Origin of the sequence: Sporosarcina sp. (assembly GCF_029257255.1) — a bacterium.
Lineage (GTDB): Bacteria > Bacillota > Bacilli > Bacillales_A > Planococcaceae > Sporosarcina.
On sequence record NZ_JARICI010000078.1, the window covers coordinates 1 to 57671 of the forward strand.

A 57671-nucleotide genomic window follows, 5' to 3' on the forward strand; every position below is an offset into this window, starting at 1 on the left:
TACATAGGACTCCGAAGGCAGGTTCAACAAACACGATGTGACAGAAACTTTCAGCCGCCGGTTTCTGCTCTCTTGCACACGCCTTTTGTTTACTGGTCCTTCATCTGCGTTCAACATTCATTTTCCCAATCATACAATATCAGGCGGGATTGTCAAGCATCGAAAGACAACTTCAGGCACGTTTGAGCATACGATCGAGCGCTGAAATAGCTTCTGAAGAAGTCGCTTCATCCACCGTAATGATATTTTGTGCCTCACCTTCTTCAATACTCTCAAGGCACCACAACAAATGCGGTAAATCAATACGGTTCATCGTCAAGCAAGGACACATCAGCGGATTCAATGAAATGATATCTTGTTCAGGATGGTCCTCGATCAGACGGTTGACCAAGTTCATCTCTGTACCGATCGCCCACTTGGTTCCCGGAGCTCCAGCTGTAATTTGTTCAATAATATATTTAGTCGAGCCGTTGTCGTCAGATTTTCTTACGACTTCATGCGTACATTCCGGGTGAACGATGATGTGGCGGTCAGGTTCATTTTCGCGGATCTGCCTGATATTCTCTTCGGTAAAGTTTTCATGTACAGAACAATGACCTTTCCATAAAATCACCTGACAGTCATCATCAGTCCCGTCATATTCAAGTATATCGGTAATAGGATTCCAGACCCCCATATGCGATAGCGGAATCCCCAGATCAAATGACGTATTGCGCCCTAAATGCTGATCCGGCAAAAATAAGATGCGTTTCTTTTGCGTGAATGCCCATTCGACGATTTCGCGTGCATTTGACGATGTTACAGTTGCACCGTTGTGACGGCCTACGAACGCTTTAATTGCAGCGGTTGAATTGACGTAGGTCAGCGGCAGTATGGTATCTCCAAACCGTTCCTGCAGGTCTGACCACGCCCGTTCCGTTTGGAAAATATCCGCCATATCCGCCATCGAACAACCTGCACGCATGTCCGGTAAATAGACTTTTTGTTCGTCAGTCGTTAAGATATCCGCTGTTTCTGCCATAAAATGCACACCACAAAAGACGATGTGCTCCGCTTGTTCGTTGGCAGCACAAATTTGGGCGAGCTGTAGCGAATCACCCGTTGCATCTGCAAACTGAATGACTTCATTTTTTTGATAATGATGACCCGGAATAAAAAGCTTCGCACCTAGCGACTGCTTAATCGCTTGTATTTTATTCTCCATTTCCTCTATTGACATGGATTTATACTTTTCAGGTAGCATGGCATCTGCCTGCCCCCTTACTACATCCAAAATCGACATTACATTTCATCCCCCTGTTTTTTGATATGTATATTGGCACTGATATCTTTTGCGATCACCGAATGCGTCAACGCACCGACCGAAATATAATCGATGCCTGTCTTACCATAGGACGTAATGGTTTCTTCCGTGATCATCCCGGACGCTTCCGTAATGATGTGTTCCGGCACGATCGACAGCCAGGCTTGGATCTGATCTGGCGTCCGGTTGTCGAACATAATAATATCTGCACCCGCCTGAACAGCTTCTTCCAGTTGTTCAAGTGATTCAATTTCGACTTCGATTTTCACTGTATGCCCCAGACGGCTACGGAGCTGTTCGACTGCTTTCGTGATGGAGCCTGCATATGCCAGATGATTATCCTTCAGCATCACGGCATCATATAAACCGTTGCGATGATTAAATCCCCCTCCTGCCCGTACGGCATATTTGTCGAGCATCCGGAGACCAGGTGCTGTCTTCCTTGTATCACAGACTTTTGCATCTGTACCTTCAAGTAAGTTCACCAGCACAGCTGTCTGAGACGCAATTGCGCTCATTCTCTGAATGCAGTTCAAGATGACACGCTCAGCAGCCAGCAAATCACGGACTGGTCCTTTCACTTTCGCCAAAAGCTGCATGTTTTCCATAGGTTCTCCATCTGCAAATAAACTCACGACTTCAATAGAAGGATTCAGTAAATGAAATCCCTCCCGTATAATATCCGCACCGCAAAATACCCCCGGCTCTTTGGCTACAATATTCATTTCACCCAATGCATCCGCGGGAAACAAAGTGGATGCAGACAAATCTCCGTCTCCAATATCTTCCTCAAAAAAGCTTCTCAGTATCGACTGAAGTTTCATTCTGTTCATTTTCATTCTCCCAGTCCTTAAAATTGTATAGGTGTCTTTACATCTATCTTTACATATTTATTGATCTATGACAAGATGAAGAGACTATTTACAGTGGGAGGTATTTCATTTGCATTATTTCGATTACGCAGCCACATCTCCTTTGCATCCTGACGCAGCCGAGGTCTACGTAAAAGCTTCACAACAACATTTCGGTAATACGACAAGTCTGCATGATGCCGGTGGAATCGCACAAAATGCACTGAGACACGGCCGCCATAGATTGGCTGAGCTTCTTGGGGTACATATGGAAGGGGTCTACTTTACTTCCGGGGGGACGGAGAGTAACGCCCTTGCATTAATTTCACTTGCACAGTCCTCACGACGAAAAGGCAATCACCTGATTCTTTCAGCAGCGGAACATCCCTCTGTTCATTCAGCTGCGGCCTTCTTAGAAAAACAAGGCTTCCAAATTACGCTTGTTCCTTTTACATCGGAAGGCTTTCTGGACATACAGAGACTCCAGGATGCTATTACAGAGCAGACAAGCGTTGTATCTGTGCAGCACTGCAATCCTGAAATCGGCACGATCCAGCCTATCCGGAAGATACACGATCTCTTGAAGCCTCGGGGCATTCTTTTACATAGCGACTGTGTACAGTCATTCGGTAAACTGCGGATACGTGAAATCACCCCGTTTGTCGACAGTCTTTCCCTTTCCAGTCATAAAATCTACGGACCAAAAGGAGTAGGAGCCCTGTATATTGATCCAAGACTGCGAACTGTGCCACTCTTTCCGGGTGCTGTTCATGAAAAAGGAATGCGCGGAGGTACTGTGAACGTTCCAGGGATTGTCGCATTTGTAACTGCCGCTGAAATAGCTGAACACACAGACGATACCGCACATTACCAAAAGTTGCGGAATGCCTTTTTCCAGGAACTTCTTCCTGTCCAGCAGCTGTTCACCTTTTATGGCGCCGATTTCACAGTGAAACAGCTGCCGCAAATAATCGGTCTGCGTGTAAAACGTTCAGAAGGACAGTTCATTATGTTAGAATTAAACAGACGCGGTTTCGCCGTTTCTACAGGCAGTGCCTGTAAAGTTGGACAGCAGCATTCCTCGATGACAATGAGCGCAATGCACATTCCGGATGACGTCGCGAAAGGATTTGTACGGATTTCATTCGGGCGGTCTTCTACTCTTGAAACTGTAGAGTTGCTTGCTCGCTGTCTGGCCGAAATTGCCATGGAGCAAAATAAGGATCAACGGATTGCAACTACCATTTAGACAGCAGGTGATGGATATGCAGAATAAAGATAAGGTGCTTGGGGATGAAAGGAGAGCGCTGATTCTCAGGACACTGCAGAAAGCAGGACGTCCGGTTACAGGGCGGGATTTGGGCGAAATGATGAACGTCAGCCGACAGGTCATCGTTAGCGATGTGAACTTATTGAAGGCAAGAAACGAGCCGATCATCGCGACGAATCAAGGCTATTTGTATACCGCACTCCCTTCTGAAGCAATACTGGAAAAAATCATCGTTTGTCGGCATGAGCCTGAAGAGACAGAAGAAGAACTCCATATTCTTGTCGATCACGGGGTGACGGTGAAAGATGTTCGGGTGGAGCATTCGGTATACGGGGATGTTCGTGCTTCGATTATGGTGAGCAATCGTCAGGAAGTGAAGGCTTTTATTGAGCAGATCAAAAAAGCAAAAGCACCGTATTTGCTGAATTTGGATGACAGCGGCGTGCATCTTCATACCATTTCAGCGCCTCGCAAAGAGCAGCTGGCAGAAGCAGAAAAAGCATTAAAAAAAGCGGGATTCCTAGTAGAATAGGAATCTCGCTTTGTTATGGAAATAGCCAAATGCCGAAAACAGGCCCGATCAACGCACCAATGATAGCGGATAACGTCATCGCAACGGAGCTCATAGAAGCCTCCTGCTCGCCGTATTCGAGCGCTTTTGAAGTACCTATGGCATGAGCAGCAACGCCAAGCCCGATTCCTTGTCCAAGTGCTGTGTCAATTTTCAGCCAACGATTTAAAGGCGGTCCGATTAAAATTCCCGCCAAGCCTGCTATTATGACAAAGACTGTTGCCAATGAAGGAATACCACCAAGTTCTTCAGCGATCTGCATGGCAATTGGCGAGGTGATAGATTTCGGAAGAATACTCGCTAAAAGTTCTTTTGAAAAACCAGCTGCCCGGGCAGCCAGCACACCCGTAACCATTCCAACCGCTCCGCCCGCAAGAACGCCGCTAATGATCGGCACCATATTTTTACGAACTAAATCCCGCTGCTTATATAGTGGAATACATAATGACACGATTGCTGGACCAAGAAGTGCATCAATCCATCGGCCGCCGATCATATACGTTTCATATGAAGTACCGAATAGAGTTAGTACCACAACAACTGCAATCGTTGTTGTCAGGATCGGCACTAAAAAAGGCGACCGAAGCCGAACGTATAAGGCATTCATTAACAAGTAGAGGATGACCGTCAGCAAAATCATCGTCAGCGCCAGGATAATCCCATTCACGAAACCTTCACCTCTTTACTATTGCGTTTCCCAACCGCCTGACTCACCCAGCTTGCTGTAGCCATGGTAATAAATGTACTGACGATTGTGATGACAACTAGCAGGATACCTTTTCCTTTAAAGACATGACCGTAATTCATGACGCCTACTGTTGCCGGTATTAAATATAATGGCAGTGTGGACAGGAAAACATAGGCTCCTTTTTCCACCCACTCCAGCCGCACAATTCGAAAAGACAGCAGCGCCCAGAGAATCAGCAGCCCGATAATACTCCCGGGAAGAGGAATCGAGAGCGCAGAACGCAGGAACTCTCCAAGCAGGAAAATCATGTAAAGAAATGCAACTTGAATGAGTATTTTGACTATTTTCATTAGACGACTCCCCTTTCTGATTCGTTTTATTATATCGAAATAAAAAATGAATGCTTCTTCATTATAAAGAGACTCCGGAGAAATTCCAAGACTTTCTTAAGTATGATTTTATTTGCCCGAAAAGTCTTCTGAATATTCTCCATATCATTGACGTGATAAAACAGTTCATGTATAGTGTAAAGAGCTATATAGGCAGCTTGGCGTTTTTTAAACTTGCCTCTGCGATCATATGGCCGCTACGAATTTCTGAATTGCCGAGGAGGAATTTACATGTACCAAGGTAAGGTGAAGTGGTTCAGCAGTGACAAAGGTTATGGATTTATCGAAGCGGATGATGGTGAAGATGTTTTTGTCCATTTCACAGGAATTGCAACCGATGGATTTAAGACACTTTCTGAAGGTCAAACTGTTTCTTTTGAAGTCATTGAAGGAAACCGTGGTCCACAGGCGGCTAATGTATCAACACTGGATGAAGAATTGTAAAACATCTCGGCAGACAAGAACTCCGTGAACTACGGATTGCATACTTTTAAAAGATAAATAAAGCATCCGCGCCTCTGGTAAGAAGCGGGATGCTTTTTCTGTATGGTTACTTGGTAGAAGTCCCAAGTTTATTAATTTCATTGCCTAAAAACTGCAGCTGTTCACCGACGGTACATTCTGAAATACAAAACTGATGGGCTCCCGTCTTACCGCGTTCCTTGATCAGTTGTTTTTTGACGTAACATCCTTCACAATATATATCGAGCAATTGATTGATATCTTTCATAACCATTACCTTATTCATCAGAAAAGAACTCCCACCTTCCTTCCTTCTATTTTAGGCGGGCTTGCTGCAGGTTGCAACCTTTTACTGTTTGAAATGAGAGGAGCGATTTGATTTTGTTGGAAGTATACATAGATGGTGCCAGTGCAGGCAATCCGGGACTGAGTGGGATTGGTATTTACGTTAAAGGCGAGGGCCAAGATGTGCGGATCAGCGAGGCAATTGAGCCAACGAATAATCACAGCGCAGAGTTTCAAGCGCTGGTCAGAGGGCTGGAAGAGGCAGTAAAGCTGACCGATGGTATGGTGTCTGTACGATCTGATTCCAATGTAGTGGTGCAGTCGATGGAGAAAGAGTTTACGAAGAATGAGCAGTATGCTCCACTTTTACAGCAGGCTTTAAAGCTCGCGCAGCATTTCGACTTTTTCTTTATCAAATGGATTCCCGATTCAAACAACCGCACTGCTGACAGTCTGGCACGGCAGGCAATTCAGGCGCAGAAGAGAGCCCAGGGTTGAATCTGGCACCCTGAATTAGTGTGTAGTGTGGGATGCCGGTTCGCTTTGCCTTAATTTCTGTGCACTCTACAGAAATTAAGGCAATACAGCGTTCTTCTACAAAGCTTTCTCGCAAGCTCCCCTAGTTGTCGCTGATCCTCCCCGAGTCGACCGGCTTGCGCCTCAATCCTAAATAGTAAGCAATGTTCGTTAATTAGCTCATTGAATATATCACAAAGCTCATTATCGACCCAGTTAATTTGGGATAACAGTTAAAGAGTTTTCTTTTAACATACTGCAATGCGATTTTAACAGTATTACCTTCATAAATAGTACTTAAAACAAAATCGGTGTAACGAAGAGAAACGGTGTCCATACAACTTACTAAATACCACTTTCAAACCTCAAAAAGCGAAAGGATACAAATCCCTTCGCTTTTTATTATGCCTTCATAAACCGTACACAATTCTTATTATCATCGTACAATACCCATTCCCTAGACACGACCACCGCACCTGCATTAACAACTTGTATATCTCCCGACAGCAAAATTTTAGTACCAAATGAAATCTCTTTCTCCACGCCGTCCTGTATATAGCCCGAGCGATGTGTATGGCCGTGAAACACTAAGTTTTCATTAGGAAGATTATTCTTCAGCCAAATCGTCTTCTCACCCGGTTTCCACTGATGGCCGTGAACGACAACTGCCCTGCCTGCTTTAAGTGTCTCCGGCAAGCCTCGCAGCTTGTCACGCAAAGACTCTGGATGATCAGTCAGAAGCAGAATACGCTCTTCCTGATTACCATAGATAGAAGGAAATGCAAGCAGCTCATCAAAACCTTCAGGATGAATCATAACGTCTTCTATTGTCGGATAGATCTGTCCTATCAGTTTCTTCTTGCCGACTGTACACTCGTACAGGTCACCAGCACCAATCAGTTTCGCTTCAGGTGCTTCCTGCGAAATATGATGGAGCACTGCCTGTAAATCCTCAAGAGAAGAATGAATATCTCCAAGTATCGCATACTGCAATTCGTTCAACTCCTGTTAGTTCGACGTTTCAATCGGCGCGTCTTCCTGTGAAATCCAGTCACTGAAACTGCCGACATATAATTTTACATTTGAATAACCTAGTTCCGTCAACGCAGCAAATAAAGGAGATGCTGTTACACCGCTTCCGCAATAAACGATTACAGGCTCATCAGCGTTGGCTATCTTTTTCAGAGGCTCAACTGCGTTCTGCACATCATAACGACCGTTACTTTTCAATTGCTCCCAATCAAAATTACGCGCCGTCGGAATATGTCCTGCTCTCTTATCAATCGGTTCGTTCTCACCGCTGTACCGCTTTGCAGCACGAGCATCTACAAGCATCGCCTGCCCGTTTCCAGCCACTACCTCTTCCACGTCACTCCGGCTCGCATACAGCTGATCCTGCCAGTTTGGTTCAACGGACGACTGTGCAGGTGAAACGAACGTACCTTGATCGACAGGCACCCCTTTTTGCTTCAGTTCTTCAAAGCCTTCAAGTAAGATTCTTGCATTCGTGAAACCGCCATACTGCAAAATCCACCAAGCACGTGCAGCAAATGGACTGCCCCCGTCATCATATATCAGTATTGTATCTTCCAGCTGCAGACCGCTTGCGCGGAACAGCTTGGTCAGGCTTTCTTTAGACGGCAGTGGATGACGTCCGCCACCTTGGGATTGTTCCGAAAGATCCTCGGCTACATCCCAGTGAACTGCATTTTGAACATGTTCCTCATTATACTTTTCTTTTCCAAGACCTGTGTCTTGAAGAGAAAACCGGGCATCGATCCATTTTGCTTTTTCTGTCTGCGCTTCTTCAAACGAAACAAATACCTGCATTATTGAATCAACTCCTCCTGACGAATTTTTTCGTAAATGCTCTGCCAATGTTCCAGCTGTTCTGAACCATCAAGCAATGTACGCTCTGAATCAATCTGGACAAGACTTTCCTGCAATAAATGAACGCGAAGTGCTTCTGCTTCCTCATCAATCCACAGATCTGCCCATTTTTCAATTCGTTCTTTCTGAGTGCCTAAATAAGTTGAAGCATCTTTTTTCAATACTTCCTCCAGGCGTCCTCTAAGTATTTCCCTATCACCGCGCTCGAAAAACGTCTTTTGGTTTTTAAATGATTTATTCACCGCACTGTAGACACTTGGGTCCTCATATGGTGTTTCAAACGACAGCATGTCTTGATCATTCGGTTCATAAGGAGACGGCACAATGGATTGATCCATATCAGAAAGTGCACGCACTTCCATTCGCTGACGCTCGAGTAATTGCTTCTTCATATACTGCAAAATACGCAGATTCGTAACTTTCAATTCCTGAGACAAATCAAATCCAACCATATCAACGGTTTCCGCCAAAGCCATTTTCAATGCTTTATCAGTAGAATTTTTCGCAAACGTCGACGGACTGTACCCTTCCTTAAAGAAGTCGCTGAAACGCAGGAACACACGCTGTAAAATATAGTAGACGAGTTCACTTAATTCATCATGAGTAGCCTTGACCAATACTTCACTCGCATTTTTTTCAAAGCGCTGTTTGATCGTAAGCTCTGCTGCAGCCAGTTCTTCCAGTCTTTCGGCCTTTCGTGAACGGTTCTGGATCGTACGGTCAATTAATGAAGCCAGACGTCCGACAGTCTTCGTCGTTTCTTCTTCTAAAGCCTGAACAACCTGCGCACGCAAATCATGCTCTAGAAACGCATAGAACTTTTCCTCGAAATTCTGCATTAACGGGTTAGGATCATTTGTCAGTTTGCCTTCCAATGCTTCAAGACTTGAAATTCCGTGTACACGCGGGTTGCGGATACCGAATTTCTGAAGTTCATTAGCAACGAAACTCTTTACTTCTTCGCCCTCTTCTTCATTAGAAGCCAAGTCGATCGCATTGACAATAAAGAACATTTTATCGAGTTCGAATGCATCTTTCACACGGCCTAGCTGAATAAGGAATTCACGGTCTGCCCGAGCGAATGCATGGTTATAGTACGTGACGAATAAAATAGCATCTGCATTGCGGATGTACTCAAACGCAACGTCTGTGTGGCGTGCGTTGATTGAGTCCGCTCCTGGCGTATCCACCAGCGTAATGCCGTGGCGTGTCAACGGACTGTCGTAGAAGAAATCGATCGACTCTACGAAACAGCTTCGTTCTTCCTGCGCCACAAACTTTGTGAACTCTTCACGGTCCACTGTCAAAGTCGTGCCAAGTGCAGACGTATAGACAGGATAGCCCTTCTTAAACGCCTGAATGAACGACTTATGAATATGAAGATTTTCATTTTCAAGCGGCTGTTTTAAAGCTTCATCTGTTTTAGCAAAAGCTTCTTCGAGATTCGTAATGCGGATACCGAGCGCCTCAAATGAAAGCCCGACATCCTGCGTCATCGTTGCTTCATCTTTCAAATGAATGTCAGCTGTATTATTCAGATGCGTGTCACTTACCGGACGAATCCGGTTAATTGCCGCAGTTGTTGGATTCGGCGAAACAGGCAGCACTTTTTCACCGATCAAAGCATTCGAGAATGAAGATTTCCCCGCACTGAATGCGCCGAATAACGCGACTGTGAATTCCTGTCCTTTTAAGCGTGCAGCTTTGGTCTTCAAATAAGCTGCTGTTTCTGCAAAACCGGGGATCGTATGAACAGAATCGGCAATATGCCGGGCATGCGCAATCGCTTTTTCTGCGTCGACGAATTGACGTTCTGATTCTTCCTCTTCTTCTGTCTGCTCAGCTACTGCCGCTTTTTCAGTTTGCTGCTCTGCAATATAGTCCACCGTTTCGATTGCTTTCGGCTTTTGCCATTCCGCGAGTAATTGATCGCGTCCTATTCTTGTTGGAGCGGATGGATTATCAATTTCTTTATCGACCCATTCGATGCGCTCCTGCCATTTAGTCATTTCTTTAATGGCGTCAACTTTTTCTTGCAGAGTTTCAATCACTGCAGCCAAAGGTCCGGATTGTTCTCCACCGGCCGACTTCGCAATGACGGACATTTCTTCTTTCCATTTATCTGTCTTGCGTTTATAAACTAGATGAATAGCCCGTTTCATTTGTTCGGTATAGTTCAGGATTGTTTCGCCTGTGATAATTTCCGCCACATGCAATTGCTCGTCCACTTCATTAAACGGCAATGACAGGTCCATGGCATCAATTGCAAGTGAACGTTCATCCGTGAAAATACCCGCTTGTTTCAATGCTTCTTTCATCAAGGATTTCATGTAAATTTCAATTTGTGTATGCGCAAGTCCGGAAATATTCTCGTCCAGTTTCTGACGGCGTCTTTCGCGTTCTTCCTGCGTTTTTTTCGCCCCGAATAAAAGTCCCACTTTAAACTTCGGTGACTTGGCTTCCAAATAATCTTTCAACAGCTCACGTGTTTCAAAAGGAGCAAGTCCTGCATTCGACAGTAATTCGTTGCGTTCTTTTTCAAAGTTGACATAAAACTCATCGCCGGTTAAAAGCTCCATACGCTTTTTGGCTTCTTTTAAATCTTGATTGAGCTCATCATACTGCGCCCATTCATTTTCGCTTACTGCATCAGAGTAGTTTTCTTTAACATCAGCAACCTGCTGCTCAAGAAACGACAAATGTTCATCTTTCAATTTACGAAGTGACTGATCGATATTTTCCTCGAAGTTTTCTTCACGGTGCTCAATCGAACCGTCAACAATTGCTTTTACCTTAGCAAAGTCATTATGCGGGTGATTTAGTTCTTTCAGGGACGTATAGAAAACACCTTTTGGCTCCACTCCCCACAGCTTGAAAGAATCTTCAACAGATTGCTTGAATGCATCAAACGATAATTCACTGTCGCGGTGTTTATCGATCTGATTAATAATCAAATACACATTGCCGTTATAGCGCATCAATTCTTTTGTGAAACGGAAATTCATTTCTGACTGCACGTGGTTATAGTCCATTGTATAAAACACTAAGTCTGCCAGGTGCAAAGAGGATTCAGTCGACAGACGGTGCGCATCATCAGTTGAGTCCACCCCAGGCGTATCCATTACGGTAATTCCTTCAGGCAGATTGGATTCCGTGTGTCCGATTTCCACTAATGAAACTGCAGCTCCGTCTTTACTGAACGCTTTAACAGCTTGCGAAAAACCGTGGCCGCTGAATTTGACCGCGCTTCCATCAACACGATGTATGATTGCAAAATCTTCATCAGCTTTATGTACCTTCACAATATTCGCACTCGTCGGGATAGGACTTGACGGCAGCAAATCATCGCCTGTCAGTGCATTGATTGTAGAAGATTTACCCGCGGAAAAGTGACCCGCAAAGGCAATTGTATATTCTCTAGAAATGATTTTATTGGCGAGTAGATTTGTTTTAGCTTTTCTTTCATCATCTTCATTTGTTGAAAAGATCTGTCCGTATGTAGCAGATCTCTGTAAAAATTCATGGTTTGTAGACATAATCGTCGTCCTTTCAAATATAACTCACCCTATCATACCATTAATGCTCAATTAAGTAGAAGCTTACTTTTTTCTTCCTGTAAATTTTTATATAGGCTTTTAGCCGCTGTTAGTGATATGATTGAACTACGATTATTTCTCTGAAAGGGTGTTTCTTTAGATGGGTACTGCAAATAACGTTCAAAAAGTATTAAACGCAACCATTTCCTCTCTGACAACGGTTGTTCCTATCAAATTCCAAGTCCTCTCTCCAGCCTTGATTAAGCAGCCATATGAACAGCGTGAAATTAGTGTGTTAATTGGTCTGATTGGCAATATGAAAGGCCGCTTGATTGTAGAACCGACTAACGATATTATCGGTAAGATCGGACAAGCGATGTTCGGTATGCACATTGAAGGTGAAATGGCTGAGTCATTTACCGGCGAGCTCGGCAATATGATCGCTGGAAACCTTTGTACAATTCTCGAAAAAGAGGGCTTGACTCTTGATATTTCTCCACCGACTGTACTCACCGGCAACACAAAATTTTATGGATTTAAGCAGGCATTCAAAATTCCTGTACAGTTTGAAGACGGCGAACTACTGTATCTTCTGTTGACTATCGATGAAGAAACTCCATAATAATAGGCTAAAAAGCGCACAGACATGCCTGTGCGCTTTTATAATACGTATTTATGAAAACGGAACAGGCAGAACCCGTTCAATAACTGGCAATAGTTCATTGCTGTCCGGCTGAACGAAAATATGGATGGACCCATGATCTTCACCGGTTCGAATCAAACGACCGATCCCCTGTCGCAGACGCAGCAGCATGAACGGCAGATCCACTTCATCAAACGGATCTTCCGCTGCTTCTCTTCGCGCTTCAAATAACGGATCGCTTGGAGGGAACGGCAGATCAAATATGATTACGCGTGTAAGCGAATCATGCGGCAGATCAAGTCCTTCCCATAAATGATACGAGAAGAATACAGAAACTTTACGCTGTTGGAAATCCTTGACGAGTGAAGATAAAGAACGCTCACCTTCGTAAGTCGCCATGACACTTTGCTCAATCGGCAACTGCTCATATGCTTCCATCATCGATTGCTTAGAACTGAATAGCACCAATGTCTGCTCTTCCACTTCAAGCAACTCCGACAAGCGTGCGATTTGCTCGTCTCTCGTCCCTTGCTCTAAATGAATCTTCATTACCTCATCATAATCAAACGGTGATTCAATAGAAAATGACTGGTAGTCTTCAATTCCCAAACTGTATGCCAGATAATCGAATGAACTCTCTACTGATAATGTGGCAGAAGAGAATATAATCGGCATCTTGCCAGTGAATAATTTCTCTTTCAAAATGGATGTTACGAGACGCGGCATAATTAATAACGTGCTTTCCTCTCGGCGATTCTCGAGCCAATCCACTGCGTCATTTTCATTGGCAAACAACTCCATTGAATAGATATACTGCTCCAAATATTCTTCTACTATTTTCAAATCATATTCAGGAATCACATATAGCTCGCCTTCAAAAACGAACTCCTCTAGCAGTTGATTGGATAAGGAAACCGCTTCTTTCGCCAACGACAGCATCGTCTCATTCTTCTCGATCGTCAGACGCTCGGTATCATGAAAAGTGGCATGCTCGCGGAGCTGTTTGAAAAATAGTTCATGGACATCGAGCAAAACTTCCATAAGCTGAAGCGATTTCTCACGGATACCATCGACCATAATGCGTTCAAGTAATTGAACAATCGTTTGCTGCTGCACTTCATACGTTAGTGCGCGCTGTGCAGAATACTCCAGCAAGTGTCCTTCATCAAAGACGACCATAGACACTTCAGGAAGTAACGGCAGCTGGCCTTGACGAACTCTTGATTCTTTTGTCCATAAATGTTCCATATAGAAGTCGTGTGAGCAAATAATCAAATCAACAGCTTCGCGATAATGATTGCGGTGGATCGTCTGACCGCAACGATTGCGGATATCGCAGGCAGCACATTGCTGAATCGGATGGAAGTTGATCATATCCCACTCTTCATCTGCTAAATATGGATAGTCTGAGCGCACGCCATATGGAAATACCGACTGCAATGAACGGTCTGCATAGACGAAATCAGGCAGTTGATCTTCTACTAAGTCAACAAATTCTTCATCCGTCTTCTGGCTCGTCTCTTCCAATCTTTTCAGGCAAATATACTGATTTCGGGCTTTTGCCAATCGGACATCGACTGTCAGATCGAGCGCCTCACTCAATTTCTGAATGTCGCCTTCTTCTTTGATTAGCTGATCGATTAGCGTTTCATCTGCACAGGAAATAACGGCAGGCTTCCCCGTATAGCGCGCATAGGCAATGGCAGGCAATAAATACGCGATCGTTTTTCCTGTACCAACTCCGGCTTCTGCCAATAAAACCTTTTTGTCCTTTAGTGCCTGTTCAATTTGAAACGCCATATAAATCTGTTCATCCCGGCATTCGAACCCTTTTTCTGTCAGGTCATCATATAATGTATCGCCTAACCAGCCATTCAATGACTCGAAAAATGTCTGGTCTTTTTCTAATTGAAATGGAATTTTCGTATTCATGCTGACTCCTCTCCGAATGCAAGCGAAAGGAAGAGGACAATTTCCTCTTCCTAATTCGTTTCTTATACTCGCTGTCCCCAATATTGATAGTAATCTGTACGAATGAACCCGTTAAAGAGCTTGCGTTTTTTAGTAGCACGCTTTCCGTACATCTCTTCATAGTTTTCCAATGAAGATAAAATATAAACAGACCATGACGGATAATTTTTCATAATGCCGCCAAGAATTTCTGCGATATCTTCAGCTTCTTCTGTCTCACCCAAGCGTTCTCCGTATGGAGGATTGGCAATTAAAACACCATTTTGACCTTCCACATGTAAATCACGGATATCCTGCTGCTGCCAAGAAATTAAATCCGCAAATCCCGCTTCAATTGCGTTTTGCTGTGCAATAGAAATCATTTTAGCATCGACGTCATAGCCGCGGATATCTAATTCCAGATCATATTTTGCAACATCTTCCACTTCTTCACGGACACGGTCCCAGACCTGTGCTTTCATCCATGGCCATTCTTCACTCAAAAACGAACGATTATAGCCAGGTGCAAGATTTTGTCCAATCATCGCTGCTTCAATCGGAATCGTACCAGAACCGCAGAACGGATCGATAAACGGACGGTTCGGACTCCATTTGGAGAGTTTGACGAGTGCTGCTGCCATTGTTTCTTTTAGTGGCGCATCCCCTTGGCCAAGACGATAGCCTCGTTTATGCAGGCCTGTTCCGCTTGAATCAATGGTAATCGTTACTTTATCTTTTAAGATCGATACTTCTAGTTTAAACAATGGACCGGATTCATCCAAAAACCCAATACGCTTATAAGCAATTTTCAATCGTTCCACAATCGCTTTTTTCACGATCGCCTGGCAGTCAGGCACACTGAACAATGTTGACTTTACAGATTTGCCGGCAACCGGAAATGCTGCATCAACCGGCAGAAATTGTTCCCATGGTATTGCTTTCGTCCGTTCGAACAATTCATCAAACGTAAATGCTTTAAATTCGCCTGCGACGATACGGACGCGGTCTCCAACTCGGAGCCACATATTTGCTCTCGCAATCGCTTCTTCGTCTCCGGTAAAATATACTTTTCCGTTTTCTGTATTTCCTTCATAGCCAAGATCTTTGATTTCCGAAGCTACAATTGATTCTAAACCCATTGCTGCGGTTGCTACTAATTTATATTCACTCACACTCAACACTCCATTTCTTCCTATTGGACGCTTATTCCCTATCCAATCCAAACGTTTTCGGCTATGCCGAACGATTATGTACATGATGCTATATGCTGTTATCTTGAGATCTTCTAAACAAAAGAAAAACTCTCCCAAAACTGTAGGAGAGCTAATTGTGATGTAAACCATAGGATATTCTGTAAGCCATGTTTTGTTCTTCGGTACTCAAACGGTTTGCACCTCGTACTAGAAGCGGTAATCATCTATCTACAGACAATTGCCTGTCCCTTCCTCCATTGAATTCTTTCGGAAGAGCGCCCCTACCATAATTTGGGTTTCTCACTCGTGGGGTTTACCCGTTCCACTTGACATGTTTCCATGCCAACTACGTCACTGTGGCACTTTCAGAGAATCTCATCCATATCCGAAGACTTAGGATTTATTCCCGCCATCAATGCAAAAGCATTGCCCCGGCTTATTTTTTCACCGAGCACGAACACTACGGTCATCTCAGATCCGTGTGAGCATGGACTTTCCTCTACAATCGAAATTGCAGCGATTACCTGAATACGATCTATGGTGCTATTTAGTATACATCAAAAATATCATTCACACAATCGATTAGGCTAAGTTGCCGAATGAAACTTTCTGGTTCAATCAGTCTTCAGACAGTTTGCTGCCAAATACATGCCGTTCTAAATTGGAAATTCTCTGCAGAATATCAAAATTTGTCGGCTGAGGAGTTGGTGCAGCTGTGCGTTGAGGTGCTGCACTCGCTGCTGCTTTCAGCTTATCGTTTTCTGCCTGAAGTCGTGCGATTTCTTTTTTGAATGTCTCGTAGTCCTGAATGACATCATCCAAAAACAAATCTACATCTTCTTGTTTATATCCACGCATCCCTGATTTAAATTCTTTTTCTAAAATCTTTTTCGAATCTAACTTTAATTCCATGACAAAACGTCCCTCCGTCTATGATTCCATAAGGCCATTATAGCATATCCTGTCATTCTTTGTCTTATATGAGAATACCATCACGTTTCCTTTGTCGGTTCATGCGCTTGCCCGGGAAATAATTTATTCTTTACCCGTATTTCCCGTTTCGCAAACGCGATCTCCATCCGCTCTACAAAGCGCCGCGACAGTATCTCAGGCTGTTTCAGCAAGGTTTTCCCGGTGAGAATCCGTTCATACGCTAACGGGAAATCTTTTTGCTGGTGCTCATATAATTTCGCCAGTTCTTCAAAGGCCAATACCTGTTCTCTGCCCTCGCCGTACTCTGCAACAATTTCGAATGACTTGATCGCCCTCTCAAACTCTTTATACCGTTTCAATAAAAATCCTAAATGATAGTGCGTAAGCGGGTAACTGCTGCCATACTCTTCCGCTATTTTCTCGAGCTCAATAAAGCTTCTTTCGCTCAGCCCAAGATCCTGAAACCATTTTGCGATATTCGTAGCCACCTGAGCGTTTTGTTGCTGATCCTGCAAAACGAGATCCGTGGACAAACTGAATAACGTAACGAGAGATAGAATATCCCATTCATTATGCCACATTACCTTCATCAATAGTTCTGCGCGCCCATTCTTCACGGCATCCTGATAGATAATCGGCGCCATATGACCTGGAACATCATCTTTCCGATGAAAACCGAGTTGTCTTCGTTCTACTTCCGTCAGCTTGAAAGAATCCATCTCCCCTTTCCAGATCCGGCGTGACCCATGAAGCAAATCAATTTGATATGGAACTGGCAGTGGCGGGAGCAATTTTCGGTGCAACGACCAGCGAGTTTGTAATTGCGGAAAATCAAAACTCTTTCCATTGTACGTGACGAGTGTCAATCCAACTTTCCATAGACCAGATTCAAATAGGAATGCCGCTTCATGATCGGGATTCGGCAGCACATACTGCGTCATGACAAATTCGTCTTCTTTTAATTCAAGCAGACCAATCAAAAATATGACTGCTCCTGCCCCTTTGAGCCCCGTCGTTTCCGTATCAAAGAACAGCAGCTTGCCTTCTTTAGGCGAAAGCGGATGTTCATATTCCGTTTCTGTCCAATCTGCTAGTTTATCCTGTACATCGCCTAACCGGATATCTCCATGCATATGAGACAGCGGGTAATGAATGACACGTTTATAGACGACCCCAAACTCATTTTCTACTTTCTCAAGCTGAGTGGTCAGCCATCGTTTTTCATAATGCGGAGCAGGTGGCTTTGTAAAGACTTCCACCGGCTCTTGAACAGCTGCCTTTTTCTTTACCAGCGACTTCATCGCCATCAGTTTTTTCTCATAGGACATATTCATTCAGCTCTTTTATAGTTGGGCTTTCCATCGTATGCTCAGCAAGCCCAATATAGTCTTGTTTACTTTTTTTGCTATTCATCGATGTTTCACCTCTTGAAGTCAGTACATAATTTGTATGAATTATACTATAGTTCAGCAATTCGCAAGTACGTTTGGGCTTGTTAGGCAAATGAAGACTATTTCTCGGGAAATGAAGCGCTTTCATCGCCTGGTGTATAAGGTCGACAAAAAAGAGCAAGGTGTTTTGCTAGTAGTGCCTAATAAAAATGAAATCTTGCTTCATTGGTATTTTCCAGCGATAATTAATCTGCATTATCCAATGACATTTCATCCATTTTTCCTCTATTACATTGCGAAACTACTCTTACCCTGATTGTGATTACAATTTTACTGCAGCAAATGAAGACTAAATGGAAACTTGTTGTAACCGGGGATGAGGAGGATGAACTGGAAGTATGGCAATATAAACGATTCAGTGATACAACATTATGTAATACCGTGGCCCTGGAATTGCGACATCGGGCATTTGGAACAGTGAATACCGCATTAATTTTAGCTCTGTTACTGCTCACTGTCTATTCTGTCGGCACAGGGAACTTACAGTTATTCTCCATTTTGTTGTTGGAATTATATTGATCGTAACGAATGCTCAATATTAGTTTACGATTCGGAATAAAACATGAGGAAATAATAAAAATCGCTGTCGAAGCAGGATTGCTCGGTCGGCAGCGATTTTTATGTAGACTTGTTCCATCTGTACTGATTGGATTGTGTTAACGAATTATATATAATCAAGTGTCTGATAACTTCTTAAAAGGTTTCCATAATACATCGTTTAGAACGACTCTCTTAACAGTCAAATCGATATATCTGTTTAACCGACTTATTTATATCTCAGAATAACAAACACTTGTTGATATATTTGATTGGACATAATGTAAAACAAAATTCTCTAACCCTTTAAGTTTTTCTATTGCGATCAATTCGTTCTCAGCTTTCACAGCAAAGTAAAACTTACACTTCGGTTCTGTACCGGATGGTCGAATTACAATCCAGCTACCGTCATCCAAGTAATATTTCAATACGTTGGAAGTTGGTAAGACCATTTCCATTTCTATTTCCCGTCCCGTTACAACATCTATTTCCTTTTTCGTTACATAGTCTTCGATTTTTACAACAGTAGATAAATGAATCTGTTCGGGCGGATTGTTACGGAAGAACTCTAGTATATTGTTGATCTGATCTGCTCCATCTTTCCCTTCCAATATGACAGAAGTTGTCGTTTCACGATAGTAGCCGAATTCTTTATAAATCTCTTGCAGCACTTGATAGATTGTCGTTCCCTGAGATTTATACATGGCTGCCATTTCCGCCAAATAAAGAGCGGTTTGCACAGCGTCTTTGTCACGGACGAAGTCTTCGATTAAATATCCATGGCTTTCTTCAAATCCGAATAGAAATGTATATTCATCCGTTTGCTCAAATTCCAGAATTTTCTCCGCGATATACTTGAACCCAATCAATACATCAACTATCTTAATATCAAACTTCGCCCCAATTGCTCTGGTCATTTCTGTAGTGGCAATCGTTTTAATGACAACTCCATTACGAGGAAGCTCTCCATGCCGCAGTTTTTGCTCGAGCATGTAATGCAAAATCAAAACTCCAATCTGGTTTCCTGTCAATAAGCTATACTCCCCCACCTCATTCCTTAGAGCCACACCAAGCCGGTCTGCGTCCGGATCCGTTGCTAATATTAGTTCTGCGTGATATTTCTTTGCACATTGGATTGCTAATTCAAAAGCTGCTGCTGCTTCGGGATTTGGTGATTGGACAGTTGAGAAATTAGGATCTGGAAGTTCTTGTTCAGGTACATGATAGACATTCGTAAAGCTATACGAATCAAAAGCCTTTCGAATAGGAATGGTTGCAGTTCCATGCAGTGCTGTAAAGACAATCGGCAAATCTCTTGTAGCCAGATTTCCTTGATATTGTATATTTTGCAATGCTTCAATATACGCATCGGTAACTTCTTCTCCAATATAAGCAAGCATTCCATCATGCAATAACTTCTTTTCATCTGCCACATCCAATACGAGATCAGACCCTGCATTTTTGATATGGTCTAGTACTTGATCCGCTGCTTTTGACGTTAATTGTGCTCCATCTTCTCCAAATACTTTTAATCCATTATATTGAGAAGGATTGTGACTAGCGGTAATCATGACTCCCATACTTGTTTCCAAATTCCTTACCGCAAATGACAGCACAGGAGTTGGACTAAGTTCCTTAAACAGGTATGCTTTCACACCGAAAGATCCAACTGTTTTGGCTACTTCCAGTGCAAATTCTTTGGATTGATGCCTTGAATCATAGCCCACAACAATACTACGCTGCGACACTTTTATTTCTGTATTCAGGATGTATTTCGCGAGACCCAAAGCTACTTTCCGTACCGTATATATATTTAACCGATTCGTTCCAGGACCCATTATTCCTCTCATTCCGCCCGTACCAAACTCTAGCTCTTTGTAAAACTTTTCTTCTAACAAATTTTCATTTTGAATTTGCATTAGTTGACTTAAAAGAGGATCGTCTTCTGGTAACTGTGTAAGCCATATATCTAAATTCGACTTCCATTGCATCTGATCAACCCCTTCCCTTTCCACAGCTAACATGAAGGACGTTCCATCTCACACGTAATAGAAATCTTCTTCCTGTTCATATATCACAGGTATTTCTACGCCTTGATCACTTACAAAAATCTTTCTATCCCAATAAATCTTACCCTTTATAATCATAAAGGTATTACCGTTTGTAGGAAGCACGGACTTTGTAAAATGAACAACATCGCGAATATGAGATGACAAATCATTATAATTGGTAAAGATATAATAGTTGTTCACATAATAAGCTTCTATTTTCTTCGCCTCATTTCCAATTTAATGTGTTCTATTTCAACTTTATAGACTCTGCATCTACTTCTACTAAACATACCGCTTTCACAACTCGGGTAAAGTCTTTTTGGGTGAATAGCTTCTATTTAAAATCGTACCTAGAATTGGAGCTTCCACTTTTCGAAGGTGTTCCAAGTTCATTTCTGCTAATTCACCTTTCGTATGTTCTACATTAATGACGTATAAACAGCTGTCAACAAAGGTAGACAAACTTATAGCATCCGCAACAGCCAACGGAGGAGCATCAATAATAATAACGTCAAACTGGACTTTTAACTTTTCGATTAGCAGTTTCATTTTGTCAGATGACAATACTTCTGCGGGGTTAAACGGTATCGGGCCTGAACTTATAAATGACAGATTATCCGTTTCAGTTTTCTGTACGATTTGATCAAGTTCAAATGTTCCGGCCAGAAATGAAGTTAACCCTATTCTATTTGGTAAATTAAAGATCTTTCTTCCCATTGATTCTCGTAAATTGGCATCAACAAATATCGTCTTCTTTCCATCCATCGCCATTACAATAGCAAGATTTCCACTTATTAGAGATTTTCCATCGCCAAAAACCGGACTGGTCATCATAATAGCTTTCGCATTTTTTTGTGACATCTGAAATTGTATATTAGCCCGTATTCTTCTAAATTCTTCCATTAATACCGGCGATATAGGAATGATCTTTTCTTTCCAGGCATCTCTTCCCTGTTTGGCTACATACTTTTTAGCAAATCGTTTCTTTTTCTTAGCCATAGGGATACTTCCCATGTTAGGGATTTTTAGTATGGACTCCGCTTTTTCAGCGGTATTTAATTTTGTGAAATAAAATTCCCTAATAAGTACAATGGCTATCGTTAGTAATAAACCCGTAATAAAAACGATAGATGCAAATACAACCGGCGCCAGTTTATCTTTCTTTACATCCGTAACAGGTGATATTTCATCAAGTATCATAATATTCTCTAAATTTAATAGCGTTTTAATTTCTTCTTGAAATGATATGGCATACGTATTGACAAGAAGGGCAGCTTGTTTAGCAGTTTTTTCTTTTGCGACTATGGTAATTATTTGAGAATTCCCGTCCGTTTCAATTAAAATACGATCTCTCAAATCCGATTTGCTATATGGCTGACCTAACTTTGATATGACTTTTCCATACATACGATCACTTTTCAATATTTGTTTGTATGTTTCTATTAGCTTTAGACTTAATTCAATATCACTTGACTGTAATGCGGCATTCTCATCGTTTTTGATCGTATAGTTTACCAATAGATCCATTCTGGCCTCATAAGTCGGAGGTGCTTTAATACTTACAAATATTGCGGCTGAAGTACAAAGCACAGTGACAGCCACCATTACCTTCCATCTCTTTTTAAATATCTTAAATAACTCATTGAAATTCAATTCATTACTCATATTGCTTCATCCACTTCACTTTGTATTTGTCCATTTTCAATACGCCCCCTTACCACGGATAACGAGCACAATCGTATTCAAAATAACTTTTACGTCCAAAATAAATGAACGGTTATGAATATAATACAAGTCATACTCTATTTTCTCCCCATGAGTTATGATTGAGCGTCCATTGACTTGTGCGTATCCAGTTATTCCAGGCTTTACAGTAAGTCTTTTCGCTTGTTGATCATTATATAATCCGGTTATTTCTACAATTTCAGGACGCGGGCCTACTAAACTCATTTCTCCGCGCAGGACATTCAGCAATTGAGGCAATTCGTCAATACTTAGCTTTCTGTAGACTTTACCAATCCGGGTAACCTTTTGACTCGCAGGCTTTTCAAAACAGAAATTATGTGGCACACCGTTGGACCAGTCATATGAATGCAATGATTTTAGGTTTTTAATATTTTCCATTGTTCTAAACTTCCAAATTTCGAACCTTGTACCATTCAGTCCTGATCTCGTTTGCCTGAATAATATGGGTCTTCCTGATGTAATAATAATCGCTAATGCGAATACACATAGTAAGGGTGCGAGACATACTAATAAAGATAAACTTACCATTATGTCAATTGCTCTTTTAGAATAGGTATAAAAGTATTTCGAAGATTCTCCTCCTTTTTCTAATGCATTTGAATAATATACTTTCTTCATTCAATTCTCTCCCGTCTTTAGCGGTAAACTGCCTTCATTGTATATGCTGGCTCTTAAATAAAACTTAAACTTGTGGTAACAATTCATCTGAAATAATATATCTACGAATGAACGAACTACTTTTTGGAATAGGAAAGCGAACCTTTTAAAATAGCAGTAAAACTATCAATTTTGCGGTCAACGAGATGCAATTTCCTTACAAAGAACCCTGTTCCCAGTAAAACACTAGCGAACACATTAAAGTTTCTTCTAAAAAATGCACCTTTTACATATAAATCATTATGGTTAAATACCTTTTCAGTTACTTTATGAAATACAACAACTTCAGGATAGTACGTAATAGAATTTCCTTTTTTCATCAAATCCAATAGTAAAGTATTTTCTTCTCCAGAAGGATACTTTGCACCTAAACCAAATTCCTCATCAAAACTCAACTCTTTTATATCTACTTTTTCCGTATTGATAAAAATTTCAATAGACGAAACCTTAAACGATTTGAATATACTTTTATGCCTGGCTTGATCTATTGGGTAGTTCTTAAATAATTCATTTCTTTTAGGATCGAAAATTTGAAAAGTGGAGATCTGGGACCTTCTCACTTTTGTTCGTATCGTTTCGAAAATATTCTGTGGATACCAACAATCATCATCAGTAAATACAACAATGTTTTCCCCCTGAACGTGTTTCAGCCCTAAGTTTCGAGCTTTAGATAGTCCGATTTCGTTTGTTTTGATCAACCTAATATCCAGCTGATCTGTATATTCATTGAGTATTTTCCTGATTATTTCAAAGTTTCCTTGCGCAATAACTATCAGTTCCAGCTTCACATTATTTTGCAGCAATAGGCTATTCAACAACCGTTTCAATTCCGATTCCCTAGTCCCCAATGTTGCCAGTATCAAACTAAACATTCTTATTCCACCTTTTTTCATTTTCGATGATATAGCGGAAACATACAGCAAAAAATAGAAATAAAAATTCACTTACAGCAGTTGATAGAGTAAACATACTAATCAATGTAGACAAGAGTGTCAGAAATAAAAAATGTGTTTCTGGCTTGGCTTTTTGTAATTCATATAATTTAACTAGTAGTATCAGGAATAATGTTAAAAATAATACTAAGCCGACAATTCCCGACTCCACCAAAACCTCCAAGAAAGTATTATGAGGATAATGAAAATCACTAAAATAATGTAAATTATATTGTTGAAAGTTATATATCCCTACTCCAAATAGTGGGTGATCCGCAAAAATCCTTAACGCATTTTCCCAAATTTCAAATCTACCCGATCCTCGATCATCACCTACAGCAAGAAATCGGGCATTTATAATCTTCCATACATCTATTTTGAATAAGAAGTTAACAATAAAAGGTAGTATCAGTGATATCAGGACAACTCCATACAGACGTTTAGCTTTACCTTTATTTTCAAATGCAATCCAGCTTATAAGCAATGGAAGACCAATCGCTATGAATCCGCCCCTTGAAAAGGTTAAAACGATAGTTATTATAGTCAAAATAGTACCCACTTTATGTCTTCTATCAAGGAAGTAAAAGAAGAATAAAGAGTTAAACAAGACAAATATATTTGGATCTATTGTGGTACCCATCAATCTTGGCATTCCTCTATCAATTAGCAAGCCCATAGATGAATAGTTATTTCCGACAAAGTTAAAATTCACCTGAATTGCACCCATAATGAAAAACAATAAAGAACCTATATTAAACAATAACCCCGATTGTCTTATGATCTTCTCTACATCATTGAGTGCCAGTCGATAAAAAAGAAATCTTAAGACGGAATAAAAAAAAAGAACAATGACTATTAAAGCGATTAGCCTTAGACTCTGATATTTGTGTGTTGCAAATATACCTGTTAAACAGTAATAACTAAAAAATATGACTAGGCACAATTCGTATTTTAAGAAACGGGGTATAACATAGCTCTTGAAATTCAAACTTACGATTAAGATTGCTGCTATCATAAACGGCTTTATGGCAAATCCAATGTCAATAAAGAAACTTTGAAAAAACACAGAAACAAAAACTAATAATGCGTATATATAGTAAGGATTCGTATTCTCCTTTACATGTATGTCATTCATACTCCCCCACCTGCTTATATCAAGATGTACCCATTTATGATCACTGATTTAATCACTTTTCAATTTCTTTAAATCAAACGTATATACTTTTTTTAGATAAGTGGATAGGCTCTTCACAATTCCCTTAAATGGAACACCGAAAATCACATAACCGATAATAGTACCGGTCCCCCATGAAAAATGCAGTACTAAAAATACGATAAGTAATTGATAAAGAGATAATTCTTGTGGTATTTCTTTTCCGATTCCCCTTTTGATCAGCAGAAAGTACGTAAGCAAAAAGGCTAGGGGTAAAGCAATCAGATGAAACTGCACAAACACCATTAAGAAAGAGATAATAATTGTTACTAAAAAAACGGGAGGCACTAAGTGGGAGATTCTCATGGAATACGGGTGCTTCACATTCGTTTTATTTCTCCATAAACCGTATCTAAAGTATTGCTTAGCAAAATCTTTTAAGGTGCTTCTTGGATAATATTCAATTTGCATTTCTTCATCTGGAATCACTTTGATTTTTTTATTAGTATATTTTTTCAATCTAAAGTTTAATTCCGCATCCTCATTAATTAACCAACTTTCATTCCAGCCTTCAATCGAATCCAAATCTTTTTTGTGAAATATTCCAGGGAATACGCTATCCACTTCCGTAACTTCCTGAGCGTACCTGAACTTTGCACCACCAACGCCAAATGGAGTATTTAATGCAAACGCAATTTGCCTGGACGTGGCATTGTAGCCGGTTGCAATTGTTCTTCCTCCAAGATTGCAGCAATCCGAATGTAATTTGAACATAGTTGTTAGATGTTCTAAATAGGTTTCCTTAATATTTGAGTGAACATCCAACCTAATAATGATATGTCCCTTAGCCATCCGATAGCCGATATTTAAAGCAGAAGGTATAATTTTTTTTGGATTATCGACAATAACTAATTTGAATGTAAGCTGGTCTTTTATCCTATCTACTTCAATTTTTGTACAGTCTGTGGACATACCATCCAGTAAAATCACTTCAAACTTTGATTTTGCCAATGTTTGCTTTTCAATATTCAATAAGAAGTTCTTAACAAAATACTCCTCATTTCTAATTGGAACAATAATTGAATACTCGACCATATTTTTGTCCTTTCTGCAGGTCATTTATTGCACAGGATCTACTGCATACGTATCTGAATAAATCCTGTCTAACCAATCCTGATTTTCCAAATACCACGTAACCGTTTTCTCTATCCCCTCTTCGAATGTATAGGATGGTGACCAACCGAGTTCTTGCGTGATTTTCGTATGATCAATCGCATATCTTCGATCATGTCCCAAACGATCCTTTACAAATTCTATTAACTCTTCACTTTTCCCAAGTAAATGAAGTAGACGTTTGGCAATTTCAATATTCGTCTTTTCATTGTTCCCGCCAATATTGTAAACCTCTCCGGCCACTCCTTTATGCAGTACAGCATCTATTGCAGTGCAATGGTCTTCCACGTATAACCAGTCACGAACTTGATTCCCATCGCCATAAATAGGGAGCTTTTGATCTTGATTTGCCCGATGTATTAGCAAAGGTATTAACTTTTCTGGAAATTGGTACGGCCCGTAATTATTTGAACACCTTGTAACAATAGCCGGCAGATTATAAGTCTCATAATATGCCCGAACCATTAAATCTCCTGAAGCTTTGGATGCTGAATAAGGACTATTCGGAGCCAGATTGGTCTTCTCAGTAAAATATCCCCCATCCTTCAAATCTCCATATACTTCGTCTGTTGATATTTGGATGAATTTCACACCATCTTTATATTTCACACAGCTTTCATCTGGCTGATTGATCATCCAATACTCTTTTGCTGATTGAAGAAGCACATTCGTTCCAGTGACATTTGTTTTCACAAATATGGATGGGTCTTCTATACTCCGATCAACATGTGATTCAGCAGCAAAGTTGATCACGACATCCACCTCAAAACGATGAAAAATCTCATCCATCAGCGTCCGATCAGTAATGTCTCCCTTTATAAAATGATATTGAGGATTGTTTGAACTCCCATTTAGGTTTTCCAAATTCCCTGCATATGTTAATAAATCTACATTTACAATCGTATTTTCATAAGTTGAGAGCAGATAGTTAATAAAGTTTGAACCAATGAATCCAGCTCCGCCAGTTACTAAAATATTCATAAATTAACTCCTTTTCATGAGCTTTTTATATTTTGTATCTATAGAGACAATGCGATGTGTTTTTCAGAACTGGCGAGATCAGCCAAGTATTTCCCATAGTTTGTTTTCATTAACGGCTGGGCCAGCACCAGTAATTGTTCTTTAGATATATAACCTCTTCTGTAAGCAATTTCCTCTATACAGGAAATATATAAGCCTTGGCGTTTTTGAATGGCTTCTACAAAATTGGATGCTTCTAATAAGGATTCATGTGTACCTGTATCGAGCCAAGCCAAACCCCTGCCCATCATTTCCACTTTTAATTGTCCTCTTCTTAAGTATTCATTCATGATGCACGTAATTTCTACCTCGCCACGTGGTGAAGGTTTGATTCTTTTTGCAATATCGACAACATCATTGTCAAAGAAATACAGGCCTGGAATGGCATAGGATGATTTCGGCTTTTCAGGTTTTTCTTCAATAGAAACCGCATTCATCTGGTCGTCGATTTCAACAACCCCATACGCCTTTGGATCATTTACGTAACACGCTAGAATAATACCACCAGTCGAAAGTTTCGCTGCCTGTTGCACCCGATTACCAAAATCTGATCCATAAAATAAATTATCACCTAAAACTAGTGCCACTGAGGAATTTCCTATGAACTGTTCTCCGACGATAAATGCCTCGGCAAGCCCTTTTGGCTCTTCTTGAATTGCATATTGAAAGTCCATTCCCAGTTTAGTTCCATCTCCTAACAATTCCTTAAATCCATCGATGTCTCTCGGAGTCGAGATAATCAATACTTCTTTTATCCCCGCTAACATTAGTACAGATAGCGGATAATAAATCATGGGTTTATCGTATACGGGTAACATTTGCTTTGAGACAGATTTTGTCAGCGGATATAAACGTGTTCCCGATCCACCTGCTAAAATAATTCCCTTCATAATGCAACACCGCTAATTGAAGCTTGATATTTTTTTATAATATTGCAAATCCTTACGACAGATGCCAATTCTAAGTCACCGTAAAACGGCATAGCCAACACCTCTTTAACCGTTTTTTGAGCTTGCGGAAGATTTCTCGGGTGAGCCGAGACTAAATGGTTGTACCAAGTAAAATCACTGCATAAGGGATAGAAATATTTCCTTGTTAAAATGTTATGATGCTGTAAACATTCATGGAGCCAATCCCTTGTTTGGCCAAATGAACTTTCATCAATTTCAATAACGAGGTACTGGTAGCTGCTGGCCTTATTCTCTAAATGAGTTAACAGGCGAACCCCAGGCACGTTTGCCAACTGTTTTTCATATTCTTTTTTCACTTCATGCCTTTTTTTACGTTCTTCATCCATCAGTTTTAATGTTTCCAACCCAATTGCTGCTTGTATTTCATTCATTTTCGCATTTAAGCCAGATAAAACGACTTCCTCTTGGTTGGCAATGCCGAAGTTTTTAAGCAGATCCAATTTAGCCACGAGACTCTTATCCTTAAAAACTAAGGCACCTCCTTCCACTGTGTTAAACAGCTTCGTCGCATGAAAGCTGAACATAGTCATATCACCGTAACTTCCCACTGGTTTACCATTGATTTCTGCTCCAAATGCATGGGCACCATCATAGATCACTTTCAAGCCATGTTTATCTGCAATCTCTTGTATTCTCAGTACGTTACACGGATTTCCAAATACATGCACCCCCAGTATTGCGCTTGTTTTCTCAGTAATGAGGGCTTCTATTTTTGATACGTCGATTGTTAGCGTGTCAGGTTCAATATCACAAAATACAGGAGTCAGCCCATTCCAATCAAGAGCCTGTAAAGTTGCAGGGAATGTAAAAGGTGTAGTGATGACTTCACCAGTTAAATGTAGGGATTTTACCCCTAATAGCAGAGCCATCGTACCGTTCGTAAAAAGCGAAAGATGATCTGTTACCAGGTAGTCCATTAATTTTTCTTGTAACTCTTTATGTTGCAGTCCATTATTTGTAACCCATTTGCAATCCCATATCTCACGCATTCTTTCATTCACAAGATGTAAATCAGGGAGTAAGGGCCTTGTGACAAAGATCGGCTCATCAAAAGAATCAACCATATACATTCCACCTCTTCATAACTAATTATCTGCTGTCTTCAATAAACACTTCTATACTGCGGGAAATAGCTGTCGTTTGACGTAATAAATTGTTTCTTTTCGTCTAATAAAAGTTTATAAACTCTTGGATTCAATATATTTTTACCGATATAATAGTCGAATATATTATGATTTGAAAAGGAAGTTTTATATCTATAAAGTCCATCATCATCTTCATAACCGCCGCCTAGATGAAGTAACGTACATCCTTTTTCCTTTGATAATTCGATCATAAAATCGAAAAGTAGATTATTGGGTTTCATGGATAAGTATTTTTCATCAGAGCCGCCTAGATGGTAATGTGCAAAATGGCTGCCAGTAAAAAGAATGGTAGCGGCTATGACTTGATCACCGTAATAGACAAACAATAGATGCGACTTAGAAATAGGGGTATCCAGTAATTGCTGTCTAATAACATCTATAGGAAAATAATAGAAAGACGTGGATTTAAGTCGGTTCATCGTGACATTGTATAGGTCGAAAAAGGTCTGAATGTTTTCAGGACTTTTCTCCACTTCTTTATACGTAAGCCCATTCTGACGTGCTTTTTTTATATTCCTTTTATTCATGCCGCTATATTTGGAACGGATCGTCCCCAAATCTTCTGATAAATCCACCGCTGTAGTTTTCCGGATGAATTGTAAACCGCAATACCCCTCCATCGCCAATGCATTTTTCAATAGAGGATGAAATGTGATCACTTCAGATACAATGCCTTCTTTCTTGCAGTACATAAAGAACTCTCTTCTAAAGTCATCTAAAATTGCTTGATCTCCTAAAATTACTGGTCCCCCATATCCATATGGTGTAATAATATCGAATACGTTCAATCCTAAAGCTGATTCTATTTCCCTTTTAATGATTGGATACACAACAATGCCTAAATCACTTTCAAAATAAATTAACTTTGCGTTTCCATTTTGCAGTTCTGCACTGGAACTGCAGTACTCAAAGGAATAATACACATCCGTAATGCTAATTTTTCCAAGAACGTCATTCCATTCATCCCGGGTTTCTAAAACTTCTAATTTCACTCTACTTTTCCCCTTACTGTACAGTCTTTAGTAGATATACACGTTTTCATTTATAAAATCAGTCAACTTCTCACGTTTTCTAACCAAACGATATGAATCTTCTTCTTTCGCAATAATGGGCGGCCGTTCTTTAATAAAGGCGGGAGCAAAAACGATTGTATAGGCGCCTACATTACTAAATATTAAAAAATCATTAGGTTTCGGAATCTCGCCTATTTGATCAGTGAGTAAATAATCTTTCTCCATACATGTATATCCAACTACGTTAAACTTTCCTTGCTTATAACACTGAGCATCTCTTTTCACATGTTTTAGAGGTAAATTCCTGTTGTGCATGGCTGGTTTGATATTATGAACGCTGCCTTCAACAAGAACTAATGACTCATCCGCAAACTTTTTCACATCAATTACTTTACAAAAAAACTTAAATGTATCTGCAACCAGTGCAACTCCTGGCTCTATAATCAACATGGGATCTTTCTTGAAATTCTTTTTTTCTTTATTTACAATCGAACAAATGACTTCAGCGTACTCTTCAAATGTCGGTGCATCCTTTATGTTCATTGTTTTAGGCACGCGTCCAAAAAAACCACCGCCGACATCTACATACTCAAGTGTTTCTGATAAATATTGTTTTGCAAGATTGCATAAAGTTTGTGTAATTTTCTTATAAATGGTCAAGCTCCTTATTCTTGTCGAGAAGTGTCCGTGCAAGCCGACGACCTTTACATTCGGTATCGACGTTAATTCATCGATCGCAGTTTCAACATCACCATTCTCAAGGAAAAAACCAAATCTACTTCTTTCAAAACCATCAAGCAACGGTGTTTCTCCATTAATTGTTAGATCAAAATTCACACGGATTCCAATTTTATGGTTTTTATCCTTATTTGCTGCAGCATACTCTTTTACTAATTCAATTTCATAAAATGAATCTAAATTTAAAATACTATTACCTTCCAGAGCCAATGCGATGTCATCGTAAGATTTTAATGGGCCGTTAAAAATGATTTTATTTGGTTCAACTCCTATTTTTAAAGCCAAGTCATATTCCACCCTAGATACGACTTCTGAATAGGCTCCCATCTCGGATAATTTCTTAATTAATGCAGGTAAATAATTGGTTTTATAGGAATATCCAATAATAAAATTATGGTATCTGCTCTTAAATGCCGAAAACATTTCTGAATAATTGTCTTCTAATTTATTCACGTTAAATAGATAGAAAAAATCTCCATACTTTCTTTCTAACATACTTATTTTTTCAGACTTTCTTGCTAGTTGAAGCGTATTCATTTTATTAGCCCCTTCTGGTTTTTGATAGGCGAATTCATCTATCGAAACTTGTATTCGCAAATGGTATGTTGACCTAAATCCTTAGCTGACAACTTGAACGTCAATGTATCGGTCCATATGATCCATCTTGTTTTTCATTTCATTTAAGTCGCTGAATTTGAATAAGTAAATTCCAATAATTTTATCCAACCCATCAAATACATCCACTTCATCCCCATATGCCTTATACATATACTTTTTAATAATATTTTCTTTAATCTTTTCATTGGAATCTATATTCAGTAATCTACCTCTTTCATACGAACGCAGGTAATACGTAGAAAAATATTGATTCGTTAGGTTTTCCGTAAAGTGATAATCCTTATTGTTCACGGCCATTTCAACTGACAGCCCGACAAGATCGACGCCCGTTGCTTTTCTAAGCAGGGACGATACCATGTTTCCACCATTTCTCGCATTTATTTCAATGATATATGGCCGTTCATTTTCACCAAATATGACGTCTATATTCATAGCACCAAACTTAATCCCCAATAGATCAATAATCTTTTGAATTTCCTGCCTCACCAGTACAATTCTTTCATTTTCTATAATTGTCGGATAACTATTACCCAATGGAATACATGGATTGTTCACCACATCTCGATGACCATTAATGATTCCGAAAAACTTTATCTCTCCATTTATGACGACAATATCTCCGCCGATCATACATTCATGGGTCATTTCGATATATTCTTCAATAATGACCACCTTTATTCTTGAATTTGAAAGGGCATTTTCAAAAGCTTGTTCAATTTCATCCATGCAATCTATACGCACAATTCCCCTGCTTCCCGATGAATCCACCGGTTTAATAATAAGTGGAAATTGAAAGCCATTTAGTTGACCTTCCGCATCTTTTACGGATGTAAAACTTTTTGATTTCGGATAATTGAATCCGTTATCCTTCAGGAACCTTCTAAATAAACTTTTATTAGATAATAATAGAACAGTCTCAGTTGAATAGAATGGCAAATTCATTTTCTCTCCCACATACGCAGCGGTTTCCAATGCAGCGTTCGGTGCAAAGGCAACAATTCCATCTATTTTTAATTCCTCTGCAATTTCTAAAACACTTTGTTTATCAGTGGTGCTTACACAATAGAACTCATCTGCATGAGATTTCCCTAAATTTCCTTCCAAATAATCACAAAGTATTGTGTAATATCCCTGTTTTTTTGCATATTGGATTGCAGATACCTGGTGTGCATCGCCCCCAAGAAACATAACCTTTTTCAAAAGAATCGCTCTCCATTCATATATTCTCTCTTCATTCGGGACTTTTTTATTGTTAACAAACAATATTGGTTTCTTTGATAGTACAAGTCGATACTACTTTAAAATACCTCGAATTAATTGATAGATCATGTTAAGCTCCCGTACTTTCATGATTTTACAAACCACGATATAAAAGACGATACCCATACTTATTTGACAGATTAATTTAATTAAATAATTATCGGGTAATGCGTTTCCAGTAAAATAGACTGCAATCCCCATACTGAGTGAAATTAAGAATAGCGGAAAAATATCTTTTAATTGATTTTTGGCAGAATAATCAATTTCTTTTGCAGAAAAGTACGTATTTATATACAAGGAAGTGTATGAATTTATCACAGCCGCCCAAACCAATCCCATGATTCCGAGTTGAAATAGTAAAGACAATCCAATCAGAATGGTCAAGACAACGCACTTGACGACTTCAATCAGTAAAAACAAGTCGGATCTACCCTTAACTTGAAGGATATTCAAATTCAATGCGTGAAGCGGATATAACATACCTGCCAAACAGAATAATTGAAAGTAAGTAACTGACGGAAGCCATTTTTCTCCTAGTACCAAACCAAATAATGGGTACGCAATTACCGCCAAACCTACCATAAGGGGAAAATTCACAAATGCCGCTAACCGGATAATTTTTCTGAATCCTGACTTCAACATCTTTTCATCGTCCTGGATTTTGCTCAGAACCGGGTACGAGACACGTTGAACCGTTGTCGACAATAACTCTGAGGCCGTGTCGCTAAGCTTGACGGCATTTGAATAATAGCCAAGTTGAGTAGTCGTATACATCCTACCGATAATTACAAAAAACAGGTTATTATAGAATGTATTTAGTAATCCCGACAAAAGTAGTTTATAGCCGAAGTTTAAATACTTTTTGAAAGACTGCACATTGAATACAGGAGAAGGAAGCCATCTATTAAACACCCATAATAGAAAGGTCTGAAAAAACTGCATTCCTAGCGTATTAAAGACGAGACTCCAAACACCAAACCCATTCAGGGCAAGGACGATTGTTATGGCCCCAGAAGTAGTAAATGCGATGACATTGATCTTTGCAATCGTTTTGAAATTTACATTCTTTACAAGCATGACGCGTTGTACAATTCCCAATGCATTTGCGATCAGTACGAGTGAAAGCGTCCGCAGGATTCCAATCAATTGTGGTTCCCCATAAAAAGCACTAATAGCAGGCGATGAAATAAATAAGAGTCCGTATATGGTGATCGCAATACATAAATTGAAATAAAAAACTGTAGAATAGTCGGCCTGACTGGTATTTTGATCACGAATTAACGCTTGAGAAAAACCACTATCAACAATTGAATTAGATATTGCAATCACGATGATGATCATTCCAATTACACCGAAATGTTCCGGTAATAATAATCGAAGAAGTATGAGTTGAATTACAAACTGTAACCCGTGATTCACAACTACATCCACAGAGCTCCAGAATAAACCTGAAATCGTTTTATTCTTTAATCCGTTTGAATCATCCATTAGCCTACCCCTAATTGAATAACTTGATATTTAAAAAATAATTTTTCATTTGGGCTAACATACCGTATGATTTCGGAAAACTATTAAATGCTATTAATTTCGCTTTCCTTTTTATACTTAAACTTTTAACATGCTCTTCATAGCGATTATTTTTTGGTTCATTTGTTATTCCACTACCGATGTAGATGGCGTATCGTTTCTCGTGGATCACTCGTTCGACTGAATCGTTGTATTTAAAATTTGTATACCTATTGAACGCAGTTAGTATCTGAATATCACCTTCATTTACTACCATCATTCTTTCTTTTAAATCGGAACTGGAATTCAACCGTGTCGTCCAAGAACCCTTTACTCCAACTCTATAAGCTGACATACATTCATTCATATAGTAAGCATATCCCGAGCTCGTGAGTAATAACTGCAGCGGATAATCACCAACATGTGATGTCCTAAGATAGTCAGGAAAGTCTTGCATTACTGACTTTGGGTAAACCAATGATGCAGTTGGGCAAAACCCACCACCGCCAATAATAATATCTTCCATAGGACTTACCTGATCTCGCTTGTAGGGTTTTATTTTCATACCAGTAGACTTTTTTGGTACTTTTACAATATCTGCTTCATGGAAACACATCGTACAACGTGGATTCTTCTCTAAATAACCCACTTGCTTTTGTAATTTATACGGGTCAGTCCAATAATCATCGCCTTCACAAATGGCAATGTATTTTCCTTTACTTAATTCAAGTATTCTATCAGCATTTTTAGCAGCCCCTACGTTTTCCTCTGATGTAACCAACTTGATTAGCTCTGGATATTTAGCAATATATTGCTCAACAATCCTTTTAGTATTATCTGTGCTACAATCTTCCCCGATCAGAATCTCATATTCAAAGTCAGTCTTCTGCGATAAAAATCCTTCGATTGCATCCGCTATATACTCTTCATGGTTATAGGTGATGCAATTGATGCTTACTAAAACACTCACTTCCCCACTCCTGACTGTAAATTGTTAATGCCCCATTTTAGTGGCCCCTTATCAGTAAGTAATCGCTTTTGGATTGACGATGCTCTCACTTAATTTTTGCGGTTGCCCTAATAAGGAATACATGCTTTTTTTGTATGCCTCGACACCAGGTTGGTTGAACGGATTCACACCCAAAATATGACTGCTGATCGCACAGGAGAATTGAAAGAAATAAACGAGGTAGCCGAAAGAAAATGGGCAAATCTCAGGCACTTTTATGACTAAATTTGGCACGTCGCCTTTCATATGTGCTTCCATCGTCCCCTGCAATGCTTTTTCATTAATAAAACTGATGGTTTTGCCACTTAAGTAATTTAAACCATCATGATTTTTCACTTCTGTTTCCATTGCTAGTTCTTTCTCCGATTTCTCTATTTGGATGATTGTTTCGAAGAGATCACGTCTTCCTTCTTGTATATACTGTCCAATGGAATGTAGATCCGTGGAGTACATTGCGGCGGTAGGAAATATACCTAAGCCGTCTTTCCCTTCACTTTCCGCAAATAACTGTTTCCACCACTCCGAAAAATAGTGAAACTTCGGTTCAAAACTTGCAAGTATTTCGATGGTTTTCCCTTTGTTGTATAAAATGTTACGGACGGCTGCATATTGGTATGCTGGATTTCTATATATGTCTCTTACATCAAGCTCCATTTTTGCGGTGTTGGCACCTTCCAATACTTGATCAATGCATATTCCGCTAACTGCCATTGGAAATAGTCCCACAGATGTTAAGACGGAGAATCGGCCACCTATATTTTCCGGAATGCCGAATGTCTTATAGCCTTCTTCCATTGCCGCCGCGTTCAATGTTCCTTTCTGATTATCCGTAGTTAAATAAATTCTGGATTTTGCTTCTTCTTCACCATACTTTTCAATGAGAAGTTTTTTGAATATCCTAAACCCGATAGCAGTTTCCAATGAAGAACCGGATTTGGAAACTACATTAATCGAAAAGTCTTTATCTTTGATTAGATCTATCAAATCCGAAATATACGTTGAACTTAAGTTCGTCCCTACGTAAAATACTTGTGGAGCGAGACGTGTCTCTTGTGTTAAGCAATTCTGAAAGCTATGATTCAGCAGTTCAATTCCTGCACGGGTTCCTAGGTAAGAACCCCCGATCCCTATGACGAGTAAGACGTCACTGTTTTCTCTAACACTAGCTGCTTCAAGTTTGATTTTTTCATACTCTTTATTGTTGTACTGCTCGGGAAGTTGGACCCAGCCTGCCGAACCTTTTTCATCGTCAGAATCTTTCAGAAGCTTTGTATGAATACTATTGATAATATCCTGCAAAAATCCCATTTCGAAGTTCCCGAAAAAAGGAGCAGCATTTGAATAATCTAAGGTAATATAGTCCACTTTTCTTACTCCTTTCTTATCAGGAGAACCCGTTTAAATGATTAATTCCTTTTTAAATTCCAAAAGGTCCGCTTTTTGAATTTCAAAGTTCAATGCTTTTGAATAATATTGAATGGTTTCTTGCAGTCCCTTAGCTAGTGAATACCGTGGATGCCAATTAAACTCGTTAATAGCCTTTCTATTATCCAACATACTATTTAGAACCTCGCCTATTCTGACACCTTGATATGTTGGTTTTATATCCGTCCTCCCCAACACTACAGAGACTTGATAAAATAATTCTTCAATTGTTGTTTCTGTACAAGAACTAATATTGAATACTCCTTTTGCATCCCCAACTAAAGCTAAACAACAAGCTGCTGCGATGTCCTTCACATAAATAAAGTCTCTTGTTTGGTTACCACCGTATATATTTATTTTTTTATCAGCTAATAATCGATCGATAAATATGGAAATGACACCTGCTTCACCGTTTGCATTCTGCCTTGGACCATACACATTTGAAAACCTTAATATACAGCTATCCAAACCATTAAATGTACTGTAGTGCTGTATATATTTTTCTGCTGAATATTTCGAAAGCGCATAAAATGATGATGCGTGAATTGGATGGTTCTCATCCACCGGCAGATAAGACGGTTCACCGTATACCGCTGCAGTGGAGGCAAATAAAAACTTTTTCACTCTATATCTCTTTGATAGTTGAAGAATGTTGACCGTTCCAGCAGTATTAGTAAAAAAGTCTAAATACGGATCATTCATCGATACCATAACAGAGGCTTGCGCAGCTAAATGAATAACATAATCCGGTTGTTCTTGTTCAAATATTGATTCTACTTTCGAATCATTAATATCCATTCGGAATAGCTTTATATTTTCCGGAAGATTTTCAAGATATCCTGTCACGCAATTATCAAGTACGATAACTTCAAATTGATCATTCAATAATTCTTCCACGACATGCGAGCCAATGAACCCTGCGCCCCCAGTTACTAATACTTTCAAAAGATGACCTCCCTTGCTTTTATTTTTATAATATTTCTTTAAAGTTATCTTCTACAATACATTTTCACTTAAGCAATCGGATTCTTTACCACTCAGGTAACATTTATCTGTGCTATCAAAACTTAATTGGTTTAATGGCATGGAAAAACGTACCATTCCGGACATGTTTCGCGTTATCCAGCAAATAGTTCAGATATTCGTGTGAGAACTTTTTCCTCAAATACCTATGGGTTATTTCAGAAAAGAAGTGATCTTCCTCAAATACTTCATCGGATGAAACAAAGTGCACCAAATTATGCTTACAGAGTTTATTGACAAATTTCCGGATCACCTTACCCTTTTTCCCGATAAGACTCGCTTCATCAATTTGCACCAGTGCGCCTTTCGCAACAAGTGTATACAATTTATTAGGATTCGATCTTAAATCGCTGTTTACTTCCGCATTCACAATGATTGGGATATATCCAAGTAACTGAATTTCATAAAAAGTAGTAGAAGCAGAACTCGGAACTTCGTGATGAGGGAATTTAATGAACATATATTTCTCATTGGTAGCAACAGGCAGTAGATTTATCTTGATCCTCTTCACCAAGTTACAATAATCTTGTATTTCATTGCCTATTTCCAGATGCACCTTTTCTCCAATAGGCAATCGATTTTTTACTTTGAATAAAGTCTGATCACTTAATTCTATGACCATCCCCATCCCCCTCATATATTAGTAGTCAATACTTATGACAAATGTATTTCCCATCAATTTGGCTGACTTGATAGGCAAGTGCACATTTCACTCATTATCCCTGTATCCCATGATCAACACAGCTTCCTTTAAAATGTTAATTTCTCTCTGCAATCGCTGATTATCTTCACGTAGATTAAACAATTCCATTTCTTCATAGAAATCATTATCTTGAAGACTTGCCGCCGCACCGCGTGCATTTGTCCATTTTTCGTTGTTTGAAATAACTGAGGCATACTTTAGCAAGATTTCTTTTCTAGATATTCCATTCCTATAAGGAAGCGTAATTTGCATTTTGTGTTCCTCTGCAAACTTATTTTTTTCGTGAGTCATTGTCACATCTCCCCACATTTCATTCTTCTACTTGTTCTACATACTTTACAATTTCGTTTATGTTTTAGTGTTTACGATCATCTGTGTTGTTTTCCGAAACATTCGGATTAAAAAAAATATGCCCAAGGGGTATATTTAAATAGTCCGATACTTTTTGCATCGTTTTGGCACTTGGCAAATACGATCCTGTTTCAATTCTAGAGAGAGCTGCGCGACTAATATCAAGATGTTTCGACATCTCTTCTTGTGTTACACCTTGAATTTTACGATATTTTTTAATATTATTTTCAAGCACTAGATTAGTAACTCCTTCCTATAATTTGTTCGGTGTTACAACACATATTATACTCTTTTGTTTTTTTTGTCAACACATTTATGTTATTATTAATGTGTTGATCATTTGGTTAAGTTACTATGACTTTCCAATAGTTATCGCAACACATAACGTAAACACACTGATATACGGTATTACATTTTGAATATGCATCAAGAAAACGACAATCTTTATCAGATTGTTTATGAACTTCTCCCTAATAAATATAGTATCTTAGCGCAATATAGTTTATTATTTAGGTATATACTACTTACAGTATAGCAATTATATATCGCAACCCTACGTGCAGGGTTGCACAAAAATTAAAATTTATATATTATTAGAACTCAAATATTGAAGATGGACGTGAATACAAGTGAATAAATTCGGAGAGCAGATTCGCCAGTTTCGAAAAAGCAAAAAACTAACTTTAAGAGCTTTAGCTGAAATGTCAAACTTGAGTTACTCATTTATCGCTTCTTTAGAAAAAGGACGCTATAATCCCTCAAGAGAATCCATCTATTCTATTGCAAAACCATTAGGTGCAGATGTAAATGAACTATTAATGCTCGCGGGATTTCTTCCAGATCAACACGATACAAATGAAAATCAGCAATCAAAACATAGCGAATTTACTTCTTCTAGTGAAACGTTTGAGCTAGAAGATATTATGAAGTTACAAGTAACCTTTGAAGGAAAAAGAGTTAAAGAAGCGGATAAAATAGCACTTCTTGCATTTTTGCAAACAATAGCTGGAATGAAAAGTTCTGAATGATATTATGTATTATTTCCATAAAAAACAGCTAATTAATTAAAAATAGTATCAATAAAGAGTCTTGATTTTATTTAAAAACATATAATATGAAAAGTTTTATTGTTTTTATTCATAAACTTACAATTCAGCTTTTTTCTTCATTCAATTTTGTATTTTAAAAATCCATTTCCCAACTACGACTGCCTGAACCATAATGAAAAATGGAGTATTTATTTGTCTTGATTTTTAATTTGTTTGTCAGTTGTACACTACAAGCGAATTTTTAAGCTAAAGGTTTGGGGGTGTAGAAGAATGGCTGGAAGTACTGATAAGAAGAAAAGGAAATGGTTTTGGATTCTTTGCGGGATTGGCATCATTGTTGCTACTGTACTTATTTATGGAGTAATGCTCTACATAGAATTAACGAGGACAGTCCAAGAAATACATGAACCGATTAAGCGAGAACCGCAAGTCAAACGCACTGAAGCGATTGCTTTGAACGAACTGAATCCTTTTTCAGTATTGGTTCTTGGTGTAGACGAACGTGCGGGGGATGCGGGGAGATCTGATACCATGATTGTCCTGACAATAAATCCAAGACTTAATGGAATGAAGATGGTCAGTATTCCCAGGGACACTTATACTGAGATTATCGGAAAAGATATAAAAGATAAAATCAACCATGCTTTTTCTTTTGGCGGTATTGAAATGGCCATGGACAGTGTTGAGAACTTTTTAGATATCCCCATTGATTATGTAGTACAAGTAAATATGGAAAGCTTTAAAGATATTGTCGATGCGGTCGGCGGTATAAAAATAAAGAATACCTTAGACTTTGAAATCGAAGGTCATCATTTTCCGGTAGGAGACTTATCAATGAATGGCGCAGATGCCCTTGCATTTGTCAGGATGAGATACGACGATCCGAACGGTGACTTTGGTCGACAGGATCGACAGAAATACGTCATTCAGGAGGTGCTGAAAAAAGGGGCTTCCTTAAAAAGCCTGGTAAACTATCGAAACATTTTCAGTTCAATTGAAAACAACGTACGTACAAATATGACTTTCGAAGATATGAAAGAATTACAAGCAAATTATAAAGAGACAGTGAATCACATAGACCAACTGGTTTTTAAAGACGGTGAGGGAATGAAAATCAATGGTGTTTGGTATTATGTTATGAATGACACAGAGTTAGAAACAATGAGGAATGAATTAAAAGTTCATTTGGAGCTATAAACAGATCTGATGAATGATTCCATCTATCCAAACCAAAATCATTTTTTGTTTACGAGAAAGAATATCAAAAGACCAGTTAGCTCTGGCCTTGCCCTATTGAACCATCTTTATAAAATCCAATATAGACGCAAAAAAGTCTTCCAATCGATTTTACTCGATTAGAAGACTTTTTGATTCATTACTTACTTTTTCACATCAACAATACGGCCTTCAATTGCAGGTGAAACTGTTCCAAGATTTTTCATGTGATCACGCAGGTTCACCCAGTCATCAAGCCCAAGATCTTTAACACGGCCTTTATCATATGCATCGCCAAGAACTTTGAAACCGTCCCCTCCACGTGCTGTAAAAGCATTTGTCGTCACTACATACTCTTTATCCATGTCGATGTCAACGAACTCACCGTTGATTTTCACTTTCATGGACTGAACACGATTGCCAACTTCTTTACTGCTGTCAAATGTCATCTTCATACCGGACATGTGAAGGAATCCGCCCTCTTCAATCGGAGAATTTCTAACACTGTGCTCCAGAGTATTTTTAATTTCAGCACCTGTCAGCGTAACAAGAGATAATGTATTTCCGAAAGGCAGTACTTCCATTACTTCGCCAATCGTGACAGGCCCTTTATTTATGCTGTTACGAATTCCTCCTCCGTTTTGAAGAGCAATTACAGTTTTCGGATCATATTCTTTTGCTTTTGCCAGCATTCCGTCAGTAATCAGGTTACCTAGTGCTGTTTCATTCGCACGGACGCTCGGCCCTGGATTATCTTCACCGCGGTGTCTCGGGTTGGGCAGATCAACTGTCAGATTTGCTCCGAATTCCTGTCCGAAAGTTTCCTCGATTTTTCCAGAGAACTTTTTAAGTACTTCAGCAGCTTCCGGATCTTCCGCCTTGTCGCTTAATTTGATCAATTCACCGGCATGTCCTGTGATTACGCCATTTTCGTCAAACTCCACGTCTATTGTTCCCAGATGAGTTAAATACTGATCAGCCTGAACAATAATCGTAGGATCTTTCTTTACTCCGTTAGAATCCTTATCCACAACTACCGGTTTAGATAATTTCGTATGCGAATGACCGCCGACAATAATATCTATGCCCTTGACGGATGCTGCCAGCAGTAAATCATTCCCTACAGACGGATCACTGTCGAAACCGATGTGATTCACTGAAATGATTTTGTTGACTCCCTGGCTTTCAAAGTACGCTACCGCTTTCTCGGCCGACTCTTTATAATCCAAAAACTTAACTGCTTTTGGGCTGGAGACGAATTCTGTACTTTCAGTAGTTAAACCGAAGATTCCTACTTTCTCGCCGTTCACTTCTTTTATAAGCCCTTTATGAATTTCTCCTAAGGCAGGAGTACTTGTAAACTCTGTCTCACTTACGATGTCTTTTAGCATAGGATCTTTAGAGAAATCAATATTTGTTCCAATCACAGGGAAATTAGCGCCTTTCACAAAGTTCGCCAGTGCCTGATGACCATTTTCGCTGTCGCCTAGATCAAATTCATGATTACCAAACACCATCGCGTCAAGACCCATCAAATTCATGAGTGCCATATCAGCTTGTCCTTCAAACTCCGTGAAATACAGTGTTCCAGAGAATGCGTCACCACCATGAAGAAGCAGGGCTTCTGGTTTTTCTTTTCGGATTTCTTTAATAGCGGTAATAGCTTTCGGCATTTCCGCAACGCGCGCGTGTGAATCATTCATATGCATCAGAGATAATGTAAAACCTGTCTCTTGGGGTTGTTCCGGCTTCTCAGGAGTCACTAACTGATTAGCACGATGAATAAATGATGCAAATGCCCCACGCGTTACCGGTTCATTAGGTCTGTAATCTTTTAACTGGTCGGTTAGTCCAAGGTTTGCTAAAATTTGTACACCTTTTTTGTGTGACTCGCCCACATTGGATAAGTTGATAGTAACTTTCTCACCAGAATCATATTGATCGAGATTCAATGCATTGACCAATACAGATGCCATTTGCTGTCTAGTTAAGGCTTGAGTAGGATTAAAGTTCCCTTTTTCATCACCTTTAAATACATTTGCATGTGTAAGCGTCGCCATCTCTTTTGCATAATAGCTGTTAGCTGTTAGATCTTTATACTGTTTTAAGACATCAGCCACATTAGACGGCTCCTGAAAATCACCCATTTTTGCCAAAATTAACGCTGCATGGCGGCGCTCAATTGAATTACCGGGCTTGAACTGACTTTCCGAATATCCACGAATAACATTTTGATCTGTTAAGGCTTTAATTGCTTCATAGTGCGTATTGTCTTTCGCTACGTCTTTATACCACTGTTCTACAGCTCCTACAGAAGCACCTGCAAGTACTACTGCACCTGCAACTACAAATGTCGAGCCAAACCTGCGTACATTTTTACTTTTCATATACGACTACCCCCTTAAAATAGTAATTAATTAAACTTAAATACTAAAATTTCAGAATCTACCTAAGTATAGTTAGAGAGCCGAAATATGTCAAGACAGTGATGTGATAATTGTCACAAATCAAATGGGGATTGGCAGTGCTTTTTACTGCTTTAAAAGAATTGTCTTTAAAACATGTGCTTGACAGCTTATTTATTATGCAGTCTGGGATTTGCGCTGCAGATGGGACGCTTTCCGCGGGCACGGCCTTAGCCGCTTCCCTCGCTTCGCTCAGTCCAGGGTCTTCGGCTCGCGCTGTTCCCGCAGGAGTCGCCCATCTTCCGCTCCAATCCTACCCGATAACATATAGTAAATTAGAATCCAGTCCTCAAATTTTGTAACATTTGTACGCAATAAATTATATGAAATCAGGAACAGATTTCAGTGAATTACCCCTTTAGAGACAATAGGATGTTTTCAGTTTGTATAAGTATAATTAACTGCTGCGTATATTAATATAATACTATTTTTTACTTTTTAAGTAATATCGTAGTTTTAAAGCTGGATTAATGGTAGAATAAGGACAAGTTTTGTAAAATAATATCAAATTAGGGTTTTCCACGGTTTATTAACCGTGTTTATTTTTACAGAAGACATGGGAATATCTCACTAAGTTGTAGATGTGAGACAAATTAATCAAAGGGGGATTTTAAATGGGAGAATTCTTGGCTGTGGTTGGAGCATTTACATTTCTAATCGGTCTAGTCATGTTAATCATTGCTATCATTAGAAAAAAACCTAAAAAGAAAGTGGGCATTGCTACGGGTGTTGGCTTCGTGATTATCATGATTGCAGGCTCAATACTTCCACCACCAGAAGAAACTGCTACCAGCAAAGAAAAGGTGGCTGTGGATAGCCAAAAAGAAAGTGGCGAAAAGAAAGAAAAAGCTTCAAAAGACGAGGAAGCAAAAAAAGTGGCTGCTGATAAAGCGGACGCGGAAAAGAAGAAACAAGCTGCCGAGAAAAAGAAGAAAGAACAACTCAATGTAAAAGGCACTGTAAAAGCAACTTCTGAAAAAGGAAAGATAAAAGTTGCTATTGATACCAATATACCCGATGGGAGTTTATTAGAAGTATCTTTGATAGACGGTAACTTGAATCATAAAAGTGGCTTCGTAAAAGTGAAAGATGGCATTGCGGAAACTTCATTCGATATTCCTTCTGATTGGAAACCAGCTCACTTTGCAGCGAACGCTATGTTCCGTTTCAATTTGGACGAACATCCGCAGCCTGAAGATATCAAAAATATCTATGGAGAAACAGGTAACAAAATGACCGGGGACCTTGCTTCCGAAAATCAACTAGGTGGTAAGAATGCTGTTTTCGAAACAGTCACTGTACCCTATCCTTCTGAAGAAGCAGTTAAGACTGAACAAGATAAATCTTTTAATCAGGCAATTGCTGAAATGAAAGAATTGGGTGGTGGAATCATTCTGGATGTTACGCCAAGGCAAGGCAATTGGGATATCGTCAACGTGGTAATAAGTGATGCCTGGTACTACTCACCCGATCATGAAAAAGAAAGGTTCGTAGATCAAATTGGGGAATTGGTGATGAACCTAGTGAACAACTCTGGTAAATACGAGGATCTAGTTTCTGTATATTTCGTAGATAGCTATGGATCCGATCTAGCAACACCAAAAATATTAGGCGGTTGGAAACTCAAGAAATAAGGTTGTGATTTCATGCAGCTTAGACAATACACAGATTACTGGGAGGAACGGGCCAACAAGGTCCTCTCCCATTTTCATTATACATACCCGGACGAAATCGATATGTACGACATCTGCTGGCGCTACGGCACCCGCATACTGCCACTGGACAAGCCGTTCACCGAGCCGTTAATCCAGGAAGACACGTTCTCATCATCTTAAAGCCTTCTCCCTGCCCGGTAAGCGCGGCAGACGCGGCACGATCTTTCTGAAAGAAGGACTGGATGCCATCGAGAAGAAACTGCTGATCGCGGAGGAGTTCTGTCACTTGTACGCCCATCACCAGACACAACTCAGCGCTGATCAATACGCCATCGACAAATGCGAGAACTAGGCTAAACGAATGGCCGCCTACCTCCTCATGCCAGTACGGTTCATAGAAGAAGTATACATCACCACCTTCGACCAGCCGGTTGTCATTTCAGAAGTGGCTGACTATTTTTTAGTCAGCCACGAGTTCGCAGCTTATCGACTTGAGTTGATATTCAGGCACCGAGTGGATGGGTTTGCCGCGGCTGGAGAGAAGTTGGGGACTTTGGAGTGGATTGATATTTAAAAGGACATACAATCCTTTATCGTAAAAAATACCTTTTTATTGAGGAGAGATACGAAATGACAATTAATAAATATCTTGACTTATCAGATCAACAAATAGAAAATTTAGCTCAACTTATGTCACTCGCGAAAAATTCTCACTTTAAAACAATAAACGAAAATTACAACAATATAATTCGGGGAAGAACGCTTATTGATAAGCAAAATCAAACTTTGCACTCTCTTATGAATCAAGAGATTAACTTTGAGTTTTTTAGAATTTGGATCACGAAGTTATTGTTAGATCAGTATAATGATATTTACATATTCGAACCTTCAAAAAAAGAGATAAATACTATTCGTATCAAAGCTGAGATGAAATTAGAAAAACTTAAAAAGAAACAAAAATTTATCTTCGACTTTAATAGTGATAATTTGAAAGGTATTGAGCTTATTCATGTCGAAGAAAGCGATCAAGAAATATTTTTCTCTTTTATAGCTCCTATATTTAAACTAGATAGTACTGTAACTCCTCCGGTAAATGAAAAATCGATATATTTCTTTTATGTATGGTATAATAAAAAGTTAAAACACTTTGTAATATCTCTTCCCTCAATTTCTAATATTGTTTCTTTCAATGGGACTAATATTAAAAGAAACGACTTCGATTGTATAGTTGGAATAATACAGAGATTTTTCTTTTCATCGTATGTTAAGATCGATTTCGAAAAAACTGAATGGATTTTAGAAGCTTTACAAAAAATCACAAAAGAGTTTTATCATCATAACAATGATATAATTGATAAAAAACTGGATATACTTGAAACAGAGAATCTTAATTCCGTTGCTGACACTATTCAAAAATTGGATTCTTCTTTTAATGATGATCTTACAAAAGCCCGAATTAAAAAAGCGTTAATGGATCTTCTGGAAAGTGAATTTATCATTCATTATGGACATAATATTAATAAAGACAGGAACTTTGAAGTGTTTTTACACGAAGCAATTAAAGGCGAAGTCAATTATACTGCACATAATAAAGCAAATTCATTTAGTTTTTTAGATTCAAGAGATATTATAAAAAAAATTCTATACAACTCCAATAATTCATCTATTGGTTTGATCTTTAATTTTGAGGAGAAACAATACCCATTTAAAGTCTTTAGAATGAACAATTATTTTGCTTTAAAATCTTTATCAAATAAAACGACGAGCAAGGAGGTTGTGGATAATGTACTATGTAAGCTTGTTGAATATCGTACAAGACCTAAAGCTGCAACTCCCGGTAAAAAAATTGCAAAAGATGAATAGATTGCTTTGTGAAACTTTACCGGATAGTACATTATCCCCTTCTTACTTATCTTTCGAAACAGATATTGACATTGAAATTATGAATAAGTTGCTAACCAGGTTAGCAAATGCAAACTTTATAGTACCTCAAATAGTGATTGATTGCTGTAATACAGACGAAGACATGATTCACCGATTTACTTTTGTCAGTCAAAGAGCTTTAATTGATTTTATTAAAAAAAATAATAGAGTATGTCCAGAATGCCTTTCGGAATTTGATTTCGATAATGGAATAGTCTTTTTTAAAACAAAGCCCATGTACAAAGAAGGTATATGATTATGGTAAATGGTGTAAAACTAAATGATTATGTAGATAACTCAGATGATAATACTGTTTGGTCTCCCATTACGTCTGAGGAAGATAAGAAAGAATTTTCTTATCATATCGAGGAAGTAAAAAGAGCATTTGAGTCAGGGACAAAAAAAGAAAAAGGGGATTCATTAGAAACTTTAATGACTTTTATTTTTGAAAGATTATCTTGTGCAATAGTAGAGCATGATGTTTTGATTAGTGATAATCAAATCGATCACCTAATCGATTTTATAGAAGGCCTTACTCCGACTTTTATTAAAGATCATTTTGGTTTGAGAATAATTGGAGAGTCAAAGAATCATGCTGAATCTATATCTGGACGAGAAGTAACAAATTTAAGTGATCTTTTGGAATTTAGAGAAGCAAAAAGCGGAATATTTTCATCAGTTAAATCCTTCTCTAAAAGAGGTAAAAGCTTTTGGACTTACGGAGAAGGTACGAGAAGGAAAATCTTCCTTAGAAAAAGACAAACAATTATAGGATTTAGTTTAAAAGAATTAGAGTCTTTAACAGAAAATAATTTTTATACTATGTTGAAAACTAAATTTGGTTGTCTGAGTGATGAAATAAATGATAACCTAAGTGACGTTGATGATAGCGTACCATATCCAGACAAACTCTATAAGTCTTTAGAACAGTTATATAAACTAGGAATATTAGATACTGACGCCTATTTAAAATCAAAGAAAAATATTAACGATAAATACGGGCCTAACACATTAATCTAATTCAATTATAAATTATTACTCACCAGAATGGTGAGTTTTCTTTAAATCTAATAAGAACATATATTCTTACAAAGGAGTGATGACAAATGAGAACTGCCATATACATCCGCGTATCCACCAAACTCCAAGAAGACCGCTACAGCCTAAACGCTCAGACAACCGAGCTGACAAGCTATGCTCAATCACAAAACTGGCACATCGTCGATATCTTTAAAGACGTAGACAGCGGAACTAAGCTGAACAAAGATGGCTTAGAAGCTATGCTCGACCAGGTAGAAGACGGAAAGATTGATGTAGTCCTCTGCATCGAACAGGACCGCCTCTCCCGTCTAGATACAATTAAGTGGGAGTACATAAAAGGCGTACTACGTGAGAACCATGTGAAAATTGCAGAGCCTGGCAGCGTGGTGGACTTGGCCAATGAGGATGATGAGTTCATATCAAATTTGAAGAATTTGCTTGCCCAGCGTTCCCGACGTGACCTACTACGTAAGATGATGCGCGGGAAACGGCAGAAGACCCGGGAAGGCAAAGTGTGGGGCAAGCAGCCGGAAGAGTATCATTATAACAAGGACACCGAGGAAATCACGGTGAATGAGGAACGGTCCTGGCTGATCCCCTACATCGACGATCTGTACATTGAGAAGCGTCTGGGCGCGACGACAATTGCTAGAGAGTTGAACAAAGTTAGCAAGACGGCTGAAAGTAAACGCTGGACGAGCCAGCAGGTACTCAGCAAGCTAAAGAACCCCGCCTATCATGGTGTGCTGCAGAAGTCGTTCATCAACGGCGAAACAATTACTGTACCCGTGTCTATCCCCTGCTGCGCACTGAGCTGATGTATGCCCGGATCCAGAATGAATTGAATCGGCGGTATCGGCGCAACCAGCAGATCCCCATTTCCTCCGGGACGTGACGATCATCTGCGCATCATGCCAAAAAGAAATCAGCGTGAAGAAACAATACACATACAATAAAGATAAATCGCAAAGATATGGCCTATATGTACTTACACACACGAATAACGAGACGCATAAGGCATGCCAGGTAAAGCCGTGCATCAATGATAAACGCATCAAGCATCGTATCGCCCAGGCTGTGAAAGATATCTTGACTGATACCGAAAAGATTGCCGACTATATCGATTCTGATTTCGATGAGGCTGAGCTTGCACGTCTGGATGCTGATGTGAAGCGATTGGAGAAAATAAAGTCCGATATGCACGGTAAGATGGACAAGCTGCTGGATCTCTATCTGGATGATAAATAGTCAAAAGAAAAGTTAGATGAACGTCATAGTCTATTGGAGAAACAGGCACAGCAAATACAGAATGATTTGAAGGAACGGAAACGAAAGAGGAATTTAATTCAGAAAGATAAGTTGAATTTTGATACAGTTGCAGAGTTTTTCCGAGTGGCCAGCCGTTTTGAAGAACTGCTCGATCCCATTGATCAGCAGAAATTGATAGGGAGTCTGTTTCCTTCTGCTACTTTACAGGATGATCTTTTGATCTTGCACGCCCTTCTCCCGCAGGAAGTAAATGTGGATGTGAAGATTCGGAATGAATCGAAATATGAAGAAGCAAAGGAACGGGAAATGTTAGAGAATGCTCGAGAGCGTCATGTTCTTGCGCAGAAGACCCTGACGGAGCATCGAGGATAGTCACTTGAAGCGCTTAGCAAAATTATTGGAAGCCAGCCTTCTACATTGAAACGGGACCAGGAACGATTTGGTCCGTTCAAACATTTAGCACCGAACAAACAATGTCCTGACTTGAAGAAACAGCGAGTTATCGTATTGCAGAATGAATTGCGAAAAAACCCGAATATAAGTGGTCGGCAATTGGAAAAACATACAGGAATAAATCGCAAGATGATTTATAAACTAATGAAAGAAGAGGAGTTGAAGCGCTGACCGCCTCGACTCCCCTCTTTTTATTTGACCAAATCTCTTAGAAGCTGTTCAGCATTCAACTTATTTTGTGTCTGCCCTGCTTCCTGTGCTCCGATACAGATCGGACAGCCAATTTCACAGCGGCAATCATTAATATGCTCAGCAGTCATGCTTAGTAGCTCATTCCAACGGTTAAAGATATTCTCACTCAGACCGATGCCGCCCGGGTAGCTGTCATAAATGTAGAATGTCGGTTTCTGGGTATGTGTAGCCTTCACCTGCGGAACGACATGGATGTCACTTCGGTCACACTTCACGAATAGAGGAATAAGTGACTGGATGGCATAAGCTGCCGAACTCATGGCATCTGTTAGGCTGGACTTCTCCCAACCTTCCGGAAGATCGAATGCAAGCCAAGTACCATTCGTATGCAGTTCCTCAGCCGGTAACGATATTGGACCCGAACCGATATTGTCGTGACTATTTCCAAACTTAATCTTCTTAAATATCGTCGGAATCGCCAGCACCGCCAAATCGCCGTATGCCCATGTCCGATCTTCTGTATCGATTCTCTTATCCTCACTGATTACTTTCAATTCCACTGCAAGATTCGCATCAGTGAAATAATCAACGTCGACTACTGTGACATACGCCTTCTTTTCTTCCCAATCCAGTTTCTCCACTTGATACTGCGTTCCTTGATGCAAATAAATCGCTTCTTCATGCAGCAGTGTCATTGCACTGAAGCGATCCATCTCCCCAATCACACGGGTCTCTTTCGGAAACGACTGATCGATGATAATGACATTTTCCTGAGAAGCAGAACGCAGGCTTATCTCCCCTGCCGGAAAACGATCGGTCATCCAGTGCCATTTATCCGAAGTTTGCAGCAATACGCCTTCGCTCTGCAGGAATGCCAACAACTCCTGTACTTCAAATTCGCCGTACGTTTCCGTTGAACTGAATGGCAATTCGAATGAAGCGCACTTTAGATGATCCATTAAAATCAGCATATTATCTGGATGAATATGAATCTCTTCCGGCTGCTGACCTAACAGATAAGAAGGATGCTTGATAATGTATTGATCGAGCGGCATGGACTGCGCAACGTAAATTATGAGTGCATCTTCCTGGCGTCTACCCGCTCTTCCTGCCTGCTGTAATGCACTTGCAATATTTCCCGGGTAGCCCGTCATAATACAGGCTTGCAACTGCCCAATATCAATTCCAAGTTCCAGTGCGTTCGTGCTGACGACTGTTCGGATATTACCGTTTTTCAGGCCACTTTCAATTTTTCTGCGTTCAGATGGTAAATAACCGCCGCGGTAGCCCATCACCGTTTCATCAAACAACTTCTTTTTCGTCAGTTCCTTCATATAAGTAACGAGCATTTCCACACGGACACGGCTGCGAGCGAAAATGATGGTCTGGATATGCTCCTGATACAAAAACGCGCCAAGATCACGGACTTCCAGCACTGCACTTCTGCGTATACCAAATACATCATGTACAATCGGCGGATTATAGAATACGAAATGCTTTTTACCACGCGGTGCACCGTTTTTGTCAATGAGCACCATCTCTTTATTCGTTAGATTCTCAGCTAATTCTTTTGCATTGGAAATCGTCGCAGAAGTGCAGATGAAAATCGGATCGCTTCCGTAAAACCGGCAGATCCGTTGCAGTCTCCGCATAACGTGCGCGACATGACTGCCAAACACACCTTTATACGTGTGAAGTTCGTCGACTACGATATACTTCAGATTTTCGAACAATGAAATCCACTTTGTATGATGCGGCAATATAGCTGAATGCAGCATATCTGGATTTGTCAGAATGATATGTCCTGATTTCCGGACTTTTGAACGCAGTCCGGGCGCAGTATCACCGTCGTACGTATGGCTCAAAATCTTCTCTCCGCTCGCTTCGATCAGATTATGCAAATCCGCCAATTGATCCTGCGCCAAAGCTTTTGTCGGGAACAGGTACAGCGCTCGTGATGACGAGTTGTCCAAAATGGACTGCAATACCGGCAGATGATAACAAAGTGATTTTCCCGATGCCGTCGGTGTAATTGCAGTAATGGAATGACCTTCACGCACCGCGTCAAATGCCTGGCGCTGATGGCTGTAAAGTTGTGTAATCCCCTTATCAGCCAACGCCTGTCGTATGGAAGGGTGTAGCACAGGAGGGAAATCTGCAACTATGGCTTCCTGCTCTTTCTGTGTCTCAATATATGAAATGTTCGGTCCGAAACGCGAATCATTAAACATTTGCTGAATCAGATCAGGAATATTTAACTTAGTCATTCGGCTGATCCTTTCCTTTTTCACTTGCCAATGCGGTTAAGACGGTCTGTAGTGTGTAACGAGCTGCGTTGATAGAGAGGATAAAACGCTTTTTGCCTGTCGCTTTGTAAAAAGACTGGACGACAAACTGCGTCATGGCATCTTTCGTCGAATCAATTTGGACAGCATGTACATATTTCGGCTTTGCTTTTTGTATCCACTCTTTCATTTCAATAGCCCAGCCCGCAATTGCTTGGTGACTGATGTCTGCGTATGGTTTCACCTCTTCAAAAAACTCCGGGTCATGATCTGTTTCTCTCATTGTATAAAAACGCTCTTCACATTCATCACAAATGGCGAGCAGTTTATTTGTTTCATCTAATAGACTCATTGGGATAACTCCTTCTTCATTTCGTCACTGTCTTCATTTTATCAGAAAAGCCTGCACCTCTCCACTTTCTGCGAACAAACATTCCAAAATAGCCAATGAACCTGTCCATGTCGGTCGTGTGAAACTTTCTTTTTAGTAACTCGTCAAATAACGTGTATGGTATGATTGAGCGTACGAGGTGGTCAATTTGGCGATTCGTTATCCAAACGGAAAAAAATATACTCCGTCCGTACCTGCAAATAAAAAGAAATCCTATGACTATTCTTTCAGTAATCGGGGTAAGTCATTAGAGGATGAGTTAAACGATACAAATGAATATTACCTGGCTCACAGTCTGGCCGTGATCCATAAAAAACCTGTGCCGATACAAGTAGTCAATGTCAGGTACCCTTCAAGGAGTGCTGCGGTCATTACAGAAGCCTATTTCCGTACCCCTTCCACTACAGATTATAATGGCGTGTGGAATGGTTTTTACATGGATTTTGAAGCGAAAGAGACGAAAAACAAAACTTCTCTGCCGCTGCAAAATATTCATTTGCATCAAGTAGAACATATGAAACAAGTAATCGAACAATCAGGGTTGGCTTTTTTTATTATTCATTTTAGCTTACTTGATCGCTATTTCTTATTGCCGTTTGATGTGTTTCTCCCCTTGTGGAATCGAATGGAAGACGGCGGAAGAAAGTCGATTACGCTTGATGAAATTGAAGAACGTTCAATTGAAATCGAGACCGGTTACCAACCCAGGTTGGATTATTTACAGGCTGTTCAACAATGGATTCAGCAAAAAAGACTAGATATAGATAGTGAAAGGCAGGAAGAAAAATGAGTGACAATATAAACTCAAGGACGGCAAGAAGAAAGCAGCAGGAGAAGCAGCAGAAAAAGAAGCCGCGCAAAAATTCACCAAAAGGTATTTTCAAAAAAGTCATTATGGGAATCTTTCTTTTGGGACTCGCTGTATTGGTCGGCGGTGCATCGCTGTTTGCCTTTTATGCAAGCTCGGCTCCAGATTTAGATGAAGAATTACTGAAAGATCCATTGACATCCAATTTCATGGACAAAAATGGAGAAATCTTCCTGAAATTTGGTGCGGAAAAACGAGATTATGTACCGTATGATGAAATTCCTCAGCAAATGAAAGACGCCATTCTGGCCACGGAAGACGTACGTTTCTTCGAGCATGGCGGCATGGATTTTTATCGTTTAGGCGGCGCAGTGCTCGGTAACTTGCGGGGAGGGTTTGGATCTCAAGGTGCTTCCACTCTGACACAACAAGTTATTAAGAACTCTTTCCTTAATAAAGAGAAGACTCTGAAACGGAAAGCTCAGGAAGCATGGCTTGCTTTTAAATTAGAAAGAGAATACTCAAAAGAAGAAATTTTTGAAATGTATTTCAATAAAGTGCTGATGTCCGGGAATCGCTACGGTTTCGGTACGGGTGCCAGCTACTTCTTCGGCAAAAAACTGAATGAGCTGGAATTGCCCGAAATGGCAATGCTTGCGGGAATGCCTCAGTATCCAAACGGCTATAATCCTTTTAAACATCCAGAACGTGCAGAAAAGCGACGCAATATCGTTCTGACACTTATGCAAAGACATGAAAAGATTACAAAAAATGAAATGGAAGCAGCAAAGAAAGTGCCGGTTACATCTACTCTCTTAGCAGAGGAAGAACGGGATTCGAATGGCAAATATCCGGCCTATGTGGATGCGGTGCTTGATGAACTTGAAGCAGCGGGATACTCTGATTTATTAGCAGAAGGCATCACGGTGCATACTTCATTGGACCCTAAAGTGCAGGAAACAGTTGAAGCGGCAATAGACGATCCAAGTTATTACGAATCAGAAGAAATGCAGGCTGGTATGACAGTACTTGATACGCAGACAAGTGCCATCGTCGCAATTGGTGGCGGTCGAGAGTATGCCGGACGAAATATGAACTTCGCAGAGCAGAAGCGGGCGCCTGGATCAAGTATCAAACCAATTCTTTCCTACGGTCCAGCCATTGAATATATGGACTGGTCTACAGGACAAAAAGTTGTTGATGAACCTTATAAATATAAGGGCTCAAATAAGTCGATCAATAACGCGGACGGTCGTTTCCTCGGCACACTGACTATGCGTGAAGCACTGTATTATTCCCGTAATATTCCAGCTGTCAAAGCTTTTGAGGAAGTTGGAGCAAAAAAAGCGGAAGGATTCGCTTCTGGACTCGGACTCACATACAAAGACATCAGTTCGTCTAACGCATTAGGCGGCGGCGACGAATTCTCCACTATTCAAATGGCTGGTGCGTATGCAGCGTTTGGTAACGGCGGAATTTATACAAAACCGCATGCTGTATCGAAAATTACGATGCGTGACGGCAAGACGGAGAAAAATCTGCGTCCTGATCCTGTAACGGCAATGAAAGATTCCACAGCCTATATGATTACCGATGTACTGCGTGAAGTGCTTTCATCTAAAGGTACAGCACCAAATGCAGCGATCAGCGGATTGGACATTGCCGGCAAAACCGGTACAACCAATTATTCTGCTAAAACGATGAAAAAACATAATATGAAGAGTACAGATGTACCGGATACCTGGTTCACCGGTTACACAACAGAATATACAATTTCTACATGGGGCGGTTATGCAGACTATGTGACGCCTATCTCTACCTACGATAAAGGCCGTCATGTACCGCAGAAATTATTCCGTACAGTCATGGGCAGTATCGCGAATAATCCAGGACAATTTAAACAGCCTGACTCAGTAGAAGAAGCAACAATTGTCAAAGGCAGTGACCCGATTGTTTTGGCAAGTTCATTCTCGTCAGGCGCAGTGAGCTCTGAGTTATTTGTTAAAGGTACTTTGCCTACTCAGCAAGAAATACCTGAAACAATTACAATACCGAGTCCAACCGATTTGACTGCTCAATTTGATGCAAACAATAATACGGTAGGACTGCAGTGGAATTATGATGTTGCGGATGAATTCGATGATCTCGGCGACCCTCAGTTCAGTGTAAATGTCTCAGTTGACGGAGGCGGGATGCAAAACATCACGACTACTTCTGATGAACAGGCTGTGTTCTCTGGTGTGGAAGTAGGGAAAAGCTATACATTCTCCGTCAGCGCCAGTATGGGTGGTTACACGAGCGGTGCTACTACGGTTACATTATCCATTGAAGGCGCGGATGACCAGGAGATAGAACAGCCAGATCAGGACGATCAAGACGATAATGGCAATAATGATCAAAATAATGGCGATGAGGATGATGATCAGAATCAGAATGACAATTCCGATCAAGACAACTCCAATAATCAAGGTCAGGGTCAAGATAATCAAAACAACCAAGGCAATGAAAACGGACAAAATAATCAAGGCAACCAGAATAACCAAGGACAAGGAAATCAAGGTGGTCAAGGTCAAGGTCAAGGTCAAGGTCAAGGTCAAGGCCAGGGCCAGGGACAAGGAAATAGCCCGAGCATTTCGACCCCTAACTCGTCTAAGTCTAACAACAACTAAAGAAAGAGGATGTTCGGAAAGTCATTTTCAGCTGACTTTTCTGACATCCTCTTCATTTTTTCCTTTAGAATAAAGAAAGGCGCGGTGAAATGCTGGCTTGGCTCGTTCGTTGGGGAGATTCGTGCGGTGTAGCTTTACTAATGCTCGGTTCAGGCTTGTTTTGGCGCGCCAAGTTAGACCTTTGGTGCGGTACACCGGAGTATTGGTTCGTTCCCCTGCCTATCAGCTTCTATTCAACTAAAAAAAGACTGACCAAGAAGACAGATTATCTCCTAGTTCAGTCCTAACTTTATTTCTGCACTCGCAGTCGAGCAGCCTTCTTTTTAACTTCCTCATAAAGCATCGTTAATTGTATCAGCGCATAGTGACTCGTGTTCTGAAGCTTAATGAAATCTATTCGTTCCTGATAGTTATTCGGCTCCAGTACATAGTGCATCTTGCCCGTAAACTTGTTTTCTTCCATTCCACTGCTTTCAATCAGCTGCTCAAGCGGCTCAATTGCCGACTGAAGTAATTCCAGTCTTTCCGGTGTATGTGAAGCATAAGCGGTTTGGAGATCAGGTCTCAGCCTGTCCCATTCTGCTAATAGATGTTGCACTGAGTCTTTTAGTTCCTGTTGGTTCATTTTGCTTTCATCCTTTTCTGGCCCTCTCTGCATAAATGAAGCAGCGGACATTCAGGACAATTCGGATTTTGCGCTTTACAATGATAGCGGCCAAAGAAAATCACCTGATGATGTGTCTGTGTCCACTTTTCCATCGGAGTCCAACGCATGATTTTTTCTTCCACATCAATCGGACGGTCTTTCCATCGGTTCATGCCCAGGCGCTTGGCGACGCGTTCCACATGTGTATCGACAGCCAATGCCGGTACGCCAAACGCGTTTGAGACAACTACATTCGCTGTTTTGCGTCCGACACCCGGCAATGTCATCATGACATCACGGCTCGCCGGCACTTCCCCTTCATAGTCTTCGATCAATAGTTCACTCAATGCTTTAATATTCTTTGATTTATTGCGCCATAGTCCGATGGAACGTATATCCTGCTGCAGCTCCTCTATAGACACCAGTACATAATCTTCTGGCCCTTTATACTTCTGAAACAGATCAGCAGTGACACGGTTCACCAGGACATCTGTACATTGAGCAGACAACAATGTTGCAATCAGTAACTCAAACGGATTTTTATGAACAAGTTCACAATGAGCATCCGGGAACATCTCGTCGAAAGTTTGCAGGCAGACTTGCCATTGTGTTTTTGTCAGCATAGTATCTCCTATTCCCGTTCCTCTA

Annotated in this window: 56 protein-coding genes and 1 other RNA gene (1 of these 57 running past the window's edge); 19 read left to right on the top strand and 38 right to left on the bottom strand. The window is 40.0% G+C overall.

Going from position 1 to position 57671, the window contains the following annotated elements:
• Nucleotides 1–172: 172 nt before the first annotated feature.
• Nucleotides 173–1282: a quinolinate synthase NadA gene (nadA, locus tag Q1J64_RS14460; protein ID WP_301109805.1), complete on the bottom strand. Its 1110-nt coding sequence runs from the start codon at nt 1280–1282 to the stop codon at nt 173–175.
• Nucleotides 1282–2136, bottom strand: coding sequence for a carboxylating nicotinate-nucleotide diphosphorylase (nadC, locus tag Q1J64_RS14465; protein ID WP_301109806.1), 855 nt, complete (start codon nt 2134–2136; stop codon nt 1282–1284). The genes nadA and nadC overlap by 1 nt, the downstream gene beginning before the upstream one ends.
• A 109-nt stretch (nt 2137–2245) precedes the next feature.
• On the opposite strand from nadC, the gene Q1J64_RS14470 reads away from it, so the two are divergent.
• Complete coding sequence (locus Q1J64_RS14470) at nt 2246–3403, top strand: IscS subfamily cysteine desulfurase (protein WP_301109807.1); 1158 nt, start codon at nt 2246–2248, stop codon at nt 3401–3403.
• Nucleotides 3404–3419: 16 nt separating this feature from the next.
• Nucleotides 3420–3956 (top strand): transcription repressor NadR, encoded by a 537-nt coding sequence (locus tag Q1J64_RS14475; protein ID WP_301109808.1) that lies wholly within the window; start codon nt 3420–3422, stop codon nt 3954–3956.
• 13 nt (nt 3957–3969) lie between these two features.
• On the opposite strand, the gene Q1J64_RS14480 is transcribed toward Q1J64_RS14475, so the two are convergent.
• Together Q1J64_RS14480 and Q1J64_RS14485 are read right to left on the bottom strand one after the other, a co-directional pair.
• Nucleotides 3970–4662, bottom strand: a complete 693-nt coding sequence (locus tag Q1J64_RS14480; protein ID WP_483315964.1) for an LrgB family protein — start codon at nt 4660–4662, stop codon at nt 3970–3972.
• Nucleotides 4659–5033, bottom strand: a complete 375-nt coding sequence (locus Q1J64_RS14485) for a CidA/LrgA family protein (protein ID WP_301109809.1) — start codon at nt 5031–5033, stop codon at nt 4659–4661. The genes Q1J64_RS14480 and Q1J64_RS14485 overlap by 4 nt, the downstream gene beginning before the upstream one ends.
• Before the next feature lie 270 nt (nt 5034–5303).
• On the opposite strand from Q1J64_RS14485, the gene Q1J64_RS14490 reads away from it, so the two are divergent.
• Nucleotides 5304–5516: a cold-shock protein gene (locus tag Q1J64_RS14490; RefSeq protein ID WP_301109810.1), complete on the top strand. Its 213-nt coding sequence runs from the start codon at nt 5304–5306 to the stop codon at nt 5514–5516.
• Between the two features lie 106 nt (nt 5517–5622).
• On the opposite strand, the gene Q1J64_RS14495 is transcribed toward Q1J64_RS14490, so the two are convergent.
• Entirely contained in the window at nt 5623–5820 is a 198-nt protein-coding gene (locus Q1J64_RS14495) for a zinc-finger domain-containing protein (RefSeq protein ID WP_301109811.1), read from the bottom strand.
• Nucleotides 5821–5915: 95 nt separating this feature from the next.
• Between Q1J64_RS14495 and Q1J64_RS14500 the strand changes: the two genes are divergently transcribed.
• Complete coding sequence (locus Q1J64_RS14500) at nt 5916–6317, top strand: ribonuclease HI family protein (RefSeq protein WP_301109812.1); 402 nt, start codon at nt 5916–5918, stop codon at nt 6315–6317.
• Nucleotides 6318–6737: 420 nt separating this feature from the next.
• Here the strand turns inward: Q1J64_RS14500 and Q1J64_RS14505 are convergent, their stop codons facing one another.
• From Q1J64_RS14505 to Q1J64_RS14515, 3 genes are read right to left on the bottom strand one after another with little or no spacing between them, the layout of a single operon-like run.
• Nucleotides 6738–7328: a metallophosphoesterase family protein gene (locus Q1J64_RS14505; protein ID WP_301109813.1), complete on the bottom strand. Its 591-nt coding sequence runs from the start codon at nt 7326–7328 to the stop codon at nt 6738–6740.
• Between the two features lie 15 nt (nt 7329–7343).
• The gene (locus Q1J64_RS14510) at nt 7344–8165 is read right to left on the bottom strand and encodes a sulfurtransferase (protein WP_301109814.1); all 822 of its coding nucleotides are present in this window, start codon (nt 8163–8165) and stop codon (nt 7344–7346) included.
• Nucleotides 8165–11761 (bottom strand): dynamin family protein, encoded by a 3597-nt coding sequence (locus Q1J64_RS14515; protein WP_301109815.1) that lies wholly within the window; start codon nt 11759–11761, stop codon nt 8165–8167. Before Q1J64_RS14515 ends, Q1J64_RS14510 begins: the two co-directional genes overlap by 1 nt.
• Nucleotides 11762–11921: 160 nt before the next feature.
• Here Q1J64_RS14515 and Q1J64_RS14520 point away from each other — a divergent pair, with 160 nt between their 5' ends.
• Entirely contained in the window at nt 11922–12383 is a 462-nt protein-coding gene (locus Q1J64_RS14520; protein ID WP_301109816.1) for a chemotaxis protein CheX, read from the top strand.
• A gap of 51 nt (nt 12384–12434) precedes the next feature.
• Here Q1J64_RS14520 and Q1J64_RS14525 read toward each other — a convergent pair whose 3' ends face one another.
• The 5 genes from Q1J64_RS14525 to Q1J64_RS14545 all read right to left on the bottom strand — a co-directional run bounded on the left by Q1J64_RS14525 (nt 12435) and on the right by Q1J64_RS14545 (nt 17808).
• Entirely contained in the window at nt 12435–14336 is a 1902-nt protein-coding gene (locus Q1J64_RS14525) for an ATP-dependent DNA helicase (RefSeq protein WP_301109817.1), read from the bottom strand.
• A 62-nt stretch (nt 14337–14398) separates the two neighbouring features.
• Nucleotides 14399–15526, bottom strand: coding sequence for a THUMP domain-containing class I SAM-dependent RNA methyltransferase (locus tag Q1J64_RS14530; RefSeq protein ID WP_301109818.1), 1128 nt, complete (start codon nt 15524–15526; stop codon nt 14399–14401).
• 177 nt (nt 15527–15703) lie between these two features.
• An RNA gene (gene rnpB / locus Q1J64_RS14535) (RNase P RNA component class B) lies at nt 15704–16079 on the bottom strand.
• A gap of 86 nt (nt 16080–16165) precedes the next feature.
• Complete coding sequence (gpsB, locus tag Q1J64_RS14540) at nt 16166–16459, bottom strand: cell division regulator GpsB (protein WP_301109819.1); 294 nt, start codon at nt 16457–16459, stop codon at nt 16166–16168.
• Nucleotides 16460–16539: 80 nt separating this feature from the next.
• Nucleotides 16540–17808: a ribonuclease H-like domain-containing protein gene (locus Q1J64_RS14545; RefSeq protein ID WP_301109820.1), complete on the bottom strand. Its 1269-nt coding sequence runs from the start codon at nt 17806–17808 to the stop codon at nt 16540–16542.
• A gap of 196 nt (nt 17809–18004) precedes the next feature.
• On the opposite strand from Q1J64_RS14545, the gene Q1J64_RS16740 reads away from it, so the two are divergent.
• Nucleotides 18005–18187 carry a DUF4385 family protein gene (locus tag Q1J64_RS16740; protein ID WP_367183441.1) on the top strand — a complete coding sequence of 61 codons (183 nt, stop codon included), beginning with the start codon at nt 18005–18007 and terminating at the stop codon, nt 18185–18187.
• Between the two features lie 514 nt (nt 18188–18701).
• Here the strand turns inward: Q1J64_RS16740 and Q1J64_RS14550 are convergent.
• The 19 genes from Q1J64_RS14550 to Q1J64_RS14640 all read right to left on the bottom strand — a co-directional run bounded on the left by Q1J64_RS14550 (nt 18702) and on the right by Q1J64_RS14640 (nt 39197).
• Complete coding sequence (locus Q1J64_RS14550; protein ID WP_301109821.1) at nt 18702–20459, bottom strand: phospho-sugar mutase; 1758 nt, start codon at nt 20457–20459, stop codon at nt 18702–18704.
• A gap of 357 nt (nt 20460–20816) precedes the next feature.
• Nucleotides 20817–22184 carry a tyrosine-protein kinase domain-containing protein gene (locus tag Q1J64_RS14555; protein WP_301109822.1) on the bottom strand — a complete coding sequence of 456 codons (1368 nt, stop codon included), beginning with the start codon at nt 22182–22184 and terminating at the stop codon, nt 20817–20819.
• 36 nt (nt 22185–22220) lie between these two features.
• The gene (locus Q1J64_RS14560) at nt 22221–22883 is read right to left on the bottom strand and encodes a sugar transferase (RefSeq protein WP_301109823.1); all 663 of its coding nucleotides are present in this window, start codon (nt 22881–22883) and stop codon (nt 22221–22223) included.
• Nucleotides 22884–22999: 116 nt separating this feature from the next.
• Nucleotides 23000–23794, bottom strand: coding sequence for a glycosyltransferase family A protein (locus Q1J64_RS14565; RefSeq protein ID WP_301109824.1), 795 nt, complete (start codon nt 23792–23794; stop codon nt 23000–23002).
• Nucleotides 23787–24989 (bottom strand): O-antigen ligase family protein, encoded by a 1203-nt coding sequence (locus Q1J64_RS14570; RefSeq protein ID WP_301109825.1) that lies wholly within the window; start codon nt 24987–24989, stop codon nt 23787–23789. Before Q1J64_RS14570 ends, Q1J64_RS14565 begins: the two co-directional genes overlap by 8 nt.
• Nucleotides 24990–25037: 48 nt before the next feature.
• A complete protein-coding gene (locus Q1J64_RS14575; protein ID WP_301109826.1) occupies nt 25038–26102 on the bottom strand; it encodes a glycosyltransferase family 2 protein in 1065 nt (354 codons plus the stop codon).
• Nucleotides 26103–26126: 24 nt separating this feature from the next.
• Nucleotides 26127–27161 carry a dTDP-glucose 4,6-dehydratase gene (gene rfbB / locus Q1J64_RS14580; RefSeq protein WP_301109827.1) on the bottom strand — a complete coding sequence of 345 codons (1035 nt, stop codon included), beginning with the start codon at nt 27159–27161 and terminating at the stop codon, nt 26127–26129.
• Between the two features lie 38 nt (nt 27162–27199).
• Nucleotides 27200–28090 carry a glucose-1-phosphate thymidylyltransferase RfbA gene (gene rfbA, locus Q1J64_RS14585; RefSeq protein WP_301109828.1) on the bottom strand — a complete coding sequence of 297 codons (891 nt, stop codon included), beginning with the start codon at nt 28088–28090 and terminating at the stop codon, nt 27200–27202.
• Entirely contained in the window at nt 28087–29235 is a 1149-nt protein-coding gene (locus Q1J64_RS14590; RefSeq protein WP_301109829.1) for a DegT/DnrJ/EryC1/StrS family aminotransferase, read from the bottom strand. Before Q1J64_RS14590 ends, rfbA begins: the two co-directional genes overlap by 4 nt.
• Nucleotides 29236–29273: 38 nt before the next feature.
• Nucleotides 29274–30308 carry a lipid II:glycine glycyltransferase FemX gene (locus tag Q1J64_RS14595; protein WP_301109830.1) on the bottom strand — a complete coding sequence of 345 codons (1035 nt, stop codon included), beginning with the start codon at nt 30306–30308 and terminating at the stop codon, nt 29274–29276.
• 27 nt (nt 30309–30335) lie between these two features.
• Nucleotides 30336–31604, bottom strand: a complete 1269-nt coding sequence (locus tag Q1J64_RS14600; protein WP_301109831.1) for a type III PLP-dependent enzyme domain-containing protein — start codon at nt 31602–31604, stop codon at nt 30336–30338.
• A gap of 81 nt (nt 31605–31685) precedes the next feature.
• Entirely contained in the window at nt 31686–32885 is a 1200-nt protein-coding gene (locus Q1J64_RS14605) for an ATP-grasp domain-containing protein (protein ID WP_301109832.1), read from the bottom strand.
• A gap of 93 nt (nt 32886–32978) precedes the next feature.
• On the bottom strand, nt 32979–34433 hold the full coding sequence (locus tag Q1J64_RS14610) for a lipopolysaccharide biosynthesis protein (protein WP_301109833.1): 1455 nt from the start codon (nt 34431–34433) through the stop codon (nt 32979–32981).
• Between the two features lie 10 nt (nt 34434–34443).
• Nucleotides 34444–35421, bottom strand: coding sequence for a glycosyltransferase (locus tag Q1J64_RS14615; RefSeq protein ID WP_301109834.1), 978 nt, complete (start codon nt 35419–35421; stop codon nt 34444–34446).
• A gap of 51 nt (nt 35422–35472) precedes the next feature.
• Nucleotides 35473–36825 (bottom strand): glucose-6-phosphate isomerase, encoded by a 1353-nt coding sequence (locus Q1J64_RS14620; RefSeq protein ID WP_301109835.1) that lies wholly within the window; start codon nt 36823–36825, stop codon nt 35473–35475.
• A 33-nt stretch (nt 36826–36858) separates the two neighbouring features.
• Nucleotides 36859–37830: an NAD-dependent epimerase/dehydratase family protein gene (locus Q1J64_RS14625; RefSeq protein WP_301109836.1), complete on the bottom strand. Its 972-nt coding sequence runs from the start codon at nt 37828–37830 to the stop codon at nt 36859–36861.
• 115 nt (nt 37831–37945) lie between these two features.
• On the bottom strand, nt 37946–38530 hold the full coding sequence (locus tag Q1J64_RS14630) for a CpsB/CapC family capsule biosynthesis tyrosine phosphatase (protein WP_301109837.1): 585 nt from the start codon (nt 38528–38530) through the stop codon (nt 37946–37948).
• Nucleotides 38531–38617: 87 nt separating this feature from the next.
• Nucleotides 38618–38902, bottom strand: coding sequence for a hypothetical protein (locus tag Q1J64_RS14635; RefSeq protein ID WP_301109838.1), 285 nt, complete (start codon nt 38900–38902; stop codon nt 38618–38620).
• 64 nt (nt 38903–38966) lie between these two features.
• Nucleotides 38967–39197 (bottom strand): helix-turn-helix transcriptional regulator, encoded by a 231-nt coding sequence (locus tag Q1J64_RS14640; RefSeq protein ID WP_301109839.1) that lies wholly within the window; start codon nt 39195–39197, stop codon nt 38967–38969.
• 394 nt (nt 39198–39591) lie between these two features.
• Between Q1J64_RS14640 and Q1J64_RS14645 the strand changes: the two genes are divergently transcribed.
• Together Q1J64_RS14645 and Q1J64_RS14650 are read left to right on the top strand one after the other, a co-directional pair.
• On the top strand, nt 39592–39990 hold the full coding sequence (locus Q1J64_RS14645) for a helix-turn-helix domain-containing protein (protein WP_301109840.1): 399 nt from the start codon (nt 39592–39594) through the stop codon (nt 39988–39990).
• A 291-nt stretch (nt 39991–40281) separates the two neighbouring features.
• A complete protein-coding gene (locus Q1J64_RS14650; protein WP_301109841.1) occupies nt 40282–41208 on the top strand; it encodes an LCP family glycopolymer transferase in 927 nt (308 codons plus the stop codon).
• 182 nt (nt 41209–41390) lie between these two features.
• Here the strand turns inward: Q1J64_RS14650 and Q1J64_RS14655 are convergent, their stop codons facing one another.
• Nucleotides 41391–43613, bottom strand: coding sequence for a 5'-nucleotidase C-terminal domain-containing protein (locus Q1J64_RS14655; protein ID WP_301109842.1), 2223 nt, complete (start codon nt 43611–43613; stop codon nt 41391–41393).
• Nucleotides 43614–44305: 692 nt separating this feature from the next.
• Between Q1J64_RS14655 and Q1J64_RS14660 the strand changes: the two genes are divergently transcribed.
• The 9 genes from Q1J64_RS14660 (at nt 44306) to Q1J64_RS14695 (ending at nt 50203) form a co-directional block, all read left to right on the top strand.
• On the top strand, nt 44306–45325 hold the full coding sequence (locus Q1J64_RS14660; protein ID WP_301109844.1) for a hypothetical protein: 1020 nt from the start codon (nt 44306–44308) through the stop codon (nt 45323–45325).
• Nucleotides 45326–45536: 211 nt separating this feature from the next.
• Nucleotides 45537–45698: an ImmA/IrrE family metallo-endopeptidase gene (locus tag Q1J64_RS16745; RefSeq protein ID WP_367183442.1), complete on the top strand. Its 162-nt coding sequence runs from the start codon at nt 45537–45539 to the stop codon at nt 45696–45698.
• A gap of 27 nt (nt 45699–45725) precedes the next feature.
• Nucleotides 45726–45920: a hypothetical protein gene (locus tag Q1J64_RS14665; RefSeq protein ID WP_301109845.1), complete on the top strand. Its 195-nt coding sequence runs from the start codon at nt 45726–45728 to the stop codon at nt 45918–45920.
• A 56-nt stretch (nt 45921–45976) separates the two neighbouring features.
• Complete coding sequence (locus tag Q1J64_RS14670; RefSeq protein WP_301109846.1) at nt 45977–47209, top strand: hypothetical protein; 1233 nt, start codon at nt 45977–45979, stop codon at nt 47207–47209.
• A gap of 318 nt (nt 47210–47527) precedes the next feature.
• Nucleotides 47528–48289, top strand: a complete 762-nt coding sequence (locus Q1J64_RS14675) for a hypothetical protein (RefSeq protein ID WP_301109847.1) — start codon at nt 47528–47530, stop codon at nt 48287–48289.
• An 86-nt stretch (nt 48290–48375) separates the two neighbouring features.
• Nucleotides 48376–49128: a recombinase family protein gene (locus tag Q1J64_RS14680; RefSeq protein ID WP_301109848.1), complete on the top strand. Its 753-nt coding sequence runs from the start codon at nt 48376–48378 to the stop codon at nt 49126–49128.
• A 112-nt stretch (nt 49129–49240) separates the two neighbouring features.
• On the top strand, nt 49241–49558 hold the full coding sequence (locus Q1J64_RS14685) for a hypothetical protein (protein WP_301109849.1): 318 nt from the start codon (nt 49241–49243) through the stop codon (nt 49556–49558).
• A 33-nt stretch (nt 49559–49591) separates the two neighbouring features.
• The gene (locus tag Q1J64_RS14690; RefSeq protein WP_301109850.1) at nt 49592–49951 is read left to right on the top strand and encodes a hypothetical protein; all 360 of its coding nucleotides are present in this window, start codon (nt 49592–49594) and stop codon (nt 49949–49951) included.
• A gap of 45 nt (nt 49952–49996) precedes the next feature.
• On the top strand, nt 49997–50203 hold the full coding sequence (locus tag Q1J64_RS14695; RefSeq protein WP_301109851.1) for a hypothetical protein: 207 nt from the start codon (nt 49997–49999) through the stop codon (nt 50201–50203).
• A 20-nt stretch (nt 50204–50223) separates the two neighbouring features.
• On the opposite strand, the gene Q1J64_RS14700 is transcribed toward Q1J64_RS14695, so the two are convergent.
• Nucleotides 50224–52491 (bottom strand): DEAD/DEAH box helicase, encoded by a 2268-nt coding sequence (locus Q1J64_RS14700; RefSeq protein WP_483315965.1) that lies wholly within the window; start codon nt 52489–52491, stop codon nt 50224–50226.
• Complete coding sequence (locus tag Q1J64_RS14705) at nt 52484–52861, bottom strand: YppE family protein (RefSeq protein WP_301109852.1); 378 nt, start codon at nt 52859–52861, stop codon at nt 52484–52486. The genes Q1J64_RS14700 and Q1J64_RS14705 overlap by 8 nt, the downstream gene beginning before the upstream one ends.
• A 187-nt stretch (nt 52862–53048) precedes the next feature.
• On the opposite strand from Q1J64_RS14705, the gene recU reads away from it, so the two are divergent.
• Nucleotides 53049–53690: a Holliday junction resolvase RecU gene (gene recU / locus Q1J64_RS14710; RefSeq protein ID WP_301109853.1), complete on the top strand. Its 642-nt coding sequence runs from the start codon at nt 53049–53051 to the stop codon at nt 53688–53690.
• Nucleotides 53687–56377 (top strand): transglycosylase domain-containing protein, encoded by a 2691-nt coding sequence (locus tag Q1J64_RS14715; RefSeq protein WP_301109854.1) that lies wholly within the window; start codon nt 53687–53689, stop codon nt 56375–56377. The genes recU and Q1J64_RS14715 overlap by 4 nt, the downstream gene beginning before the upstream one ends.
• A gap of 289 nt (nt 56378–56666) precedes the next feature.
• On the opposite strand, the gene Q1J64_RS14720 is transcribed toward Q1J64_RS14715, so the two are convergent.
• The 3 genes in view from Q1J64_RS14720 to Q1J64_RS14730 are tightly spaced (at most 8 nt apart) and all read right to left on the bottom strand, a layout consistent with a single transcriptional unit that may run on beyond the window.
• The gene (locus tag Q1J64_RS14720) at nt 56667–57002 is read right to left on the bottom strand and encodes a YpoC family protein (RefSeq protein WP_301109855.1); all 336 of its coding nucleotides are present in this window, start codon (nt 57000–57002) and stop codon (nt 56667–56669) included.
• The gene (gene nth / locus Q1J64_RS14725; RefSeq protein WP_301109856.1) at nt 56999–57646 is read right to left on the bottom strand and encodes an endonuclease III; all 648 of its coding nucleotides are present in this window, start codon (nt 57644–57646) and stop codon (nt 56999–57001) included. The genes Q1J64_RS14720 and nth overlap by 4 nt, the downstream gene beginning before the upstream one ends.
• Nucleotides 57647–57654: 8 nt before the next feature.
• On the bottom strand, nt 57655–57671 hold the 3' end of the coding sequence (locus Q1J64_RS14730; RefSeq protein ID WP_301109857.1) for a DnaD domain-containing protein. It continues 694 nt past the right edge of the window; only the last 17 of its 711 coding nucleotides appear in the window; its start codon lies off the right edge, out of view; it ends in the stop codon at nt 57655–57657.

Coding starts and splice junctions, on each gene's coding strand:
- nadA (WP_301109805.1), bottom strand. CDS start 1,282: ATGTCGATTTTGGATGTAGTAAGGGGGCAGGCAGATGCCATGCTACCT.
- nadC (WP_301109806.1), bottom strand. CDS start 2,136: ATGAACAGAATGAAACTTCAGTCGATACTGAGAAGCTTTTTTGAGGAA.
- Q1J64_RS14475 (WP_301109808.1), top strand. CDS start 3,420: ATGCAGAATAAAGATAAGGTGCTTGGGGATGAAAGGAGAGCGCTGATT.
- Q1J64_RS14485 (WP_301109809.1), bottom strand. CDS start 5,033: ATGAAAATAGTCAAAATACTCATTCAAGTTGCATTTCTTTACATGATT.
- Q1J64_RS14490 (WP_301109810.1), top strand. CDS start 5,304: ATGTACCAAGGTAAGGTGAAGTGGTTCAGCAGTGACAAAGGTTATGGA.
- Q1J64_RS14495 (WP_301109811.1), bottom strand. CDS start 5,820: ATGAATAAGGTAATGGTTATGAAAGATATCAATCAATTGCTCGATATA.
- Q1J64_RS14510 (WP_301109814.1), bottom strand. CDS start 8,165: ATGCAGGTATTTGTTTCGTTTGAAGAAGCGCAGACAGAAAAAGCAAAA.
- Q1J64_RS14515 (WP_301109815.1), bottom strand. CDS start 11,761: ATGTCTACAAACCATGAATTTTTACAGAGATCTGCTACATACGGACAG.
- Q1J64_RS14520 (WP_301109816.1), top strand. CDS start 11,922: ATGGGTACTGCAAATAACGTTCAAAAAGTATTAAACGCAACCATTTCC.
- Q1J64_RS14525 (WP_301109817.1), bottom strand. CDS start 14,336: ATGAATACGAAAATTCCATTTCAATTAGAAAAAGACCAGACATTTTTC.
- gpsB (WP_301109819.1), bottom strand. CDS start 16,459: ATGGAATTAAAGTTAGATTCGAAAAAGATTTTAGAAAAAGAATTTAAA.
- Q1J64_RS14545 (WP_301109820.1), bottom strand. CDS start 17,808: ATGTCCTATGAGAAAAAACTGATGGCGATGAAGTCGCTGGTAAAGAAA.
- Q1J64_RS16740 (WP_367183441.1), top strand. CDS start 18,005: ATGAAGCGCTTTCATCGCCTGGTGTATAAGGTCGACAAAAAAGAGCAA.
- Q1J64_RS14550 (WP_301109821.1), bottom strand. CDS start 20,459: ATGCAATGGAAGTCGAATTTAGATATATGGCTTACACAGTTACCAGAA.
- Q1J64_RS14555 (WP_301109822.1), bottom strand. CDS start 22,184: ATGAGTAATGAATTGAATTTCAATGAGTTATTTAAGATATTTAAAAAG.
- Q1J64_RS14560 (WP_301109823.1), bottom strand. CDS start 22,883: ATGAAGAAAGTATATTATTCAAATGCATTAGAAAAAGGAGGAGAATCT.
- Q1J64_RS14565 (WP_301109824.1), bottom strand. CDS start 23,794: ATGTTTAGTTTGATACTGGCAACATTGGGGACTAGGGAATCGGAATTG.
- Q1J64_RS14570 (WP_301109825.1), bottom strand. CDS start 24,989: ATGAATGACATACATGTAAAGGAGAATACGAATCCTTACTATATATAC.
- Q1J64_RS14575 (WP_301109826.1), bottom strand. CDS start 26,102: ATGGTCGAGTATTCAATTATTGTTCCAATTAGAAATGAGGAGTATTTT.
- rfbB (WP_301109827.1), bottom strand. CDS start 27,161: ATGAATATTTTAGTAACTGGCGGAGCTGGATTCATTGGTTCAAACTTT.
- rfbA (WP_301109828.1), bottom strand. CDS start 28,090: ATGAAGGGAATTATTTTAGCAGGTGGATCGGGAACACGTTTATATCCG.
- Q1J64_RS14590 (WP_301109829.1), bottom strand. CDS start 29,235: ATGGTTGATTCTTTTGATGAGCCGATCTTTGTCACAAGGCCCTTACTC.
- Q1J64_RS14600 (WP_301109831.1), bottom strand. CDS start 31,604: ATGAATACGCTTCAACTAGCAAGAAAGTCTGAAAAAATAAGTATGTTA.
- Q1J64_RS14610 (WP_301109833.1), bottom strand. CDS start 34,433: ATGGATGATTCAAACGGATTAAAGAATAAAACGATTTCAGGTTTATTC.
- Q1J64_RS14630 (WP_301109837.1), bottom strand. CDS start 38,530: ATGGTCATAGAATTAAGTGATCAGACTTTATTCAAAGTAAAAAATCGA.
- Q1J64_RS14635 (WP_301109838.1), bottom strand. CDS start 38,902: ATGACTCACGAAAAAAATAAGTTTGCAGAGGAACACAAAATGCAAATT.
- Q1J64_RS14650 (WP_301109841.1), top strand. CDS start 40,282: ATGGCTGGAAGTACTGATAAGAAGAAAAGGAAATGGTTTTGGATTCTT.
- Q1J64_RS14655 (WP_301109842.1), bottom strand. CDS start 43,613: ATGAAAAGTAAAAATGTACGCAGGTTTGGCTCGACATTTGTAGTTGCA.
- Q1J64_RS14660 (WP_301109844.1), top strand. CDS start 44,306: ATGGGAGAATTCTTGGCTGTGGTTGGAGCATTTACATTTCTAATCGGT.
- Q1J64_RS14665 (WP_301109845.1), top strand. CDS start 45,726: ATGCCAGTACGGTTCATAGAAGAAGTATACATCACCACCTTCGACCAG.
- Q1J64_RS14670 (WP_301109846.1), top strand. CDS start 45,977: ATGACAATTAATAAATATCTTGACTTATCAGATCAACAAATAGAAAAT.
- Q1J64_RS14675 (WP_301109847.1), top strand. CDS start 47,528: ATGGTAAATGGTGTAAAACTAAATGATTATGTAGATAACTCAGATGAT.
- Q1J64_RS14680 (WP_301109848.1), top strand. CDS start 48,376: ATGAGAACTGCCATATACATCCGCGTATCCACCAAACTCCAAGAAGAC.
- Q1J64_RS14700 (WP_483315965.1), bottom strand. CDS start 52,491: ATGACTAAGTTAAATATTCCTGATCTGATTCAGCAAATGTTTAATGAT.
- Q1J64_RS14705 (WP_301109852.1), bottom strand. CDS start 52,861: ATGAGTCTATTAGATGAAACAAATAAACTGCTCGCCATTTGTGATGAA.
- Q1J64_RS14715 (WP_301109854.1), top strand. CDS start 53,687: ATGAGTGACAATATAAACTCAAGGACGGCAAGAAGAAAGCAGCAGGAG.
- Q1J64_RS14720 (WP_301109855.1), bottom strand. CDS start 57,002: ATGAACCAACAGGAACTAAAAGACTCAGTGCAACATCTATTAGCAGAA.
- nth (WP_301109856.1), bottom strand. CDS start 57,646: ATGCTGACAAAAACACAATGGCAAGTCTGCCTGCAAACTTTCGACGAG.